Here is a 57,523-nt window from a genome sequence, read left to right as displayed (position 1 = left end):
CGGACCCGCTGCCGGAGGTCGAGGTGCGGCTCCGATGGGTCTCGCCGTCCGAGGGGATCGCGGCCACGTCGTCCCCCACCGGGCTGCGCTTCCGGCCGCCGCTCGACGGCATGGCGCTGATCGACGCAGGCGGGCGGCCGGGCGCGATCGACCTCCTGTACTACGCGGCGAGCTCGAAGAAGACGAGCGCGTCGTGGCTCGGGAGCGCGCAGATCGCCTTCGCCTCGCTCGGCGAGGACGGCAAGCTCGATCCGAGCCGGCGCGCCGTCGTGGTCGAGGGGGATCTCGAGTACGGCGCGCTGCGCGGCCACCAGGATCCACGCCTCGTGACGACGAGCGCAGGCGCGGTGGTCGTCGACGTCACCGGCCGCAACGGGGCCTGCCAGGCGACGCGCGTCGCGCCCTCGCTCCAGCGGCTGCTCGCCGGCGCCGCGCCCAGGGCCGCCTGCGCCGTGGATCCGGCGCGCCTCGCGGACGCGACCTCGGTCACGCCGGCCGAGATCGGCGCGCTCGAGCGCATCGCCGCGAGCGGCGCCCGGCGCGCCGCGGGGCAGCCGCGGTACGATCCCGGGCTCGCCGCGTGGGCGGGAGATCGCGCGTACTTCCAGACGATCGCCGGCGGGCTCTTCTCGGCCTCACGCGCCGACGGGCAGCCGCGCCGCGAGCCGGATCCGTTCCCGGCGCGGCGCGCGCGCATCGCGTGGGGCGCGCTCGCCACGGACGGCGAGGGGCTCGCCTTCGCCGCGGGGCAGCTCCACCGGCTCGACGCGCGCGGGCAGGTCGCCGCGGCGGCTGCGCCGGAGGGCCTCGGCGCCGCGTCAGCCGGCGACGCGCCGGGCACGCCGCCCGGCGCGCCGGGCACGCCGCTGGGCGAGCCGGAGCGCCCCACCGACAGGCGGCGCGCCGCGCGCATCGGGGCGTCCTGGTGGCTCGCGAGGACCGATGTGGTGCGGCTCCTGCCCGAGCCCGTCGTGGTGCCCGCGCTGCGGGGGCGCGCGCACGAGGACAGCACGGCGCTCGTCGGCGGCCGCGAGCGCGGGCTCTTCCTCGAGGTGCTCGGCGACAGGCTCCAGATCACCGGGATCGACGCCTCGGGCGCGCTCACCGCGCTCACCGCGCTGGGCGCGCTCACGCCCGGCGCGCCCCCGCCCGCCGCGCCCGCGCCCGCCGCGGCAGGCCGCGCGCCGCCCGCGCTCGCCCTCGAGTCGCCGGTGCGCGCGGGGTTCGACGCGTGCGAGCGCCGCGGCGGCGGAGCCATCGTCGCCGGCGTGAGCGCCGCGAATCCGCGCAAGGTCGTGGCGCTGTCGATCGACGCGCTCGGCCGGCCCGGCGCGGCGCGCGCGACCTCGCTGCCGCTCGTCGAGGGCGATCTCGCGGTGCGGCTCGTCGCCCTGCCCGGCGGCGGCGCGCTGCTCAGCGACGCGGCCAGGCGCCACGTGGTCTGGCTGGACGACGACGGCGCGGAGCTCGCGTCGCAGCCGTGGCCGGCAGACGACACCGGCGCGCTCTGCGTCGACGGGCAGCCCGCGCGGCGCGCCGTCCCGGCCCCCGCGCCCGGGGCCTTCGTGACCGTCCCGGAGCTCGCCGCGCCCGGCGCCTGCGTGGTGGGCGACACCGTCTGGACGTCCGACGGCAGCCTGCGGTGGTTCGGGAGCGCGGTGAGCGGCCTCGACGCGCAGGCCGAGGCGGGCGTCGCGCGCCCCGCGCTGCCCGCGAGCGCGGGCGCGTCGGTGCGCCCGGCCGCGGGAGCGCCCGCGGACACGCCCGCCCCCGCCGCGCTGGGCGCGCCCGCGTGCCCCGCGGACATGGTGGCCGTCGACGGCGGCCGCTTCTGCATCGATCGCTTCGAGGCGATGCTCGTCGACGGCGCCACCGGACAGGCGCTCTCGCCCGACTACCCGTCGACCCCGAACCTGCTCGAGCTCACCCTCGCCGACTGGTCGACGAGCCTGCGGCGGATCGGCGACGTCCACGCGCGCGCCTTCCCCCTGCCGCTGCTCGCCGGCTGGCAGCGCGGCCGGGCGATCGCCGCCCTGGCCCGCTCGCGGTCCGGGGTGCGGCCGAGCGGCTACGTGACCGGCCTCGTGGCCGAGAGCGCCTGCGCCGCGGCCGGCAAGCGGCTCTGCTCGGTCGATGAGTTCGTCACGGCGTGCCGCGGCGAGGACGACACACTGTACCCGTACGGCGACACGTTCGAGGAGGGCGTGTGCAACGTCTTCCGGCCCGCGCACCCGGCCGCCATGCTCCATGGCAACGCGTCGATCGGCCACCTGGATCCCCGGCTGAACCGCGTGCGCAGCGCCCAGGAGCCGCTGCTCCGGGAGACGGGCGGGAGCCCGCGGTGCAGGAGCCGCTGGGGCAGCGACGCGGTCTACGATCTCGTGGGCAACCTCGATGAGTGGGTGAACGAGCCGGACGGAGCGTTCGCCGGCGGCTTCTACGCGCGCTCGACCCGCGCAGGCTGCGAGGCCCTCGTCACGGCCCACCCGAGGAGCTACCTCGATTACTCGACCGGCGTCCGGTGCTGCCAGGACGGCGCCGCAGCCCCGACGACAGCGACGGACGCGCCGCCGGGGGTCCCAGCCGCTCCCACCGGCTCAGAGCCGCGGCCTCCCGGGCATCTGCCGCAGCATCCCGGTCACGGCGAAGGCGGCGGAAATGACGAGGAGCGCGGGGGTCCACGGGTGCACGGACAGCACACCGAGCACGGCGAGCAGCCAGGTCATTAGCGAGACGAGCACCACGCTCCAGAGCACCACATCGGTCCAGCTTCTCATTCGTCCCCCTTTCGATGAGGGTTCGTCCACGGACGAGGCGAACGGCGTGCCACGCCATCGCTGACGCGCGGTCCCACGTGCTAGGTTGGGCCGTGATGAGCGCGTCATCCTCCGCAATGGAAAGCGATCTGGAAAACCCGACGGAAGAGCACCGGATGCTGCGGCAGATGGTGCGGGATTTCGCCCGTGAGGTCGTCGAGCCGCAGGCCGACGAGCATGACCGGAACGCCACCCTGAACGTTCCCCTGATGCGGCGGCTCGGCGAGCTCGGGCTGCTCGGCGTGACCGTGCCCTCGGAGTACGGGGGCGCGGGCATGGACGCGGTCGCCGCGGTGATCGTCCACCACGAGCTCGCGAAGAGCGACCCCGGGTTCACGCTGGCCTATCTCGCCCACGCGATGCTGTTCGTGAACAACTTCTTCCACGCCGGCAACGACGAGCAGCGGGCGCGGTACCTGCCGAAGGTGCTCTCCGGCGAGTGGATCGGCGCCATGGGCATGACCGAGCCGACGAGCGGGACAGACGTGCTCGGCATGAAGACGTTCGCCCGGCGCGACGGGGATCGGTACATCCTGAAAGGGCGCAAGGCGCTCATCACGAACGCCCCGGAGGCCGAGATCTTCCTCGTCTATGCGACGATCGAGGGCCGGGTCACGACCTTCGTGGTGGAGCGAGGGTTCCCCGGGTTCTCGACCGACGAGAAGACCCCGAAGATGGGAATGCGGGGAAGCACGATGAGCGAGCTCCTCTTCGACGACTGCGTCGTGCCCGCCCGGAACGTCCTGGGCCAGGAGGGGGGCGGCATCCGCAACATGATGAGGAACCTCGAGCTGGAGCGCCTCACGCTCGCGGCCATGAGCCTTGGAATCGCGGACCGCTGTCTGGAGATCATGATCCAGTACGCCGGAGAGCGGCGGAGCTTCGGCAAGCCCATCGCCGAGCACGGGCAGATCCAGCGCTATATCGCGGAGAGCTACGCCAAGACCGAGGCGGCGCGCGCCCTCATCTACACGGTGGCGCGCAGCGTCAGCCCCGATCGGAGGAACCGCCTCGGGACGGACGCGGCGAAGCTCTTCGCCGCGCCGGTGGGCAAGGAGGTGGCCGACAACGCCATGCAGGTGCTCGGCGGCTGGGGGTACTGCACAGAGTACAAGGTGGAGCGGTTCTTCCGCGACGCCAAGCTGCTCGAGATCGGCGGCGGCACGCTCGAGTCGCACCAGAAGAACATCACCCGCGAGCTGATCGGCCGTATCAGCTGACGCTGTCCGGTCGCACCGCAGCGCTCGCCTGGGATCGGCGCGCGTGCGTGCGTGTGTCGAAGACGGACCCTTCAGGAAAGGCCGAGTTCGTACCGGCGATCACCGTGTGTCGCGAGCGGTGGATCCTGTCACGCCGCGGTCGCGAAAAGTCAGCGCTGGGTTTGCGGTCCGGCCACCGAGACGCCACGCGCTTCGATCAGCATGGCCATCCATGGATTGGGGAGATCTGGCGACGGTCGCGCCGACGGCGCTGTCATCCACCATCTACGCGACGATCCAATCCTCCTTCCTCTGGAGGATCGCGCGGCACCGGCTGGGAGCGCCGCGCGACACGCCGCGGCCGTCCGGGTCGACCCCCTTCGTCAGCATCCTTAAGCCGGTCGCGGGCGTCGACGACGAGCTCGCCAGCAACCTCGCATCCTTCGCCCGGCTCGATTACCCCAATTACGAGATCGTCTTCGGCGTCGCCTCGCGGGAAGACCCGGCGGTGCCGGTGATCCAGGCCTTCATCGCGGCGCACCCCGAGGTGAAGGCGCGGCTCTGCCTGACGGACCCGAGCGCGGCGTTGAACCCGAAGGTGGCGCAGCTCCTCGAGCTCACGCGCAGATCGGAGGGCAGCGTCCTCGTCATCTCGGACGCAAACGTGTGCGTCCGTCCGGATTACCTCCGCTCGCTGCTGTCGATCTTGATGCGGCCCGGCGTGGGGCTCGTCTCGAGCGTGGTCGTTGGCACGGGGGAGCGAACGCTCGGCGCGGTGGTCGAGAACGCGCAGCTCGGGGCGTTCATCGCGCCCGGGGTCGTCGCCGCCTCCGAGCTCGCGGGGCGCTCGATCAGCGTGGGCAAATCGATGGCGATGCGGCGGATCGATCTCGAGCGGGTGGGAGGGTTCGAGTGTGTGGCCCACGTGCTGGCCGAGGACGACATGCTCGGACAGCGCTTCAGCGCGTGCGGGTTCGTCGTCGATCTCTGCCTGGATCCGATCGAGAACCGCAATACGAGCTGCTCGCTCACGCGCATGCTGGACCGGCACACCCGCTGGGCGAAGATGCGGCGCGCGCTCGTTCCACGCTGCTTCGCGGTGGAGCCGTTCAACTCGCCGCTGCTCATCGCGTGGCTCACGTTGCTGCTCAACCCGACGGGCCTCGCGCTGGAGGTCTGGCTGTTCGCCTGGGTGCTGCAGAGCCTGGGGACCTTCCTGGCCCTGAGGACGCTGCGCCCGGCGTGCTCCAACCTGGCGCTTGTGGCGGCGGAGCCGCTCCGGACGCTGTGCTGGTTCTTCTGCTGGCTGAACGCGTATTCGAGCCGGCGGGTCGCCTGGCGGGGCAACGCGTTCTACATCGGGGCCGGGACGGCGCTGGTGGCGGCGGACGAGCCTTCCTCCGTGCGATCGCCGGCCAGGTAGCGGGGAGAGGCGCGTCAATCAATCGATGGGGGGCTCCGGGATCTCCGGTGGGACGAGGAAGAAGATCTTTCGGGTGCTGAGCGTGGTCACGCTGTCGCCGGTGACGACGATGTTCGCCGTGAACACCTGCGGCTCCGTCGTCGGAGGCACCGAGACGTTGTTCTTGGGGATCACGTCGAAGCAGACCGTGGGCCCCGGGAATACGTTGGTATAGGTGTCCGCGACGCTGTCGAGGTTCTTGTCGATGACCTTGAGCCCGGCGGTGCAGGGCTCAGGGGCGCTGTTGTTCGCCATGATCTTGTCGATGAACGCGCTCACCGCGTCGACCTCGTCGGTCTCGTCGTCCGCCGCGGTTGCCGAGATGTCGAGCGTGACGTAGGTCGTGAGCACCTTGATCGCCTGCACGACAGCCAGGTTCAGGCCGGCGCCGGTGCCGGAGACCTGGAACACGAGCGGGCACTTGCCGTTCGCCACCGTCACGCCGCTCCCGTTCTCGCCGGTGCAGCACTGCTCGATCGCGCACTGCGGCGGGCGCATGCCCGCGGGTCCCCACGCCGCCGGCGGGACCACCGATCCGGTCGCCAGCGCGCCGGCCGTGAGGTCGGCCTGCGCCTCAGCCGAGTCGGAGATCGTCGTCACCATGCCGATGAGGCGGCCTCCCAGTCCGGTCACCTCACGCAGCGCCTGAGAGTGTTTCGGCGACTCGATCCCAGAGTAGTTGTACTGTGGGAGCGTCCCGTTGTGGCTCGGCACGTCGGTGATCATCACCACGATGGGCAGGGAGCCGGTACGGAAGCCCACGCCGCCGAGGGGCCCGACCTCCTCACCCGCCGGGATCATGCCCGGCAGGGCGCTCAGCGGATTGAACATCGGCACGTTGGCGCGGCCCGCGCGCGTGCCCACCCCGGTGGCGATCTGATGAAGCGCCTCCCAGCCGCTCTCCGGTCCATCGTTGCCGCCAGCCGCCGTGAGGCTGTCCACCGCCTTTTGCACCGATGCGCGCCCCTCCGGCGTGAGGACGCTCATCACCCGGTGAGCCAGGTAGAACGGCTGATCCGCCGAGGCCCCGTACGGGTTGGTCGGGAAATCCTTGTAATGAGTGACCCCGATGCCGATGCTCGGGATCTCCTCGGCGAGCTGATCGATCATCTCTTGGAGCGATTCCCGCATGATACCGATCTCGCCGTTCATGGAACCGGTGGTATCCATCGCGAACACCACGTCGGCCTGCGAGATGTCGGTCGAGAAATCCAGCGTGTCCTGCGCCGGATCCGGGCCGCCCTGATAAGGCACGATGAACACGAAGTCCCCGCTGGCCCGCGGGTTGTCGAGGTCGTCGTTCGGGTTCGTGCCGGCGGCCACCTCGATCAGGTCGTTCACGCCGTCATCGTCCGTGTCGGCGCTCGCGGTGCTGGACTCGCCCGGGTCGAGCACGCCGTCGCAGTTGACGTCCTCCAGCCGGTCGAGCAGACCGTCGTTGTCGCTGTCCAGGTCGAGATAATCGCTGCCGCCGTCCGCGTCGCTGTTGATGGGCGGCTTCTCGGGCGGGCCATCGCCGCGCTCGACGGAATCGGGCCGACAGTCATTGTCCGAGTCGAGATCGCGAAACGCCGGGATCCCGTCGCCGTCGGCGTCGAGCTCTCTCTCGAACCGATCCAGGATACCGTCGTTATCGGAGTCCTTGTCGCGAAAATCAGGCCACGCGTCGCCGTCGGTGTTCACCGGATCGAGCGGGTCCGAGCCCAGCTCGGTCACATCCGGGAGGCCGTCGCCGTCGTCGTCGCGGTCCGCATAATCTGGCGTTCCATCACCGTCGCGGTCGCCGTCGCCGTCTTCCTTGTCCGATCGCCCGTTGTCGTCAGAGTCCTTGTCGCGGTAGTCGGGCACCCCGTCGCCGTCGCTGTCGGGCGGCCCCGATTGCCCCGGGAGGGCAGCGCCCTCGACCTTGTCGGGCAGCCCGTCGCCGTCAGAGTCGGTGTCCTCGAAATCCAGCAGACCGTCGAGATCGGTGTCGACCCCCTCGTCGCGCCCCTCATCCGCGTCGTTGATCCCATCGCGATCCGTGTCCGAGACCGGCGGCTCCGGGTCCTCCACGGGCGGCGGCGGTCTGTTCTCCGACGTGGCGTTGCAGCCGATCGGCACGGAGAGCAACAGGCAGCAGAGCAGAGGGTGAAGACTGCGACGCATAGGAGCTCCTGCGCGAATGTGGGTGCGAAATCCTAGACGCTTTGCGCAAGCCGGATCAACCGACATTCCATCACGCGCCGTGGCTCTCCGCCCGTCATCAACCGCAGACGGATTGCCGCGCAGAGGTCACCGCAGAGCGGCGGCACGCGCACCTGCGCAGCCGCGGCTTCGATACCGTCACAGCGGCACGCTGCACAACGGCACGCTGCACGGCGCCGCTCGCCTCGAGCCGCCGCCGGTGGTCGAGCGCCGCGCCGGACGTCAGGGGAGCTTCAGGCGCGGCACCAGGACGGTGACCGCTTCTGCCGGCGCCTTCTCGCGGTAAGGGCAGTGGCGGCACTTGGAGTTGCAGCAGTATCCCCGCTTCAGGTGATACGCCTCTGTAAAAACAACCCGGCCTCCCTCGAGGTAATAGTCTTCGCCTTCGACGGCCTTGGGAGGCTTCGGCCCGCGCATCTACCCTCGATCAAGCTACTCCGAAAGGTGCCCGCGCGCCATCCGGCGCGCCAACGTCGCACGGCGCGCCGGCGCCACGACGCCCGCCCGCCACCCGTGCTACGCCTGCGCCGCCCACCGCTGCGCCGGCGGGTCCGCCCGCGATGCTCGATCGATCCTGCTCGAAGCTCCTCCGCGCCCTGCTCCCGCTCCTCGCTGCGACCGGCTGCGATGGCTGCCCGAGCTCCAGGCCTTACACGCCCTACACGCTCGGCTCGGCGACGCCCTCCGGCTCCCCACCCCCGCTGAGCGGCGTCGGCCCTGGCGCGGCGGGCGCCGGTCCCGAGGCCGACGCCGGCGCTCCGGACGCCGCCGTGCCCCGGTTCGCCGTCGTGCCGGGCGTCCCGGCGCCGGAAGGCGGCAAGCGATGGCCCCTCGAGGGCAGCGCCGTGGTCGCCGCGCCGACCGGGCGCACGTTCGAGACCGGGCTCCTCCTCGACGTCGACGGGGACGGCGCGCGCGATCTCGTCGCCTGGGCCCGGTCGCCCGATGGGCTGCGCGGCGAGCTCCTGCTCGCGCCCGCCGCGCGGCCGCAGGCGCTGCGCACGCTCGCCGCGCTCCCGGGCGATCTCGACGCGCAGGGGTGCACCCCGCGCGTCGGCCTCAGCCAGATCGGCCCCTCCGCGCTCACCTTCGATTTCGCCCCGCAATGCGGCCGCGCGCAGCGCGGCGGCGCCGGCGCGGGCGCCACGCGCTGGATCGCCGTGATCCGCCTCCCCGGGTCCGCCGCGGGCGCGGACGCGCCGCCGGAGCTCGCCCTGGAGCTCCGCCTCCGCACGCCGCCCGCGGAGGAAGCGCTCTCCGCCTCCCTCGAGATCGCCGACCGCGACGCGGACGGCCGCGACGACCTCATCGTCTCGGTCGGAATCGAAGGCGCCCTGCGCCCGTTCCCGGCCCCCGCCGGCGCCGCCTCCGAGGTCCGCGCCCCGCTCGTCTTCCTGGATCGCCCCGCGGGCCTCTCGCGCGACGCGGCGCAGCCCGGCGAGACGCTGCGCGCCCTCGCCGCCTCCCTGCTCCGGGACGCGCGCGGCAAGTCCACCGCGCCGTCCGTGGCCGCCTCCGCCGCGCGGCTGCGCCGGTTCCACGCCGCCCTCTGCGCCGACGCCGAAAGCGGCGCCGGAGCGACCACCGGCCGCGACGCCACGCGCGCCGGCGAGGCCCTCGTCTGGACGGGCGCTGGCCCGGTGCGCTGCGGCGAGCTGGGGCTCGCCGCCGCCATCGATCACGCCGAGGCGGTCGCGGCGTCCACGCGAGGCGCGCCGATCGCGGCCATCGCGGCGCTCGACCGCGGCGGCGCCGAGGCTCGGACAAAGGACGAGGCCAAGCTCCTCGCGAAGCTCGCGCCGCCGGCGACCGCCACCGCCGTGTACCGCACCGCCGCTGCCCCGCAGCCGAGCAGGGCCGGCGCCTTCGGCTCGCTCGCGTTCGAGGCGAGCGGCGCCCTGCTCGTCCGGACCGCGCAGGGCGTCGTCCGCGTCGACACGGCGACCTCCACCGAGTCCGCGACGGACGTCCCTCCCTGGCCCGCCGCCGTCCACGCAGGGCCCGCGGAGCTCGTCGCCGTCGAGCGGCGCTGCGACGCGCCCACGTTGCTCGCGCTCTTCCGCAGCTCGCCCGATGCCGTCGGCGAGATGGAAGTCCCCCTCCCGCTGCTCCGCGGCCAGGGGCCCCGCGCCCGGCCCGGCGCGGCCGCGCCCGAGCGCTGCGCCGGGACCGAGCGCCTGCCCTTCGTCCCGCTCGCCGCGTCCGAGGGCGGCTTCGACATCGCCCTCGGCGCCGCGCTGATCTCGATCGACCTGCGGGCCGCCGCGCCGGCCGCGTCCGCGCTGTCGTTCCCGCTGACCACGCCCGCGCCGCAGGGCGCGGCGCGATCGCCGGACGGCGCCACGCTGGCGGTCCCCGCCGGCGGCGGGCTCCTCGTGGCGAGCGCGGGCGGCGCCCCGCGCCTCTGGACGGGCGGCGATCTCGCGCAGGCGACGGCGTGCGCGCCGGCCAACGGGGGCGCACGCGTCGCGTGCGTCGTCGGCGCGGCCGCCGTGATCTTCGAGGCGAAGTGACCCCCGCCGGCCCGTGAGCCCCGGGGGTCAGCCGAGGGTCAACCCTTGTTGACGCGCTCCAGGTACTTGCCGTCGGTCGTGTCGATCTTGATCCACTCGCCCTCCTTCACGAAGAGCGGGACGTTGACGGTCGCGCCCGTCGACACCGTGGCGGGCTTTGTGGCGCCGCTCGCCGTGTCGCCCTTGACGCCCGGCTCGCTGCTCACGATCTGGAGCACCACGTGCGGAGGCATGCTGACGCCGATCGGCAGCCCGTTGAACAGGGTCACGTCGATCGACATCCCGTCGCTCAGCCACTTGGAATCATCGCCGATCTTGTCGCCGGGGACGGTGAGCTGCTCGCCGGTCGCCGGGTCCATGAACACGAAATCGGTGCCCTCCGGATAGATGTACTGGAGGCTGCGCTCCTCCACGTCCGCCGGCTCCAGCTTCTCGCCCGATTTGTACGTGCGCTCGAGCACCGCGCCCGTCGCCATGTTCCGGATCTTGACGCGGGTGAACGCCTGCCCCTTTCCCGGCTTGACGAACTGGAAGTCGATGACCGAGTAGGGCTGGCCGTCGACCATAAACTTGAGGCCTTTTCGGATGTCGCTTGTGTCCATGGGGAGAGCTTCCTGGTAGCGTAAGGGCGGCCTGTCGGCGAGGCCGGGGATCCGCGTCCGCGGCCCCCTGGCGCGGCTCGGGGGTCCGCGTCCGCGGCCCCTTCCACGGGTCGGGGGTCCGCGAACGCGGCCCCCTTAGCACGAGCACAGCCTCCTGCACAGGGCGGGGTTTCAGGACCTGAAAATGCACGACTTCGACGACGAGCTCAGGGAGATCAAGCGTGAGATCGTGGAATCCCGTGGGCTCATCATCAAGACGAACAACCTCACGAACGCCCTCGCGGCGGATCTGAAGAGCATCTCCAAGCGCCAGATGGCGTACGAGCGGCGCGCCTTCTGGAACAGCGCGAGCGCGAACCTGCTCTTCGTGATCGTGGTGATCGGCGTGGTCAAGCTCGCCTGGGACGCACGCGTGGACGCCGTCCAGGCCGAGACCAAGGGCGCGCGCGACCGCATCGCGAAGCACGAGGCAGATCTCAAGGAGATGCAGCAGCGGAGCGACGCGCGCGCCAAGGCCGAGAGCGACGCCGCGGCGTTCTACGAGCTCATCCGCGCCGAGCGGCGACAGGAGGTGATCGAGGGCTTCGAGGCGCTGCGCAAGGCGCCGCTCACCCGGGCCGAGCTCGCGTTCTTCACGGACTCGGTCGACAAGGCGCGCTCGGAGCTCTCGATCAAATCGTACCAGACGGGTCTCGATCACATGCGGACGGGCCGCTGGCACGAGGCCGCGGTCGCCTTCGAGGACGCCATCCGGCAGAAGGAGACGGCGTCGCACACCCCGTCGGCCCGCCTCAACCTGGCGCGCGCCTACCGCAGGCTGAACCGGCAGCGCGACGCGATTCCGCTGCTCATGACGCTGTCCGAGGCGTCGCCCGATCGGGAGGTCATGGACGACGCGACCTTCCTCCTCGCCGAGTGCCTGCTCGACATCCAGGCCTGGAACGACGCGAAGACGACCTTGCGGTCGTTCATTCGCCGCTTCCCGGACAGCGCGTACATCAACGACGCGCGCCTCGCGCTGGCCGACGTCTCGCTCCGGCACTGACGCGCGCCGCCGCGCTTGATCGACACCGCGCGCCCCCCGCGCGAGCGCGGCGCCGGCCGGTGGGACGGGCTCAGGGGCGGCGCCACACGTCGATCTGGCGCGGCTCGTCCTTCTTCTCGAACCAGCTGGAGCGGAGCTGCCGGCGGAGGCCGGACGCGAACAGGCAGTCACGGAACGCTTTCTGCTCGAAGGTCACCGCGCTGTGCGCGAGCGGGACCTGGATGAAGATGGCGCGGCCGTCGAGGAGCTGCTTGCGCGTGAGCTCACCCGGGCGCCGCTCGTGCAGGCAGGCGACCCCCTGCGCCTCGAGCGCGCGCGCGAGCTCGAGGTTGAGCCGCCGCACGTCGCCGGCGACGAAGTGGCTGACGAGCTTGTGCCTCTCCCGCCCTGAGCTGCCCTTCCGCTCGAGCACCCAGTCGCGGAACGCGTCGACCTCCCCGTACAGCGCGTCGAACAGGTACACCTCGTTCACCTCGCAGCCGCCGTGGCGGAGGCACGCGGCCGCGACGCGGTATCCGCCCGAGTGAGCCGACAGGCAGAGCGTCCCGAGCCTCGCCTGCCGCGGGACGGCAGCGTCGCCGAGCGCCCGCCGCGCCGAGGAGGTCGCGAGCACCGACGCGAGCTCGCCGCACAGCCGCCGGAGGCCGCCCTTCTGCCCGAGCTTGCCCGGGGGCGACTCCGCCGCGTTCACCGCGCACTGCGGCACCACGAGCACCGCGTTCTGCTTGCTCTCGTGCAGCTGCTCGCGGAGCTTGTGCGCGGCGATGGCCCGCTCCGCGGTCGTGACGTGACCGTGGAAGTGGACAACGAGGTCGAGCTCCTTGCTCTCCGGCGCGCGGTAATACGACGGCACGAAGACCATCGCCGTGGCGTCCTGGTAGGGAGCCCCGTCGCAGGGAAATGGCGCGTGCGTCAGCTCGATCTTCAGCGTCACGCCGATGTCCGACGTCTCGACGGCCCTCACCTTGGAGGCCGCCCTGGCGAACGCCGGCGCCGGCTCCCAGAGCCCCGGCGCGGCCAGGGCGCCGCCCGCCGCGCCGAGCGCCCGCAGAAAGGCCCGACGGCCGAGCGCGTGTGTTGCGAATCGGGACATCCTGACGACCTCGTCCCGCGCGTACCACCACCGCTCGATCCGGGCCAAGAAGTCAGGTTTGGCTGACCGCCGCGGAGCTCACCTGCGCGAGCAGGTCCTGGATGCGCCGGACGAGCTTCGCCGGCTCCTGCACCACGCCCTCGACGAGCAGGGCCTGGTCGAGGAGGAGCTCGGACCACTGCTTCACCCGCTCCGAGCCGGGCTCGCGCCCCGCCAGGATGTTGAGGTTCTTCACGACGGGGTGGCCCGGGTTGAGCTCCAGGATCCGCTTGGACTCCTCGGTGCTCTGGTCGATTTGCTTCATGATCCGCTCCATGTTCGCCCCGAGGTCCCCCTCGGCGGCGACGAGGCAGCTCGCGCTGTCGGTGAGGCGCCGCGAGACGCGCACGTCCTTCACCTGATCGCCCAGCGCCGCCTTGACCGCCGCCACGGCCGCGTCCACCGACTCCTCCGGCTGGTCCTTCTTCTCCGGCTCTGCGCCGAAGTCGACGTCGCCGTGCGTCACGCTCTTCAGGCGGCGTTTGTCGAACTCGTTCAGCACCTTCACGAACCACTCGTCGACCAGATCCACGAGGAACAGCACGTCGTAGCCGCGCTTCCGGAACGCCTCGAGGTGCGGGCTCTGCTCGACCGCCTGGCGGCCGAGCCCCGTCATGTAATAGATCTCCTTCTGCGCCTCCGGCATCTTCGCCACGTAGTCCCGGAGCGAGATGAGCTTGCCGGCCTCCGTGTTCATCGACTCGAACCGGCAGAGCTCGACGAGCGCGTCCTTGTTCTTCCAGTCATCGATGGCGCCTTTCTTGATGAACCGGCCGAACTCCTTCCAGAAGGCCGCGTAGCGCTCGGGATCCGACTCGGAGAGGTCCTTCAGCGACTTGAGCACCTGCTTGACGATCTGCTGCTCGATCTGGGAGAGCGTGCGGTTCTCCTGGAGCATCTCGCGCGAGACGTTCAGCGAGAGGTCCTCGGAGTCGACGACGCCGCGCAGGAAGCGCAGGTAGATCGGCGTCAGCTTGTCGCAATCCTCGACGATGAGGACGCGCTTCGCGTAGAGGCGCACGCCCTTGAGCTCGTTCTGGAACCTGGCGTCCGGCGCCTTCTCGGGCACGTAGAGCAGGGCGTGGAACTGCACGGGCGCGTCGATCGACAGGTGCACCGTGAGCAGCGGCTTCTCCCCCTCGTGGCCGCCGGTCACGTGCCGGAAGAACTCCGCGTGCTGCTCCTCGGTGATCTGCGACTTGGGCAGCGTCCAGAGCACGGCCGAGCGGTTCGCGACCTCGTCGTTCACCTTGATGGGGAAATGAACGAAGTCCGAGTACTTGCGGATGATCTCCTTGACCCGCCACGCCTTTGTGTACTCGCGCGCGTCCTCCTTGAGGTGGAGGACGATCTTCGTGCCGGGGTGCTCGCGATCGCCGGGGGCCACGGTGAAGGAGCCCGCGCCGGACGAGCGCCACAGGACGGGCTCCGCGCCCGGCAGCATGGAGCGGGTCTGCACGTCGACGCGCGAGGCGACCATGAACGCGGCGTAGAAACCGACGCCGAACTGACCGATGAGCTGGAGCTTGCCGCCGTCCTTCTTCTGCTTGGCGGCCTCGGCGTTGGCCTTCAGGAACTCCAGCGACCCCGAGCGGGCGATGGTGCCGAGGTTCTGCACCACCTCGTCCCGCGTCATCCCGATGCCGTTGTCCTCGATGGTGAGGGTCCGGGCGGCGTCGTCGAGCGTGATGAGGATCGCGGGCTCGCCGGCTTGTTCGGCGACGCCTTCGCGCGTGAGGGCCAGGAAGCGGGCCTTGTCGAGCGCGTCCGAGGCGTTCGAGATGAGCTCGCGGAGGAAGACCTCCTGGTTCGCGTAGAGCGAGTTGATGACCAGCGCGAGGACCTGCTGCACCTCGGCCTGGAAGGGGAGCTCGACCGCGCCGGCGGCCTTGGCCTCGTCGGCCGGGGTCGAGGCGGGCGTCTCCGGGCCCGGAGCCGCACCCGAAGGCTCGGCAGAGGGCGTGGAACTGCTGGTTTCGGGGTTCGGGCTGTCCGTGTTCATGTCGGCGACCAAATGGATCCGATTTTCGAAAGGGCAATCCCCCGGCGCGCCGCGGGGCGCTCCCCGGAACGCGCCGCGGTGTGTCGCCTCGCTCCGCGCTCACGCTCCACGGCCTGCTCGGGGCCCCGCAGCGCCCCCCTGGCGAGGTGAGGGCTCACCGGGCCCCGGGTCGACGCGTGCGCCTCGGTCGGGATCTGCGCGCCGGGTCGTCACGTTCAGGTCGCTGTATGCGATCCCCACATGCCTTTCCGGCTTTTCTGACGGGTAAGGGTTTCTTCAACAGGGCGCCGGAGCTAGATTCACCGGCGTTGTACCCATGCCGTCGGGGAGCTCTGTTGTGGTAGCACTTCTCCGTCCAGTACTCCGTATCCTCCCGGCAATCGGGGTGCTGGCGCTCGCGGGGTGCGGCGATCGGGGCAAGGCGGCCAACGAGGACCTGAAGCGTCCGCCTGCTGTGCTCCAGTTCGAGGGTTATCTCTACGTCTCTCCCGAGACGAGCGATTTCAAGATCCTCGAGCGCGTGCGGGCGCAGACTCGCTCGGTCTTCCCGGGGCTGCGGAGGTCCCGGGTGATGGTGAGCCGGCGCGAGGTCCAGGGCGCAACCACGGACAACTTCGTCAAGGAGGCCGTGACCGTCGTCGACGCCGCAGGGAAGCGCACCCTCGCCCTCCGCATCCGGTACCGCTTCGTGGCCCGGCCGGAGGTCGCGAACAGCATCGACGCTCGCAAGGAGATCCCGCTCGCGCTCCTGAACAGGGAGGACGACGCCGTCGCGGAGCGCATCAACGAGGAGTGCACGGCGCAACCCGACCGGAAGAGGGGGGGCTCCAGCGCCGTCGCCCTCGACTTCGACCCGTCCCTTCCGAGCTGCAAGGCCGCGATGGCCGCGGAGCAGGCGGCGATCGACGCGGCGCGCGCGAAGGTGCCCGAGGTCGCGGGCGGACCGCCGGCCTCGGCCAAGGACACCGTGGTCCCGATCGAGGAGGTGCTGCGCCTGTACATCCCGACCCAGGTGACGGTCGAGCTCCGCGAGCGCAGGCCGGGCGAGATCGCGCCGCGCTTCGTCCCGGTGGATCGCCCCGAGAAAGAGGACGCGCGGATCGCGACCGCGGCGCCTCCCGGCGCCGAGCACCCCGAGGGGCTCGAGCGGGCGGCGGTGATCATCGATCCGGATCTCAAGACGCAGCGGACGCCCGAGGAGCGGGCGATCGCCGAGGGCACCCTGCTGCCGGCGATGCCCGCGAACGGCGGCACGGGCGCCGTGAGCGACGGGCGGCGGCTGCCCGAGGTCGTGAGCCCCGCGGTGGCCCAGGCGCAGCAGCGCAAGGTCGAGCCCGCGCCCGCGAACGAGCGCTTCGAGATCCCGTTCGAGACGCTGACCGACCCGAAGTTCCTGGTGGTGTGGCTGAGCCTCTTGATGGCGTATCCCATCCTCCGGGGCGATCCGCGGAAGAAGCGCTGACGCCCCGGGCGCCGCGGCGATATCGCCCTGGCCGCGCGCTACGATGCTCGCATGATGCTTTCCCTGATGAAGATGTTCGGCCTCGCGTTCGTGGAGACCACGACCGAGCGCGCCCGCCGGGGCCCCGCGCGCCCGAGCTGGGGCTTCGGCTTCGAGTGGGTGGTCCGCTTTCTTCGCCGCGATTTCAACCATGTGCTCGACCGGCCCTACCCGGAGGTCAGGGCCGAGCTCGACGCGCGCCCGTACTCCCGGAAGGCCGTTCGGCGCGTGAAGCGCACGGAGGACACCTTGAAGGGCGTCCCCGCGGTCTGGTTCGAGCCTCCGGGCGCGGCGTCGCGAGGCGTCGTCCTCTACCTCCACGGCGGCTCGTACCTGTTCGGCTCCACGCGGACCCACGCGGACCTCATGGCGCGGCTCGCGCTGGCGAGCGGCGTCCGCGTCGTGGGCATCGACTACCGGCTCGCGCCGGAGCACCGCTATCCCGCGCAGCGCGACGACGCGCTCGCCGCCTTCGATGCGCTTGTCGAGCGCGGCCATGCGCCGGGGGAGATCGCGCTCGCCGGCGACTCCGCGGGCGGCAACCTCGCGCTCGTCACGCAGCTCGCGCTGCGCGACCGCGGCGCGCAGGCGCGCTGCGCCGCGCTCATCTCCCCCTGGCTCGACCTCACCGCGAGCAGCGCCTCGGCGATCGCGAACGACTCGACCGATTACGGCACCCGGGAGGGCCTCTTGCGCCAGGCGCGCGATTTCGCGGGCGCGACCCCCCTCGACGATCCCCGGCTGTCGCCGCTCCACGCGCGCCTCGACGGGCTGGCCGCGCTGTTCATCCAGGTCGGCGACGCCGAGCGCCTCCACGACGAGGGCCAGGAGCTCGCGCGGCGCGCCCGCGACGCGGGCGTCGACGTCACGCTCGACGTGCTGCGGGACATGCCCCACAATGGGCCGGTGCTGGCCGATTATCACCCCGAGGGGGCGCGGGCCACGGACAGGCTGGGCGCGTATCTCCGAGCGAGCCTGTCGTCGGGCGCCCGCGTGGACGACGCTGCCTGAGGGCGGGCTCGCGCCGGGCGCGCGGGGCGAGGTGATTGCCGTGAGCGGGCGGCGCGCGTAGGGGATCGCCCTGTGCGGCTCGCCTCGAGGGCCCCACGGAGGAGACGATGACCCCTTCCCAGGACCTGGTCGAGCTGGCAGAGCGGCTGGCGGACGCGAGCGGCGCCGTGATCCGGCGCTATTTCCGCAAGGGCATCGAGGCCGACGACAAGGCGGACGCGAGCCCTGTCACGGTGGCTGACCGCGAGGCCGAGGCGGTGATACGCGAGCTGCTCGCCGCGCGCGCCCCGGGCCACGGCATCGTGGGAGAGGAGCTCGGCCGCGAGAACGAGGGGGCGGAGCTCGTGTGGGTGCTCGATCCCATCGACGGGACGAAGGCGTTCATCACGGGCAAGCCGCTCTTCGGCACGCTCATCGCCCTGCTGCACCGGGGGCGGCCGGTGCTCGGGATCATCGACCAGCCCGTGATCGGCGACCGCTGGCTCGGCGTCCTGGGCCGGCAGACGCTCTGGAACGGCCAGCCCGCGCGCGTCCGCGCCTGCGCGGGGCTGCCCCTCGCGCGCCTCTCCACCACGGGCCCGCAGTACTTCCCGCCGGCGAAGGTCCGCGCCTTCGGGGAGGTCGCGTCGCGGGCCAAGCTCGTGAGCTACGGCGGGGATTGCTACCAGTATGGGCTCGTGGCGAGCGGCAGCATCGATGTGGTCGTCGAGTACGGCCTCAAGCTCCACGATTTCGCGGCGCTCGTCCCGGTGATCACCGGCGCCGGAGGGGTGATGACGGACTGGGAAGGGCGCCCGCTCGACGCCGCGAGCGCCGGCGACGTGGTGGCAGCCGGCGACCCGCGCGTCCACGCCGAGGTGCTCGCCGCGCTCCGCGCCGGCGATCCCCGGCAGGGCGCGCGCTGACGCGCGCCGACGTTGGAGCGCGGGCGCCTCACGCCCGGAGCCCTCGGAGCTGGAGGGCGAGGGAGCTCTTCAGCACGGGATCCAGCGCCGCGCCGAGCGTCACGAAGCCGCTGAGCCAGGACAGGAGCGCCGCGAAGTAGAGGGCGAACACGTTGTGCGCCGCCGCGAGCGGCTCGATGTCGCCCGCGACCTCGCCGCGCGCCTGGGCGTCGCGCACGAGGCCCGCGATGCGGTGCAGGAACGCGAACGTGAGGGCGTTGAGCCGCTCTCCGTTCGGGCCCGACGCGCCGGGGAAGGCCTTCACGAACGCCTGCGACACGAGCGGCTGCTCGCCGTACATCGCGAACAGCCGCTGGAACACGTGGAGCAGCTGAGGGAGCAGCGGCTCCTTGCGCGGCAGCGCCTCGAACGCCGCGTCGACCGCGGCCGCGAGCCGGTCGTGCATCACCATCATGAGCAGGTCGGCCTTGTCGCGCGCGTGCACGAACACCGTGCCCGTCGCGACCTCCGCGCGCTCCGCCACCGCCTTTGTCGTCGTGTCGTCGTACCCGAGCTCGGTGAACAGCGCCCACGCGGCGTCCCGGATCCGCCGGCGGGTGTCGAGCTTCTGCTGGGCGCGCCCGCCGCGCTCGGGCGCCGGCATGACCGGCGCCGGCGCAGCTGGCGCGGCCGGCGCGGCCGGTCGCCGCCGGCGTTTCGTCGAGCCTGTACTGACCTTGCTCATCGACCGGGCAATCTGTTGCCACAGATGTTCCCGCGTCAAGCGGCGATCACCTTGACAGAACGGGCCCGAAGAATGACCATGGTCAGTGACTAAGGTCATCGAACGAGGGTGGTGCCATGGCGCTGGTGCATTACGACGAAGGCCTCACGATGCGGGAGGCGCGGGCGATCTACTTCGAGGTGAACCGCTTCGGCGCGGACGGCGGGTACGGCGACGCGTGGGTCGACTTCAAGCTCGGTCCGCTCCCCGTCCCGTTCCCGAACACCCGGGCGCGCGTGCGGGCCGTGCGTTACCACGACCTGCACCACGTGCTGACGGGCTACGACACGAACGCGATCGGCGAGTTCGAGATCGCGGCCTGGGAGCTCGGCGCCGGCTGCAAGGGCTTCGCCGCGGCCTGGCAGCTCAACCTGGGCGGCCTCTTCGCGGGGCTGCTCTCGGCCCCGCGCCGGACGGTCCGCGCGTTCTTCCGCGGCCGCCGCAGCGAGAGCCTGTATGGCCGCCCGTTCGAGCAGCTGCTCGAACGAGAGGTCGGCGAGCTGCGCAGGGAGATGCGCGTCGATGAGCCATCAGGTTCAGGTTCCGGCCCGGCGGCGATCGACGTGCTCTGGCTCGCGCTCGCGAGCCTCGCGGGGCTCGTGGTCGGCGTCCTCGGGTTCGCGACAGCGCTCGTCGTGGCGCCGATCGGGATCGTGAACCTCGCGCTGCGCCGGCACCGCGCGCGCAGCGCCGCGGAAGCCGGGGCCTGAGGCGAGGAGCACGCCGGCCCTGACAGCGCCGGTAGGCCCCGCTGCGGCGCCGCAGGCGTGCCTCACAGCGACGCCACGACCCAGCTCGCGGCAGCGGCCCTTCACGAAGGGGATGCCGACCGACCCGGAACGCCTTCCCCGTCGGGGCAGGAGCCTGCCGGCGTTCAACCCCCGAGCAGATTACGATGGCTCAACGAACCTCCAACACCTTCTCGCATACTCCACCACCACCTTCGCGACACCATGCTCAATCGATGACACCTCCGCGCGAATAAAATCGCCCTTGAGAGGCGCACCGGAAGCAAGAACAGTATACGGGCCGTCATCGGACAGACCTCTACCACCATCAAGCTTGATGATGACGATCGCCCCGTCGCTGCGCATGCGCTCCAAGATCGGGAGGACCGCATCGATTCCTCTCCACTGCGCTGGGACCGTGCTCAGGCCAAGGTGGCTCGCTACCATTGGAATGAGCCTGTAGTCATCTGTGGCCATTAGAACCCTCGCAGCCCAGCTGCGATTTCCTCGAAATGAATGTCGCGAGCGCCTTCACATTCTCGTCGCCGAGGAACATACCTGGACGCACGCTCATGCGCTTCAGAAGCGAGCGCAACCAAGGATCATTGGGCGGAAATGGCACCGTAACCTCCTGTAAAAACGCAGCCTCAATAACCTTACGAATGGGGTTCCGAAGAATTCTGAACCGCCAAGTTCGTCGACAAACTCCGAGTACGGTACGCCACCGGGCCTAAGAATGCCTCGCGCACAGCAACCGTGCGCCCTTCCGGCCGCCGGCCCGTCCCCCTGGCGAAGCTCGACGCGCGCCCCCCGGCGCGTCCCGCCCTCCCCCGCCCCAGCTTGACCCGGCCCCCGCGACGCACGAGGATCCGCCCCGTGCCCCAGCGAAAGCGCTACCTCTTCGTCTGCGTCAACCGCCGCCCGGACGGCGTCCCCAAGGGCTCCTGCGCTCAGCGCGGCGCCGAGGGCATCCACGCGCAGCTCAAGGCCGCGCTCGCCGAGCGAGGCCTCGCCAAGGTCGAGGCGCGCGCCTGCTCCTCGAGCTGCCTCGACGTCTGCTGGGCGGGCCCCGTCGTCGCCGTGGAGCCGGACGGCTACTTCTACGGCCGCGTGACCCCCGCCGACGTCCCGGAGATCGTCGACGCCCTCGCCTCGGGCCGCCGCGTCGAGCGGCTCGTGCTCCCGCCCGAGGACTACACGGAGGCGACGGCGGCCCCGCCGCTGCCGGCGCCGCCCCGCGGCGCGCCCCCTAACGCGTGATGGGCGGAGGCGTGATGCGCGGCTTCGAGTTCTGCGAGACCATGGCGGGGAGCTTCCACCTCGTCGACTCCCCCGCGGACGAGCGGCCCATGTCGTTCACGATCCGCGCGCGCTCGCGCGGCCTCCTCGCCTTCCTGCGCAAGCCCGAGGTCGAGATCGAGGGCGAGATCGACGCCGAAGGCTTCGCCGACCACCGCTACCTCTCCGGGCGGCTCGGCCTCGACGTCGCGCGCACCGGGACCCTGCCCTACTCCTTCGAGTTCACCGCCAACGACGGCCGCCGCTGCGCGTTCGCCGGCCGGAAGACCGTGCGCCCCGGCGATCTCATGACGTCGATGACCGTCCTGCCCGGCGTCCTCGTCGGCGACGGCGGCGCCCTGATCGGCGAGGCGCTCCTCCGCTTCGATCTGCGGAGCGATCTGCTCCGGTTCCTCAGGAGCTTCCGGGCCACGAGGTAGCCACCATGCAAAGGATCGAGCCCGCAGACACCGCGGTCATCGTCGTCGACGTGCAAGAGAAGCTCGCCGCCGCGATGCCGGCGCCCCAGATGGACGCGCTGATCCGCGCGGCCACGGTGCTGATCGAGGCGGCGCGGCGGCTCGGCGCGGCGGTCATCGCGACCGAGCAGTACCCCGCGGGCCTCGGCCGGACCGTCGCGCCCATCGCCGAGCGGCTCGCCCAGGCCGGCGCGCCCGTGATCCCCAAGATGGAGTTCTCCGCCTGCGGTGCCCCCGAGTTCGAGCGCGTCTTCGCGTCGCGCGCGCCCCGCGCTGCCGTCGTCGTCGGCGTGGAGGCGCACGTCTGCGTCTTCCAGACCGTGCGCGACCTCGCCGCGCGCGGCGTCACGGTCCTCGTGCCGCTCGACGGGGTCGCCTCCCGCCGCGACGATCACCGCCTCGCAGGCCTCGACCTCTGCCGCGCCGCAGGCGCCACCATCACCACCGCGGAGACCGTCGTCTTCGACTGGCTCAAGGTCGCCGGGACGGACGACTTCAAGCAGCTGTCGAAGCTCATCCGCTGACGATCCCACGGTCTTCGCCGGGCAAGGCGCGGGGACCAGGTCGGCGTGTCAGTTTGTCAGCCGTCGGATCGGACTTTGTCAGACCCGTGCTCTCCTGGACACACCGCCGACGCCTGTGACACAGTGGCGCATGGCTGACGATCTGGCACAAAGCGGAGCCCCCCCGAGCGCGCCGCCGCCCGCTGGCGCCGCTGCGCCGCCGCCCGGCGCGCCGACGGTCCTCGTGGTCGATGACGAGCCGTCGAACGTCGCCTCCATCGAGAAGATCTTCCAGCGCGACGGCATGCGCGTCATCACCGCGGACAGCGCGAAGGCGGCGCTGGAGATCGTGCGCAGCCGCCGCGTCGAGGTCGTCCTGACCGACCTGATGATGCCGGGGGTCAGCGGCCTCGAGCTGCTCCGCGCGCTGAAGCAGCTCGCGCCCGACACCGAGGTCGTGATGATGACCGCCTACGGGACCGTCGAGACAGCGGTCCAGGCCATGCGCGAGGGCGCCTACGACTTCGTGGAGAAGCCGCTCAAGCGGATGACGATCATCAAGAGCGTGCGCAAGGCCGCCGAGCGCCAGTCGCTCGTGGCCGAGAACCGCTCGCTCCGGCAGGAGATCAAGCTGCTCACGAAGCGCGAGATCGTCGGATCGAGCCCGACGCTCCGCCGCGTGCTCGACATCGCGACCCAGGCGGCGCCATCGAGCGCCACGGTGCTCGTGCTGGGCGAGAGCGGCACCGGCAAGGAGCTGCTCGCGCGCTTCATCCACGAGCGCAGCGCGCGGTCGCGAGGGCCGTTCGTCGCGGTCAACTGCGCGGCCATCCCGGAGACCATCCTCGAGGCCGAGCTCTTCGGCCACGAGCGCGGCGCGTTCACCGGCGCCCTCGCGAAGCGCGACGGCCGCTTCGCCAAGGCGGCCGGCGGCACGCTGTTCCTCGACGAGATCGGCGAGCTCTCGCCCGCCGTGCAGGTGAAGCTCCTCCGCGTGCTCCAGGAGGGCGAGTACGAGCCCGTCGGCGGCGACACGGTGCGCGCCGACGTGCGCGTCGTCGCGGCCACCAACAAGGACCTGCGCGCCGAGGTCGCCGCGGGCCGCTTCCGCGAGGACCTGTTCTACCGGCTCAACGTGATCGCGATCACGGCGCCCCCGCTCCGGACCCGCCGCGAGGACATCCCGCTCCTCGTCGACCACTTCCTCGGCATCTACTGCACGAAGAACAACCGCCCCCGCCTGGAGGCGCCGCGCGACGTGCTCGCGCGCCTGACCGACTACACATGGCCGGGCAACGTCCGCGAGCTCGAGAACGTCATGGAGCGCGCCGTGGTCCTCTGCCGCGGCGACCAGCTCTCCGTCGACGACCTGCCCGACTTCATCCGCGAGGCCGCCCCCGCCGAGCCGAGCTCGCTCACCTTCTCGGTCGGCACGCCCCTCGACGAGGTCGAGCGCAGGCTCATCCGCGAGACGCTCCGCCACGCCCGCGGGGACAAATCCGTGGCCGCGCAGTTGCTCGGCATCTCCACGCGCACCATCTACCGAAAGCTCGGCGAGCTGGAGTGACGCCGCGCGCGCCGTCCCGCGGACGCGGCGCGCTCCCGCGCGCCGGCACCTCCCGCAAAGATCCGTTTGTCACTTTGGCAAAGGAGGCCGTCCGACACGCCCGGGGTGCGTCACCTTGGCGGGGCAGCCTCCGAATTTCCGAGAATACGCGGGAAACCACCGGCGATTGACCGCTGGCATGAAACTCGCCTAGAGGAGGATGGGCGCATGGGCATCGACGCGATCCTGAAGCGGTATTTTCCTTGGCTGTTGGGCGTGCTGATCGCGCTCGCCGCCTATTTCCAGGCATCGGGCATGGGCCAGCTCGTGGTCTCGAGCGTCGCGCTCGACGCCCCGCCGGCGCCGGTCATCCCTCCGACGCGCCCGGCGTCGTTCGGGTCGAGCGCGAGCAGCGCGGACCACACGACGAGCGCCGCGGCGATCCTCTCGCGCAACCCGTTCGACTCGGTCACGGGGCCGCTCGACGGCAAGCCCGTCGAGCTCCCGACCGTCCAGCACGAGCTGCCCAACAAGGACCCGTACGCAGACCCCTCCTGCGACGGCGCCCGCGTCCTGCTCATCACGCAGGCGGACGATCCCGCGTGGTCGTTCGCGGCCATGGCCGGCTCGGACGGCAAGGCGATCTTGCGGCGGCAGGGGGATGAGATCAGCGGGCAGACGGTTTACTACGTGGGGTGGGACCGGGTCTGGCTGACCTCCGGCAGCTCGCGGTGCCAGGCCATCGTGGGCAGCCGCGCCGTCGCCCGCGCCAGCGCCGCGCCGGTGCCGACGCCCGCGGCGCCGTCGACTTCGACGGGCGCCGCGGCGAAGCCCGCCGCCCGCGCCGGCAAGAAGATCCCGCCGGAGATCGCCTCGAAGATCCAGCGGGTGAGCGAGAACGAGTTCAACGTGGAGCGCAGCGCCGTCGACCACATCCTGGAGAACCAGGGTGAGCTGATGCGCTCCGCGCGTATCGTCCCCGAGAAAGAGGGAGACAAGATCGTGGGCATCCGTCTCTTCGGGATTCGCCCGGACTCTCTGCTAGGGACGCTCGGGCTGGAGAACGGAGATCGGCTGTCCAGCATCAACGGGTTTGAGATGAGCGATCCGCAGAAGGCCCTCGAGGCGTACGCGCGGCTCCGGACGGCAGACCGGCTCACGGTGAGCATCAACCGCAAGGGCAAGCCGATGAATATCGACTTCAACATCAAGTGAGCGCTGCGGACTGAATCCAGGGACGAAAGCAGGGTAGCGGCATGGCGCGATGGATTGGGACGTTGAACGAGGGGAGCCTGCTCCGGCGAACGCTGATGGCGATCGGCACGTTCGTCCTCGGCTCTCTCACGTTCGTCGGGGTCGTGAGCCTCGTCCTCGTGTCGGTCGCCAAGGCCGTCCTGCCGCCCCACGAGGCGCCCAACGACAAGGATCCCGCGGCGGACGCGACGGAGGAGGCCGACAGCGAGGCCTCCGCCGGCGCGAGCAAGACCGCCCTGGGCAAGACCTCCCGCTCGAAGCGGCCGCGGCCCTCCTCGCCGGCCGCGCGCGAGAGCGCGCCGAGCGCCGACTGAGCGGCGCCGCCTCCCCCCTTACCAACCAACGCAGAGAATATCGAGTCGACTGATGGTGATGACGACCCTCGAGCGATCCTGCTGCCTCCGGAGGAGGCTCCTCGCCGCGCCGGTGGCGGCGCTCGTGCTCGCCGCCGCGGCGCAGCCCGCCGCAGCGCAGCCCGCGAACCGCGGCGCGCCCGTGATACGGACCCCAGGCCAGGCCCCGCCCGCGCCCGTCCGCCCCACGCCTGCGCCGGGCCCGCCGGGCGCGGGCGCGCCGGGCGCAGCCGCCCCCGCCGCGGGCGCGCCAGGCGCCCCGGCCGACGCCGGGGACGACCCGCTCGCCGCGGTCAAGCAAGGGGTCCAGGAGATCGAGTTCAAGCCGAAGCCCGGCGGCTACAAGGTCAGCTTCAACCTCGACGAGGCCGATCTCCCCGAGCTCGTGAAGGCCATCAGCAACATCACCGGACGTCGCTTCATCTACGGCGGCAAGCTCCGGCAGATCAAGGCCACGGTGTACGCGCCGGAGAAGGTGACCGTCGCCGAGGCGTATAGCGCGTTCCTGTCGATCCTCGCCTCGAACGATCTCACCGTCATCCCCCACGGCCGCTTCCTCAAGATCGTGGAGACGCCCGGCGCGGTATCGGAGACGACCCCCGTGTACGGAGCCGCCACGCCCGTGCCCGCGGAGGACCGGTTCGTCACCCGCATGTACCGGCTGTCCCATATCGACGCCAACGAGGCGGGCGGCGTCCTGACCAAGTTCAAATCGAAGGACGGCGACGTCACCGTCTATCCGCCCGGCAACCTGCTCATCATCACGGACACCGGATCGAACATCCAGCGCATGCTCCGGATCGTCGAGGAAATCGACGTCGGCGGCGCCGGCGATCAGCTGTGGGTGCAGCCGGTTCACTATGGCTCCGCGGGGGAGGTCGCGACGAAGCTGAACGAGATCGTCGACCCCAGCAGGGCCGCGGCGGGCGGCAGGCCCGGCAGGGGCGGCGCCGGCGGCACCGGCGCCCGCATCATCGCGGACGACCGGACCAACTCCCTCATCATCACCGCCACCGAGCCGGACTACCTGCGCGTCCTCGGCATCCTGAAGCGCCTCGACGTGCCGCAGACGGGGGAGGGGCAGGTCCACGTGCTCTCGCTCCAGCACGCCGGCTGCAAGGAGCTGTCGGCGACGCTGAACCAGGTCCTCGGCGGCGGAGGAGGCGGCGGCGCGGCCGTGGGCGGCAGGCCGGGCGCGCGCGCCGCCCCCGCGGTGCCCGGCTCGACCGACGACATCTTCGAGGGGCAGGTCAAGGTCACCTGCGACGAGGCGAGCAACAAGCTCCTCATCACGTCGTCACCCCACGACTACGCCCAGCTGCGCACCGTGATCGACCAGCTCGACGAGCCGCGGCGGCAGGTGTTCATCGAGGCCGTGATCATGGACGTGAACGTCAACCGCACGCTCGATTTCGGCATCGGCTACCACGCCGGCGCGCCGTTCGAGGGCCTCAACCCGAACGACAGCGTCATCTACGGCGGCAACAACATCTCCCGCTCCGTCATCGGCCTGCCGGCGCAGCTCGGCGCGCTCGCGATGGGCATCCGGGGCCCCGCGATCACGGGCTCGAACAACATCCTCGGGACGGGCATCTCGATCCCCGCGTTCGGCGTCGTCCTCCACGCGCTGGCCCAGGACGGCGACTCCAACGTCCTCGCCACGCCGCACATCCTCGCGACCGACAACGTGCCGGCCGAGATCTCGATCGGCCAGAACATCCCGCTCCAGACCAACGTGGGCGGCGGCGGGCTCAACCAGCTCGCGAGCCTGGCGGGCGGCGCCGGGGGCGCCGCGCTCGGCGGGCTCGGCGGCCTGCTCGGCGGCCTCGGCGGCCTCGGCGGCGCCGCCGCGCGCCAGGACGTCGGCACGAAGATCAAGGTCATCCCCCACGTCAACGACTCGGACCAGGTGCGGCTGGAGCTCTCCGAGGAGATCTCCGACGCCGGCGCCCCCCTCGAGGGCGCGCTCGGCGCGATCCCCATCAACAAGCGCACCGCGAGCACCACGCTCGTCGTCCGGGACCAGCAGACCGTCGTGATCGGCGGCCTCGTGCGCGACGGCATGACCACCTCGGAGACGAAGATCCCCGTGCTGGGCGACATCCCGGTGCTCGGGTTCCTCTTCCGGCAGCGGGTCAGGACCAAGACGAAGACGAACCTCCTCCTCGTGCTGACGCCCTACGTGATCCGCGACCAGGAGGACCTGCGGACCATCTTCGAGCGCAAGATGCAGGAGCGGCAGGAGTTCATCGACCGCTACTTCGTCTTCAGCGACAGCGCCGCGTGGGAGCCGCCGCGCGACTTCGGCCGGGCGAACGGGCTCGTCGAGGACATCCGCCAGTCGCTGCTGGCCGAGGAGGAGCGAGCGCGCCTCGAGGAGGAGGCGCGACCGAAGGGGCCGCGCGAGCACGCGCCGGTGGATCCGGTCGGCCTGCCGACGTTCGGCGGCAAGGCCACCGGCGCCGTGCACATGCAGCCCGGCATGGTCGACATGGAGGGCGAGCCGGCCCAGCTGCCGCCGCCGCCGAACGGCGCCCCGCCGCAGCGGCCCACGCGGCGGCCGCCCGGCGGACGGCAGATGGAGCGCGTGGAATGAGCCTGCAGCAGCAGCAGTACCTCGGCGAGATCCTGGTCCGGCGGGGCGTCGTCCCCGCGGAGCGGCTCGTGCCGCTCTACGACACCGTCCGCGAGCGCGGTCAGGCGCTCGCGGAGCTCATCGTCTCGTCCAACATCGCCGACGAGGCGAGCATCGCCAAGGCGCTCGCGGAGGAGTGCGAGCTCGGCCTCCTGCCGCGCATCGACATCGACGCGGTGCCGCTCGAGCTCGCGAGCCGGGTGCCGATCATGTACGCCAAGCAGCACAAGATCCTGCCGCTCGCCGAGCACGACGGGGTCGTCTACTGCGCGGTCGCCGACCCCCTCGACACGACGGCGATCGACGACGTGCGAGCGCTGTTCGGCAAGCCCGTCGAGATCGCTGTCGCCACGAGCGACGCCGTGCTGAACGCGATCAACCGCATCTGGGAGCGCAAGGAGGACGGCGGCGCGAAGCTCGAGGGCGACACGGCGCTCGAGGAGGACAACCTCGTCGACATCATCGACTCGGACGACGACGCCCCGATCATCGCCTGGGTCAACGGCCTCTTCGCGCAGGCGGTGCGCGAGCGGGCGAGCGACATCCACATCGAGCCCGAGGAGCGCGACGTCGTCGTCCGCTACCGGATCGACGGCGAGCTCTACGTCGCGAAGCGCGCCTCGAAGCAGTTCATGGCGCCGATCATCGCCCGCGTGAAGATCATGGCGTCGCTCAACATCGCCGAGAAACGGCTCCCCCAGGACGGCCGCATCACGCTGAAGATCGCGGGCAAGAGCGTCGACATCCGCGTCTCGACCGTGCCGACGAGCCGCGGCTTCGAGCGGATCGTGATGCGCATCCTGCACAAGGCGTCGGTCCTGCTCGGGCTCGACGACCTCGGCTTCGCGCCGCGCGAGTACGCCGTCATGGACGCGCTCATCCAGCGGCCGGACGGCATCATCCTCGTCACCGGCCCGACCGGCAGCGGCAAGACGACCACGCTCTACGCGTGCCTCAACCGGATCAACGAGCCCAGCCGGAACATCCTCACGGCCGAGGACCCGGTCGAGTACGAGATCGGCGGCATCCACCAGATCCACGTCCACCCCGCGATCGGGCTCACGTTCGCCTCGGCGCTCCGCGCGTTCCTCCGCCAGGACCCGGACGTGATCATGGTCGGCGAGATCCGCGACAAGGAGACCGCCGAGATCGCCATCCACGCGTCGCTGACCGGCCACCTGGTGCTCTCGACCCTCCACACGAACGACGCGGCCGCCGCCGTGACCCGCCTCGTCGAGATGGAGATCGAGCCGTTCCTCGTGCGGAGCAGCGTGATCGGCATCCTCGCCCAGCGCCTCGTGCGCCTGCTCTGCCCGACGTGCAAGGTCCCCTACCGCCCCTCCGACTACGAGCTGCAGCAGCTCGGCCTCGACGAGGACCGGCTCGCCTGGAAGGCGCGGCGGAAGCTCTCGACCCGCTACAGCGTGCACGGGCAGAAATACGACTACATCGGGCAGGACATCGATCGGGCCGTGTTCTACAAGCCCGGGGGCTGCGACTCCTGCAACCAGAAGGGCTTCATCGGCCGGCGCGGCATCTACGAGCTGATGGTCATCGACGACGCCGTAGGTCCGCACATCCTGAAGAGCGCGGACGCGCAGACCATCAAGCGGGTCGCCATCTCCCAGGGGATGGATACGCTCCGGGACGACGGGGCGCGCAAGGTGCTCAAGGGCATCACCACCGTCGAGGAGGTGCTCGCGGCGACGCAGGAAGACGTCATCGTCGACGAGTAGGGAAGGCCGTGGCGGTATTCGAATACAAAGGCATCCTCGTCGGCACCGGAAAGCCGGTCAAAGGGGTCCGCGACGCGGAGAACGCGAAGGCCCTCCGGGCCGCCCTGCGCAAGGACGGCATCATGCTCACCGGCGCGACCGAGGAGCAGGCCGCGAAGGCGAAGGCGAAGCGCGATATCAAGATCCTCGCCTTCGCGGGCCGCCCCTCGACGTCCGACGTCGCCGTGATGACCCGCCAGCTCGCGACGCTCATCGGCGCCGGCATCCCGCTCTTCGAGTCGCTCAACGCGCTCATCGAGCAGGTCGAGAAGGAGTCGCTGAAGAAGGTGCTCACCCAGGTGCGCGAGCAGGTGCGCGAGGGCACGAGCTTCGCCAAGGCCCTCGAGGCGCACCCCGCCGTCTTCCCGCCGCTCTACGTGAGCATGGTGCGCGCCGGCGAGGCGTCCGGCACGCTCGAGGGCGTGCTGACCCGCCTGACCGTCTTCATGGAGAACCAGGCGAAGCTCGTGGGCAAGGTGACCGCCGCCCTCGCCTACCCCGCGCTGATGGCGCTCATCGGCATCGGGCTCATCTCGGTCCTCATGGTCGCGGTGGTGCCGAACGTGACCGGCATCTTCGCCTCGATGGACCAGGCGCTGCCCTGGTACACGGCGGCGCTCATCGGCACGTCGGCGTTCGCGTCGAGCTACTGGTGGCTCGTGCTCCTCGCGCTCGCGGGCGCGGTGTACGGCTTCCGCCGCTGGGTGCGGACGCCGAAGGGCCGCCTCTCGTGGGACACGTTCGTGCTGCGGGCGCCCATCTTCGGCAAGCTCATCCAGATGCTGTCGATCGCGCGCTTCGCGCGGACCCTCGCGACCCTGCTCTCGTCGGGCGTCGCGCTCCTCAGCGCGATGGATATCGTGCGGAGCGTGCTCGGCAACGCCGCCCTGGAGAAGGTCATCGTCGACGCCATCGCGTCGATCCGCGAGGGCCAGAGCATCGCCGAGCCGCTGAAGCGCAGCGGCCGGTTCCCGCCGATCGTCACCCACATGATCGCCATCGGCGAGAAGAGCGGGCAGCTGGAGGCGATGCTGGAGAACGTGGCGAACGCCTACGACTCCGCCGTGGAGACGCGCGTCCAGGTGCTCACGAGCCTGCTCGAGCCGCTCATGATCGTCATCATGGGCGGCGCGGTCGCGTTCATCGCGATATCCATCCTCATGCCGCTCATCCAGATGTCGAGCTTCGTCGGGTAGGTGGGCTCATGGGGCGCCGTAGACAGCGAGAGAGCACGATCTTCTTCCCCTGGGAGCGCGGCGGCGGGCTCTTCCGGCGGACCGGCATCGCGCGGGTGCGGCCGTTCGCCGCGGGCCTCGGGATGGCGGTCCTCCTGCTGCTCCTCGGCGCGCGCGAGCGGCGGCTCGTGGGAATTCGATCGACCCGCGCAACGTTGTCCGTCGTCCACGGGGCGATCACCCTGTACCGCGCCGATCACGAGCGGCGGTGCCCGGGGTCCCTGGAAGAGCTGAAGCGCGAGGGATACCTCGCCGTCGACCCGGTCGACGCGTGGGGCAGGCCGCTCCGGCTCACCTGCCCTGGAAGGAAGGATCCGGACGGATACGATCTGATGAGCGACGGACCGGACGGCGAAATAGGCGGCCTTGACAGGGTGGAGTGAGAGATGGAGACGAACAGAGCAAGCAGCGCAAGAAGGATTCGACGGCTGAGCCGGAAGCTCTCGCGGGGCGTGACCCTTGTCGAGGTGCTCATCGTGGTGACGATCATGGCGATCATCGCCGGCGGCGCCACGCTCGTCGTGTGGCCGAAGCTCAAGCAGTCGCGCGTCAAGAGCGCCTATACCGGGGCGACGGTCATCAAGACCGCCGCCGAGCAGTATCAGCAGCTCGGGGCGGGCGGAGAGGGCTGCCCGACGCTCCAGACGCTGGTCGGCGCGAAGCAGATCGACGGCAACAAGACGGACGATCCCTGGGGTCAGCCGTACAAGATCAAGTGCGATGAGAACAACGAGATCCATGTCGTCTCGTCCGGCGACGATAAGAAAGAGAACACCCCGGACGACATCCGGGACGACATGAAGCAGTCGGAGCTCAACAAGATCGCGGAGATGTAGCGCCGCGCCGGGAGCAGGAGCGCCCATGACACGCCGTCGCACGAGGGGACTCACGCTGGTCGAGGTGCTGATCACCGTCACGGTGATCGCGCTCATCAGCGGCTCGGTCATGCTCGGCATGGGCGCGGTCACGAGCGCGCGGCTGAAGCGCAGCGCGGCGCTGCTCGCGGGCGCCGTCCGGGTCGCCTACGCCCACGCGAACGCGAAGTCGAAGCCGGTGCGGCTCGTCTTCGATTTCGAGGAGCGGATGATCGTGCTCGAGGAGTCCACGGGCGATCTGCTCGTCGAGCGGAACGATCGCGCCGGCGGCGCCGCCGCGGCGACGGAGGCCGAGCGGGCCGCCTCGGCCGAGGCCGACGCGATCTTGAAGGGGCCGCGCGCGCCGCGGCCCTCGTTCGAGCCGGCGAAGGCGTTCGGCTTCAACCCCGAGGCGGAAAGGCCCGGCAAGGAGCTGTCGAGCGGCGTCCGCTTCCTCCAGGTGGAGACAGGGCACCAGGACGAGCCCGTGACCGAAGGGCGGGCGTATCTCTATTTCTGGCCCGGGGGCCAGACCGAGCACGCCGCGATCCAGCTCAGCCTGGGCGGCGGGGAGACCGACGACGCCGTGATGACGGTGCTGGTCTCGCCGCTGACCGGCAAGACGGAGCTCAGGAAGGGCAAGGCGAGCATGCCCAGGCCGCGCGACGACGCCGAGGCGTCGGAGCGGGAGGACACGGGGTTCTGATGCGCGCCCGCGGCTTCACCCTGCTCGAGGTGATGGTGGCGGTCGCCATCCTCGGCCTCGGGCTGACCGCGATCCTCTCGGCGCAGGCCGGCGCCTTCTCGGCCGCGGCGCACGCGAGGAACCTCAGCCTCGCGACCGGGCTCGCGCGCTGCAAGATGACCGAGCTCGAGGAGCGGCTCGCCAAGGACGGCCTTCCGGCGCTCGACGAGGCCGACAGCGGGCCGTGCTGCGAGGGCGACGAGTCGCCGACCATCAAGTGCAGCTGGCGCATCGAGAAGCCCGAGATGCCGGAGCCCAAGTACGGCGATCTGGACCTCGACACAAACCTCGAGGGGCTCGGGGCGCTCGGCAAGCCGGGTGAGTCGAGCGGCACCGCGGCCCCGAGCGGCAACCTCGACGATCTCGCGCAATCGCTTGTCGGCGGCGGCGCGGGGGGCGGCGAGGCGGGCGGCGGGATCTCGGGGATCTTGCAGCCGTTCGTCGACATGCTCGCGCCGACGCTCCAGCCCATCTTCGAGGCGAGCGCGCGGCGGGTGACGGTCAAGCTGACCTGGCAGCAGGGGTCGCAGGAGCACGGGCTCGAGCTCGTGCAGTGGGTCACGATCCCCCAGATGGGCCAGCCCGACGCAGGCGCGGGCGAGGGAGGAGGGAGCTGATCGTGACGGCGCGAACGGCGAGCTCTCTCCGCAGGCGCCGCGGCCGCTCGCGCGCGGTGACCCTCCTCGAGGTCCTCGTCTCGGTCGGCATCCTGGCGCTCATCGGGACGCTCATCTACGGCGCGTTCGACGGCATGAGCCGGGCGCGCTCGGGCATCTCGCGGATGAGCGACCGCTACCACCAGGGCCGCGCCGCGATCGCCCGCATCTCGCGCGAGCTCCAGGCGGCCTTCCTGTCGCGGCACCAGCCGGCCGACAAGAACATCGTCGTGCGGCTCACCGCCTTCAAGGGGGAGGACTCGTCGCCCGCCGATCGCGTCGATTTCACGGCGTTTGCGCACCGGAGGCTCCTCCGGAACGCGCACGAGTCCGATCAGTGCGAGATCGGCTATTTCGGCGCGCGCGACCCGGAGCGCGACAAGCTCGATCTCGTGCGGCGCGAGGCGAGGACCATCGACGCCGAGCCGACGAGGGGCGGAGTCGTCAACGTGCTCGCCGAGGACATCGAGAGCTTCAATGTCGCGTACCTCGACCCCGTCACCGGGGAGTGGGTCGACTCGTGGGACTCGACCCAGCCGGCGGCGCAGCTCGATCGGCTCCCCTCGCAGGTGTGGGTGACGCTGGTCCTGAACGGCGGTCCGGGCGGTCAGCCGATCAAGTTCGAGTCGAAGGTGCCTATCCCGATGCAGGTCCCCATCGCCTTCGGGGCCAACTGAGCCATGAGCCACCCGAGGCCCCCCCACGCCGAGGAGCGCGCCGCCAAGCGGCCGCCTGCCGGACGCGCGCGCCGCCGCCTCCGGAGGCGGCGCGACCGGCGCGGCGTGGCGCTGGTCATGGTGCTCGGCGCGATCACGGTGCTCACCGTGTTCCTGACCGAGCTCCAGGAGCAGACCTCCACCGAGCTCTCCGCGGCGCTCGCCGATCGCGACGCGCTGCGGGCCGAGTATTACGCGAAGAGCGCCGTGAACCTGTCGCGGATGCTCATCGCCTCCGAGCCGAGCGTCAGCACGGCGATCGGGCCGATGCTCGCGATCGTCGGCATCAAGGGGAAGTTCCAGGTGCCGGTCTGGAAGTTCACCGACATGTTCCTCGGCCCGTTCAACGCGCAGCTCGCCTCGCCAGGCGCGGCGCCGCCCGCCGAGGGCGCGGCCGAGGGCAGCGCGGCGGGCAAGAACCTGGGGCTCACCGGCGGCGGCCGCTTCGAGCTCAAGATCGTCGACGAGGACTCGAAGATCAACGTCAACCGCGCCGCCGACGACGTGGGCGGCATCTCGGATCAGATCGCCGTGGGGAACCAGCTGCTCAGCCTGATGAGCGACCCGCAGTACAACGCGCTCTTCGAGGAGCGCGACGGCGACGGCCAGTTCTCGGACCGCGCGACCATCTGCAGCGCGCTCATCGACTGGGCCGACCCCGGCGACCAGACGTTCGCCTGCGACGCGACGTCGAACGCCCCGAGCTCCACCGGCGCGGAGGACAGCTTCTACCAGACGGTCGGCCTCCCCTATCAGCGCAAGAACGCGCCGTTCGACTCGATCGACGAGCTCCGGCTGATCCGGGGCATGAGCGACGACTTCTGGGCGACGTTCGTCGACCCGGATCCGAGCAACCCGGACAAGAGGGTCCTGACCGTCTGGGGCAGCCGGAAGCAGAAGGTGAACGTGTCGTCGGCGAACGCGCTGACGCTGCTCAGGCTCACGTGCAGCGCCGATTTCGTGGATGTCGCGACGACGCCGCTCTGCACCGACGTGAACCAGCAGACGTCGTTCCTCACCGTGGCGTCGCTCGTGCAGAGCATGACCGGGGGGCTGCTCTTTCCCACACCGAAAGATTATGTCGATGCGATGACCCAGAAGGCGGGCAGCTCGCTGGGGGGGATGCTCGGGCAGCAGTTCAAGGCGATGGGCGTCGAAGCGGTGAAGTTCAAGCCGAACGTCACGAAGTCCCTCGGCAACAGGACCAACTTCCTGAGCATCTACGCCGATGGCATCGTCCCGGGGAACAAGCGTGAGACGCGCGTGCGCGTCCATGCCGTGGTCGATCTCACGGGGGCGACGCCGCTCACCCAGAACGGCACTGGCGGCGGTGAAAGCAGCGGCAGTGGCGGCGGGACCGGCACAGGCAGCGGCAGCGGCAGCGGCGGCGCCGCTCCGACGCCGGAAACGTTCGAACAACAGGTACGATCGAACCCGGCCGGGACGATCATCTACTATCGCATCGAATAGGACACCCCTCCGGGAAGAAGCGCGCAAATGCACAGGCTGCTCGGGATAGATGCTGGCAAATCCGTGGTGCGGGCGGCGCTCATCCGCACCTCGTACAGGAGGGTCTTCGTCGAGGCCCTCGGCGAGGCGGCCGTCACGGACGCCGTCTCCGAGGCCGAGGCCATCCGCGCCGCCGTGGGGCTCCACCGCCCCGACGGGGCGGCGATCGCGCTCTCCGGGGAGAAATCGTTCTACCGGCGCCTCGACCTGCCCGCGGCCGCGCAGAAGGAGATCGAGAACATCCTCGGCTTCGAGCTCGAGGCCACGGTGCCGTTCGAGATGGAAGACGCCGTCTTCGATCACCGCCTGCTGAAGCGGCCGCCCGGCGTGGAGACGCTGCCGGTCTTCGCCGCCGTCGCGCGCGCGGACGACGTGCGCGAGCGCATCGCCGTCGTGAAGGAGGCGCTCGGCTTCGAGCCGGAGCGCGTCGCGCTGGGCGCGGTGGCGCTCGCCAACCTCGACGTGGTGATGCCGGAGCTCGCCGCGCCGTCTCTCGATCCGACGACGCGCGCGAGCGCGCCGATCGCCCTGCTCGACCTCGACTACCTCACGTCCGAGATCGTGATCGTCTCCGGCGGCGAGCCGGTCTTCGCCCGGACGCTGTCGCGCGGGACGGCGGGCCTCCCCGGCACCGCGCCGGCGCTCGCGCGCGAGCTCCGCCAGACCCTCGCGGCGTGGCGCAACCTCGGCGGCGAGCCGCTCGCGGGGCTGTACCTCGTCGGCGGCGGCGCCACCGCGCAGGGCGCGGAGGTGTTCCTGTCGACGCAGCTCGGCCTCACGATCCTGCCGCTGCCGACCCCGCGCATCGAGGGGCTCACGCCCGAGCAGGCCGCGGCGCTGCCCCGCTTCGCCAAGGCGCTCGGGCTCGCGCTCGGGCTGACGCCGAAGACAAAGGGGTTCAACCTCCGGAAGGGCGCGCTCGAGGCCGAGCGCAGCTACCCGTTCCTGCGCGAGAAGATCCCGATCCTCGCCGGCCTCGGCACCGTCATCGCGCTGAGCTTCGGCTTCTCCATCGTCGCGGAGATGCGCACCCTCGACGCGGAGCGGGAGCTCCTCGCCGCCTCGCTGGCGACCGCCTCCCGCGACGTGCTCGGCGAGGAGACGAGCGACCCGCAGAAGGCCCGCGAGCTGCTCGATCAGGGCCCCGGCGCCGCCGACGAGGACCCGATGCCCCGCGTCGACGCCTTCGACGTCATGGTGCAGCTCTCGAAGGCCGTGCCGAAGGAGATCACGCACGACGTGCTCGAGCTCGACGTGAACCGCGGCCACGTGACCCTCCAGGGCGTCGTCCCGTCGGTGTCGGACGCGCAGATCATCGCGGATCACATGAAGGAACACCGCTGCTTCCGCGACGTGAAGATCGGCCGGACGAGCCAGTTCACCGAGGGCAGGCACAAGTACGTCCTCGAGCTGGATCTCAAGTGCGAAGAGAAGAAGAAGAAGAAGACCGGCGCCGCTGACGCGGCGGAGAGCGCCTCGGCCGGCGCGCCGGAGAAGCCGGAGGGATCGCGATGACGCTCCGCGAGCGACTCGACAAGCTGGAGCCGCGCGAGCGCCGGCTCCTCACCATCCTCGTCGGATTCCTGGCGGTGATCGTCCTGCTGCTCGTGCCGATCGGGCTCGCGAGCGTCGCGGCCAGCAAGCGCGCCGAGAACCAGGAGATGCGCGATCTGCTCCAGTCGATCTACGAGGCCTCGGGGAAGGTCAGCGAGCGCAAGGCGCTGAAGGACGCGCTGCTCGCGCGCTACGCGCGGCCGGCGCCGGCGCTCGCCGGCTTCATCGAGGACGCGGCGAAGCAGCAGGGGCTCACCGCCGCCGAGTCGCAGGATCGCCCCGACGTCCCGCACGGCAAGAAGTACACCGAGCGGATCACGGTGGTGAAGATGCACAGGAGCGGGATGCTCGGGCTCGCCAAGATGCTCGAGCACATCGAGGGCTCGGGCCACCCGGTCGCGGTGACGAAGCTGAACCTCAAGCCGCGCGCCGGAGAGCCGGACTCCTACGAGGTCGAGCTCGGCATCTCCGCGTTCGACCGGAAGGGCGAGCCCCCGCCGGCGACCCCCGCGCCGACCGCGCACCCCGCCGACGAGGAGGAGCAGGAGCCATGAAGGCGCGGTTCGTCAAGATCGCGAAATGGGCGGCCTACCCGCTCTTTTACCTCTTTTGTCTTGGGCTCTTCGGCTACCTCACGTTCCCCTATGACCGGCTCAAGGATCGGCTGATCGCCGAGTTCGACCGCACGCAGCAGAAGCGGGGCCCGAGCCAGGCGCAGCGCCTCGAGATCGACGAGCTCGACTCGTACTGGTTCACGGGGGTCAAGATGAAGGGCGTGCGGCTCATCCTGCCGCCGGGCGAGCTCGGCGCCAGCAGCAGGCCGAGCGCCGCCGCCGCCTTCGCCTCGGGCGACGCCGCCAAGGAGAGCGCGCCGAAGCCGAGCGTCATCGAGATCGACGAGGCGCACGCACGGGTGAAGATCCTGCCCCTGCTGATCGGGCGGATGCGGGTCTCGTTCTGGGCCAGCGTGTTCGGCGGCGAGGTCGAGGGCGTGGTCCCGATGGGCCGATCGGGCGGCGACGTGCACGTCGATGTCTCGAACGTGGAGCTCGCGAAGGTGGGCCCGCTCGGGGACATCCTTGGCCTGCCGATCGCGGGCACGCTGAACGCGAGCCTCGAGCTCAGCGCGCCCGAGGGCAAATTCAACAAGGCGAACGGCGCGCTCGAGGTCTCGGCCAAGGAGGTCTCGGTCGGCGACGGCAAGACGAAGATCCAGGGGCTCATCGCGCTCCCGGAGGCCAAGCTGGGGGAGCTGCTCCTGTCGGCGGAGGCGAAGGACGGCGTCCTCAAGGTCACGAAGATGACCGCGAACGGCCAGGATCTCGAGCTCGACGGCGACGGCAAGGTCAACATGCGCGAGCCGTGGAACAACTCCACGGCGGACCTCTACGTGCGCTTCAAGTTCTCCGACGCGTACCGGTCGAAGAGCGATCTCACGAAGTCGCTGCTCGGCGCGCCGGGGTCGAACGTGTCCGGGCTGATCGAGATGCAGCAGCCCAAGATGAAGCGGTCGAAGCGGGCCGACGGCTTCTACGGCTGGCACGTCCACGGCCCGCTGAGGAAGCCCCGGTTCGACCCGCACTCGGCGGACTCTCCCGCCGCGCGGGGCCGCGGTAAGCCCGGCGACACGCCGGGCGCGAGCCCGGCCACGACCACGAGGAAGCCCGGCGGCATCAACATGCCCCTCGGCTCCTCGGAGGCCGCGCCGAGGGAAGGCGAGGAGCACGAGCCCCCGGCGATGCCCCCTCCCCCGCCCCCGCCCTCCACCGAGGACGAGTCCCCCACACGGCCGCAGCCCGCTCCGCCTGTAGACGGCGAGGGCGCGCCTCCCGTTGAATAGGGCGGGGTGCAGAATTCGATGGGGGATCCCAGCTGGGTGCAGAACCGGCGCATTCTACTGATCGACGACGACGAGACCATCCACGCGGATTTCCGCAGGATCCTCCGACCCGACACGGACGACTCGACCTCCGGCCGCCCCGAGACGGCGCTGTTCCGCGAGCCGCCCGTCCGGCGGACGGTGAGGTTCGAGCTCACGTCCGTGACCCAGGGGGAGGAGGGGCTGGCGAAGGTCCGCGAGGCGCGGCAGCGCGGGGCGCCGTACGCGCTCGCGTTCGTGGACGCGCGCATGCCGCCGGGGTGGGACGGCATCGAGACGCTCTCGCGCCTCTGGAAGGAGGACGGCGCCATCCAGGTGGTCCTCTGCGCGGCGGCCCCGGATGACGCGTGGGAGGAGATCTCCGCGCGGTTCGGGCAGACCGACGACCTCCTCCTCCTCGCGAAGCCGTTCGACCCGAGCGAGGTCCGCCAGATGGCCTTCGCGCTCACGGAGAAGTGGAACCAGCGCCGCGCGCTCTCCGAGGCCAACTACAAGGTGTCGACGCAGTACACCGTGACCAGGATCCTCGTCGAGTCGACGACGCTGTCCGAGGGCGTCCCGGCGCTGCTCGGCGCGCTCGGGGAGACGCTCGGCTTCCGGTTCGCCGCCCTGTGGCTCGGCGACGACGAGAGCGACGGGCTGCGCTGCGAGCACACGTGGAGCGCCGCGCCCGACGACGCGATCGCGCTCGAGGCGGCGACCCGGGGCACGCGGTTCGCCCGCGACGCCGGGCTCCCTGGCCGCGCGCTCGCGCAGGGCGAGCCGACCTGGTTCAGCGACCTCGACGCCGAGGCGGACGATCCGCGCGCCCAGGCGGCGCGCCGCGCCGGCCTCCGCTTCGCGGTCGAGCTCCCCATCGCGGTCCGCGCCGACGCGCAGGTCGCGGCCGTGCTGGAGCTCATGGATGCCGAGCCGCGCGCGCCCGATCCGGGGCTGCTCGACGTCCTGCTCGCCATCGCCGCCAAGGCCGGCCACTTCATCGGCAGCAAGCGCGTCGAGGCGGCCCTGCGCCGGAGCGAGGCGAACAACCGCGCGCTCCTCTACGCCATCCCCGACACGATCCTCCGGATCGACAGCGACGGCATCTGCCTGGACTTCAAGGCCTCCCGGGAGCCGAGGCCGTCGCTCCGCGCCGAGGATCTCCTGCACAGGCACGTCGCCGACGTGTTCCCCTCCCACGTGGCCGAGCAGATCACCGGCCTCGTGGCGCGCGCGCTCGCGGACGAGGCGACGTACGTGTTCGAGTACCAGGCGCAGCAGGCAGGCGGCGCGCGCGACTACGAGGTCCGGATCGCCGGCAGCGATCGGGCGGAGGCGGTCGTCATCTTGCGGGACATCACCGAGCGGAGGCGCGCCGAGGCGGAGACCGAGGCGCGGCGCGCCCGGGAAGAGGCCCTCCGGGCGCAGAACGAGATGCTCGCGGCGCTGTCGACCCCGCTCATCCCCATCAGCGACGATATCGTCGTGATGCCGCTCGTCGGCGCCCTCGACTCGCAGCGGACGCGCCGCGTGCAGGAGACGCTGGTCCGCGGCGTCGCCTCCCGCCGCGCGCACGTCGCGATCCTCGACATCACCGGGGTGCCGCAGATCGACGGCCCGTGCGCCGACGAGCTCCTGCGCGCCGCGACGGCGGTGCGCCTTCTCGGCTCGGAGGTGATCATCACGGGCCTGCGCCCCGACGTGGCCAGGACGCTCGTCGAGATCGGCGTCGACATGAGCGGCATCGTCACGCACAACACCCTGCAGAACGGCATCGCCTCCGCGATGACCTCCGCGGACGCGCGAGGACGGCGCCGCCGGCGCCGCGCGAGGGCGCGCCGGTAGCGGCGGGCGGCGTCGAGCTCAGCGCTTGCCGGTCTGCGCGGCGTGCTTGTCGAGGGCGGCGAGGACGCGGTCGTAGTCGGGCGGCAGCGCGACCGGCGGGTTGGCGAGCCGGCTCGTCACGTCGGCGAGCGCGCGCTCGTGGTATTTCACCTTGAACTCCGTGAACTTGAGGCCGTTCGCGGTCGAGACCACGACGACCCGCTGGCGCTTCTCCACGACGCCCTTCTTCACGAGCTTCTCCAGCGCGGCGAGGGCGACCGCCGTGTGCGGGCAGGTGTACATCCCGGTGCGATCGGCGCGGGCCGCCGCGTCGCAGAGCTCGTCCTCGGTCACCTCCTCCGCGACGCCGTCCATCGCCTTCAGGGCCAGCATCGCCCTCGGCGCGCTCACCGGGTTGCCGATCTGGATCGCGCTCGCCAAGGTCTCCCCCGCCTTCATCGGCTCGACCTCGCTCTTCCCCTCGGACCACGCCCGGAAGAGCGGGTTGGCCCGCGCCGCCTGCGCCACGCAGAGGCGCGGGAAGCGCGTCGTCAGGCCGAGGTCCTTCAGCATCTTGAAGCCCGCGTAGAGGGCGTAGGCGTTGCCCAGGTTGCCGCTCGGCAGGATGACCCAGTCGGGCAGCGTCCAGTCGAACTGCTGCACGATCTCGATGGCCACGGTCTTCTGGCCCTCGAGCCGCAGGGCGTTCATCGAGTTCGCCAGGTAGACCACGCCGTCGGCCGAGAGGCGCTGCACGATGGCCATGCAGCCGTCGAAGTCGGTGTCCAGCGAGAGGACCAGCGCCCCCGACGCGATCGGCTGGACGAGCTGCGCCGTCGACACCTTGCCCCGCGGCAGCAGCACGACGACGGGCAAGCCGGCCGCCGCCCCGTACGCCGCGAGCGACGCCGAGGTGTCCCCCGTCGACGCGCACGCGATCGCGCGCACCTCGAGGCCCTCGCGGATCGCCTTGTTCACCACCGAGACGAGCACCGTCATCCCGAGGTCCTTGAACGACCCCGTGTGGCTGTTGCCGCAGAGCTTCACCCAGACATCGTCGAGCCCGAGCGAGCGGCCGTAGCGGTCTGCCCAGAACAGGTTGGTGCCCCCCTCGTCCATCGACACGATGGCCTCGTCCGGGACCTCGGGAGCGACCCACTCCCGCTTGCCCCAGACGCCGGAGCCGTAGGGCCACACCGTGCGCTTGTAGCGCTCGTCGAAGAGCTTCATCCACGTCGCCGGGCTCCGATCGCGGAGCGCGTCGATGTCGTGGGCGACGTCGAGCAGGCCGCCGCAGGTGGGGCAACGGTAGAGGGGCTGCGTCAGCGGGTAGCTCCCGGCACAACCGGTCAGGCATCGGAATGCAGCAGAGTAGGCCATGGCAATACGGATCTCCTGGATGGCGGGAAGCGCCCGCGGGAGGTGGTGTCGATTCAGTCGAAGCGTGGGGCTTCCATGCCGAGCCGCCTATAGAAGTAGATCGCCGCGTTCCTGGCAAACGATCCCTGCGGAAGATAGACGTCGCTCGGGTCTCGGAGCGGCCCGTCCGCCGAGAGCGGCCCGTCCCGGTCGCCGGCCAGCCGCTCGAGATCCTCGAGGAACGCTTCCATCGAGGGATAACGGTTCTCCGGGCGCTTTCGGATCGCCTTCAAGATCACGGACTCGAGCAGCGGATCGAGGCTCCGCCGCTTCTCCGAGGGGCGAGGCGGCGGGGTCACGAGCTGCCGGGCGAGGAGCTCCGACTGCTCCGAGCGCGGGAACGGGAGCTCCCCGGTGAAGGCCCGGTACATGACGACGCCGAGCCCGTAGACGTCGGTGCGGGCGTCGGGCAGGTCGCTCACGACCTGCTCGGGCGCCATGTACTCGAGCGTGCCCACCGCGGTGCCGGTCGCCGTGATGTGGTCGGCGGCCTGGATCTTCGCCAGGCCGAAATCGAGCACCTTGACCGCGTACGGGTCGCCCTGCGCGCCGACGAGGTAGATGTTGTCGGGCTTCACGTCGCGGTGGATGATCCCGGCCCGGTGCGCGGCGGCGAGCCCGGACGCGGCCTGGGAGAGCACCGGGATGGCGAGGTCCGCGTCCATGCGGCGCTCGCGCCGGAGCCAGTCGCCGAGCGACTCGCCGAAGAGGTACTCCATGACGAGGTAGGGGGCGCCGTCGTCGGAGCGCGTGCCGGCGTCGAGCACACGCACGATGTTGGGGTGCCCGATCATCGCGGCGCTCTGCGCCTCGCGCACGAACCGCTCGCGCGTGCGCTCTGCCCGGACGGCGAACTCCTCCAGGACCTTGATCGCGACCGGCTGGCCCGTCTCGAGCTCGACCGCGAGGTAGACGCGCGCCATCGCCCCTTTGCCGAGGTAGCCGCACACCTCGTAGCGCTCCCCAAGGACGGTCCCGCGCAGCCGGGTCGGCTTGTACCGGAGCAGGTCGATGCGCCGGCCCTCGGCGAGCTCCGCGCCGTCGTAGGGGCAGAACCGATGGCCCGCGTCGTACTCCCTGTGGCAGCGCGCGCAGAACATGGCCAGGCATCGAATAGCGCCCCGCGCTCCGGCCACGCAAGCCCGCTCCGCAGCGGCCACCGCGCTAGCGGGCGGCGCGGCCGGCGCGTCCTGCGGGACGGCGCTCCCGTTGGCGCGTGCGCCGAGCACCGCGTGGGCGTGACGCCGCACGCCGCCACGCTGCAACCCCGGCCGAGCCGCCACGCTGCAACCCCGGCCGAGTCGAGCGCGGCGCTCCGCCGGGGAGGCTGCTCGGCCGAGGGGAATCCCCTTGCGAGCCGAGCCTGCCTCCTGCAACTTGCCAAGGGTGGCACCATCGTGTGCCGGGGGACGACATGCCGCTGCCGCCGACCTCACCACGCCTGCTCGATCCCGACGCTGTGCCGTATTTCCTGTGGGATCTAGGCATCACAGTCGCGGAGGCGCGACGGATCCTCGCGCGTGAGGCTCCCTCGACCCGGGATGACCTGATCGCCCGCATCCTCCGTGAGGCCAACAGCCGCGACGTATGGACGCTGCTCGATTGGCCCGCCATCGAGGAGGCCTGGCCTCGGATCGGGCACCGCCTAGGGCGCGCCCGTGGCGTCTGGACGATGATGCTCGATCGTCACCGGGAACATGTCCGGGCTACCGCGGCTGCCTGATCTGGCCGAGCGCTTGGTCCTCGCGGCCCAGGACGCCTCGCCCACGGTGCGGCTGGTCGGAGGCTCAGGGCTCGCGTTGCTGCTCGATCACCGACGCTCCGACGACCTGGACCTCTTCTGTGGGTTGCGCGAGGACGTAGAGCCGATCGTCCGTGCGGTGGAGGCTGCCGCAGCGACCTCGGCCGTCGGCGTCATGCGCGTGAGGTCTGCGCCTGGCTTCGTGCGGCTCGAGATTGCCGCCGGACCAGAAGTCCTCCGCGTCGATGTCGCGTCGGATGCGTCACCGAGGCTGATCGAGGCGGACACCTACGTCGGTCGTATCCGGGTCGAGGCGCTCCGGGATCAGCGCGCGAACAAGATCGTCGCGCTCCTCGGGCGCTCGGAGCTGCGCGATCTCGTCGACCTGTTCTTCATCGACCGCGCCGGCTTCCCGATCCTCCAGGGCTTCGAGGATGCGCTGAAGAAAGATAGCGGAATGGATCCGGCGTGGTTCGCCTGGGCCGTATCCCAGATCGAGCTGAAGCCGTTGCGCGGCATGGTCGTGCCGCTCCCAGAGCAGGAGTTGCAGGCGTTCAAGGAGTCACTGCGCCGAGGAGCTCTGGACCGCGCCGGCGCTGGCGAGAGCGTCTGACGGAGCAGGCTCTGACCGATCGCGGCTCGTTCGCGCGCGAGCTCCCGGCGCGCGAACGAGCCGCCTCGCGCCGCGCTCACGCCACCTTGCGCGGCGAACGCCCCGTCAGCTTCGTGTACGCGTGATAGCCGAGCCAGCGGAGCGGCTCGGGCGGGACGCCCCGGAGGGGGGCCATGTAGAACGGCAGATCCCGCCACCTCACGTCGTCGCCTGCGTAGATGTCGCAGAGCACGCGGCCCGCGAGGTTGGCGAGCGTGACGCCGTGGCCGCTGTAGCCGAGGGCGTAGTACACGTTCCGGTGCTCGCCGCGCACCCCCATGCTGCAGAGCCTGCTCATCGTGATGCCGAGGGTGCCCGTCCAGCGGTGCGCGATCCGGAGCCGCTCGGCCGCCGGGAAATAGCCGGTGAGCCGGCGCCGGATGGCCTCGAACGCCGGCCCGGCCGAGCCGGGTGTGCCCGGGTAGGAGGTCTTGTTCCCGTAGAGGTAGGCGTACGCCGCGTTGCTACCCCCGCCGAACACGAGCTCGCCGGCGGGCGTCATGCTGGCGTACGCGATCCGGTCGTGGTCGTCGCTGAAGCCGGCGACCTGCCCCCAGCCGAGCGCGGCGCGCGCCTCGGCGTCGAGCGGCTCGGTCGCGATCACGTGCGAGTGCATCGGGAAGATGCCGCCCCTGAAGTAGCCGAGGCGCGGCGTGTAGCCGTTCGTCGCGAGGACGATGGCCGCGGCCCGGACGACGCCGCCCGGCGTGGTCAGCTCGATCGTGCGCCCCTCCCGGATCCCGAGCACCGGCGTGTCCTCGTGGAGGGCGACCCCCCGCGCGAGCAGCAGCGGCCGCAGGGCGCGCAGCAGGTCGACCCCGTTGAGCTGCCCCTCTGTCGTGTCCAGCACGGCCCCGGCCGCGCCCTGGACTCCGAGCCGCTTCGAGAGCGCCGCGCTGTCCAGGTACTGTAGCGAAATGCCCCAGCCGGCGAGCTGCTCCACCCGCGCGTGCGCCGCCTCGGCCCGCCGCGCATCGGTGAGCACCTCCATGCAGCCGTCGCGGCGGTGGCGCACCGGCAGGTCGTGCTCCTGGATCATCCCCACGATGCCGTCGATCCCCGCGCGCGTCGTCTCGTAGACGCGGCGCGTGAGCTCCGGATCGCGGGAGCTCACCCCGTTAATCCAGTTCAGCATCATCCCCCCGTTGCGCCCGCTCGCGCCGTTCGCGAGGTGACGCGCCTCGAGGATCACGACCCGGAGGCTCGGAAATCGGTGGATTAGATGATATGCCGTGGAGATCCCGGTGAACCCTCCCCCGATGATGGCCACGTCGGCCACAGCGTCCCCGCGCAGCGGAGGGACGGGCTCATAGACCGGGCCCGCCTCGCTCCACACGGAGCGCGCGGAGTCGATGTGCATGAGCATGTGCGGGTCGACGTGCGCAGTGCGAGCCACGATGATTACCTATCAGATGAGAGCGCCGTCTGGCACCATGAACCCCGGGAGCCCTGCTTGAAGCGACGTGTCCGGCTCTGCATGAAGGATCTCTTCCACCAGGACGTGGTGGAGATGATCGAGCGCGAAACCCGCAAATACCAGATCTGGTCCATCGAGGATCCTTCCGACCCGGACTTCGACGCGGCGTATCAGATCCTCTGGGACTGCTTCGGTCCTCATGGAGAGATGGAGCGCAAGGAGGCGATCGAGGCGTTCCTCCGGGACGACCCGTTCACGCCCGAGCCGTCGGGCACATACATGCGCTATTTCCTGCTCGTCGCGCGAGACTCGGACGGAAGGGTGCGCGGCGTCCGCGACGGCACCGTGCTGATCAATCCAGCGTACGCGCCGGACCTCTGCGTCATCTACCTCGCCCACATCTTCATGATCCCCGAGGCGCGCGGGACGGTGCTGTCGTACTGGCTGCGGATCGCGCCGGTCGAGCTCGCCATGCAGTACCTCACCGACCTCCACGCGATGGGGAAGATCACGCTCCCCGCGCCCTCGGCCCCGGGAAAGTACTTCGGGATGAACGTCGATCTCGCGGCCGAGGTCGAGTACTTCACGCCGGAAGAGCGCCTGTCGTGGCAGCGCATCCTGTTCTACGGCCGCGGCGGGTTCGACGCGATCAACCCGCGCCACTTCCCCTACCGCCAGCCCGATTTCCGCGATCTCGAGGAGATCCGCGTGACCGGCAACCAGCCGTCTCCCTTCATGGTGCTCGTCCGGCGCATGGGCCGCGAGCGGCAGGCGCAGCTGCCGATCGACGAGGCGAGGGCGCTCATGCGGCTCCTGTACGACGATTTCGCGGATCACTGCGCGCCGCACCTGCTCGAGAACAGCCTCCAGCTCGTCCTCGACCGGCTGGAGGAGCGGGCGAAGCGGAAGACCTTCGTCGAGCTGCTGCCGCTCCCGACCGGGGCGAGGGACCTGCACAGGTTGAAGCCGCTCTTCCGGTACAACGTGTTCAACAAGTACTACCCGGACAGCCCCGACATCCGCGGCTACCTGAACAGCGGCATCCGGGAGAGGCTGCTCGCGAACCCGCGCCACCTCGACGAGGAGCTCGCCCGCATCGCGCGGGAGCTGGAGACCCGCCCGCCGTTCGTCTACGGGAGCCGGGACAAGACCGCGACCTGGGAGGGCACGCCGCTCTCTCCAGGCTCGGAGCCGCCTCCGGACGGACCGGACGCGGGCGAGATCACCCGAGAGGTGCCGGCGCCGCCGTCGACCCTGCCGCCGCGGTGATCACCGCGCGGCCGAGCTGATCACGGCGTCCCGGGCGGACCGGAGGCGCCGCCGCTCCCCGGGCCGGCCGTCGCGGCCCGCGCGCTCAGGGCGCCGGCCCGGAGCTTTCGCACCGCCGCGGAGGCGGCCTCGTGGGCGTCGAGCGCTCCGCGCAGCACGAGCGCCCGCCCCTTGGCCGCGGCGGCTTCTCCCAGCGTCCCGTCGAGCACGCCCTCGGCGAGCCGGACGAGCGGGCCGATCTCGGCGAGGCTCCACGCGAGCGCACGGGCCTCCGCGGCGAGCTCGGACGCCCCGCCGTCCTGGGCGGCGCTCGCGATGGCCGAGGCCTCCTCGCAGAGCTCGTCGGCGACGGGGCCCATGTCGCGCCAGCACGCGACGGCCGCGCGCAGGCTGGCCGGCGTGACGTGCGCCGCGCGCGCCGGGTCGGCGGCGCGCGACGCGGCGACCGCCGGCGCCGCCGCGCCCTGCGCCGCGGCGATGACGGGCGAGAGGGCGAGGAGCGCGCGCTCCAGGACACGCGTGGCCTGCTCGACGCGGACGAGGCGCTCCTGGACGTCGGCGCTGGCCAGCGGGGCGTCGCCCGGGGCGAGCGCGGAGAGCCGGCCGGAGACGTCGAGGGCGAGCTGCTCGAGGGCGCCGACGATGCGCGGGTCGAAGCGGCGCGGCACGACGTCGAGCACGCAGAGCGCGCCGAGCACGTGCCCGTGCGCGCGCACCGGCACCCCCGCGTACGCGCGGATGCCGTAGCTCTCGACGAGCTCCTTCGGCACGCGCTCGTCGCGCAGCGCGTCGTCGACGATGAGCGGCGCCTCGTCGAGCACGACGAGCTGGCAGAAGGAGTTGCTCCGCGAGGTCGCGCAGCTCACGGCGAGCTCCAGGGGGAGCCCGTGGTGCGCGCGCAGGAGCTGGACGTGGCGCACGAGCAGGCTGACAAGGGCGATCGGCGACCTGGCGAGCTTGGCGGCCCGCGCCACGCAGGCGTCGAGGATGGCGTCCGCGTCGGCGCGCAGCACGGCGCCGCGCAGCTCGGCCAGGCGGACGGGGTCGTTCAGATCGGCCATCGCGCGATGGTACCCTGCCCGGCGAGCCGCAGGTCGGCCGAGGTCACCCCGGGCGCGCCGCGGCTCCCCTCGCCCGCACCGCCGCGAGGAAGGTGCGGAGGTGGACCTCGACCACCCGGCTCACGTCGGGCGTGTAGCCGCCCGCGAGGACCCAGGCGATCGGGATGCCCCGCTCGAGCGCGGCCCGGAACACGATCTCGTCGCGCGCGTAGAGGTCGTCGTGCGTCAGGTCGAGCGGCGAGTACGGATCCTCGCGGTAGGGGTCCGCGCCGGCCTGGTACAGGATCAGGTCGGGCGCGGCGCGGTCGAGCGCGGGGCCGAGGTGCCGCTCCAGGATCTCGAGGTAGGCGGCGCCGCCGCTCCCGCCCGGGACCGGGACGGACCAGCTGTTCTCCGTGTCCGTGGCGCGCTCGCCCTCGACGTCCCGGTACGCCCTGTTCTGCTTGTACCAGCTGCCGTAGATGGAGAGCTGGAACGCCCAGGGGCGCGACGCGAGCAGCGAGGCGGTGCCGTTGCCGTAGTGGAGGTCCATGTCGACCACCAGGCCGCGGCGGATGCGCCCCTCGGCGCGCGCGCGCTCCAGCGCGACGACGAGGCCGTTGAAGGTGCAGAAGCCCTCGCCGTGGCCCTCGTGCGCGTGGTGGAAGCCGCTCGCGAGGTTGCCCGCGATGCCGTCCTCGAGGGCCGCGATGGCGGCGGCGACGCAGCCGCCGTTCGTGAAGCGCACCGCCCCGGCGAGCGCGGGCGACCAAGGGAACTTCTGCGACTCGGCCAGCGCCCGGGGCTCGCCGGTCGCGATCGCCTGGAGGTACCCGGGCGCATGGACGCGCAGGAGATCCTCGTCGCCGACCGGCTCGGGCTCCTCGATGCGCGCGGGCACGCCGCTCCGCTCGATCGCCTCGCGCACGAGGGCGAACTTGCGCATCGGCATGACGTGCTCGCCGATGTCCGCGAAATAGCGCGGGGAGTGGAACACCCGGATCGGGAGCGGGGCGGCGGCGGAGGTCACTTGCAGACCGACTCGAGGTGGTCGAGCGCCTCGCCGACGTGGCGCGCGGCGAAGATCAGCGCCGGCCGGAAGCGGAGCGTCCGCTCGCCCGAGCCGCCCACCTCGAGGCCGCGGTTGCGGAGCGCGGTGAGCGCCGCGTCGCGGCGGGCCGCGTGGGGGAAGTCGACCGCGGCGAAGGTGCCGCTGCCGCGGGCGCCCGAGAGCACCCCCGGGTAGCGCCGGCAGAGGTCCTCGAGGCCGGCGACCAGGCGCTCGCCGGTCGCCCGCGTGTTCTCGAGGAGCCGATCGCGCTCGATGACCTCGAGGATCACCTCGAGCTGCGCGCCGCGGAGCGGGTCGCCGAGCCAGGTGTTGAAGACGCGCAGCGGCTCGATCGGCGCGAGCTCCTCGCGGCAGTAGAAGCCGCCGAGCTGCATCTTCTTGGAGAACGTGACCATGTCCGGCGGCTCGGGCAGGTCCCACGCCTCGTGCGCCCAGAGCGCGCCCGTCCCGCCGCCGCAGGTCTGCACCTCGTCGATGATGAGCGCGACGCCGCGCTCCGCGGTGACGCGGCGGAGCGCCTGGAAGAAGGCCGGGCTCGCGTGGCGGTCGCCGCCCTCGCCCTGGATGGGCTCGACGATGACCGCGGCGACCTCGTCCGGGTGGGCGTCGAGCGCCGCCTCGACCGCCTCGAGCGAGCGCGCCTCGGCGGCGCGGTTCTGCTCGGCGTGCGCCGCGAGGGGGAAATGGCTCGCGGGGAACGGCGCGACGGGCCAGTCGAACGCCGGGATGTCGAGCTTGTGGATCGGCTTGCTCCGCGTCGCCGAGAGGGCGCCCATGCTGCGGCCGTGGAAGCCGCCCTCGAAGGAGAGCACCTTGAAGGCGTTCACGCCGGGCTGGCGGTTGAGCATGGCGGCGGCGAGGTCGCCGTCGCTCGGCTGCGCGCCGCCGCGCCGCCGCCGGGCGAGCCGGATGAACGCGGCCTTGAGCGCGTTCTCCACCGCCTCCGCGCCGGTCGTGAACGTGAAGACGCGCGTGTGCCCCTTCGGCGCGACGCGCATCAGCGTCTTCTCGACGAGGTCGACCCACTCGGGCGCGGGCGCGACGCCGAGCGCGGAGCGGTAGCCGGCGCACCAGTCGAAGCGCCCGTCGCGCCACGCGGCGAGCAGGTCCGGATGGTTGTAACCGATGGGCACGGCCGCGATGTGCCCGTAGACGTCGAGCAGCACGTTGCCGTCCACGTCGACCATGTAGTTGCCGAGGCTCTTGCGCGCGTCCTGATAGAAGTGGATCGGCCGCGCGTCCTGGTAGCGATGGTGGCGGGCGCGGAGCGCCTCGGAGGCAGGCCCCGGGATGGCGGTGCGCATCGAGGCGCGCTCGGGCTCGCCGGGGATGGGCGGAGAGATGTGGGTCGGGGCGTTCATGGTCGGACTCCAATGCAACGGGGGCGGGGGAGCGTCACGCAGATCCGTCGGTCGCGACGGCCGGCCGGACGCGCACCACGATCGATTTCGACGCGGGCGTGTTGCTCTTCTCGGCGAAGCTGCCGAGCGGCACGAGCACGTTGGCCTCGGGGAAGTAGGCCGCGACGTTGCCGCGGGGGATCGTGTACAGCACGACGCGGAACGCGCGCGCGACGCGCTGCCCGTCGGAGAAGCGGCTCGTGACGTCGACGAGGTCCCCCTGGGCGAGCCCGCGCTCGGCCGCGTCCTCGGCGTTCATGAACACGACGCGGCGCCCGCCCCGGACGCCGCGGTAGCGGTCGTCGAGCCCGTAGATGGTCGTGTTGTACTGGTCGTGGCTGCGGATCGTCATCATCAGGAGCTCGCCCGGCTCGAGATCGTGCCGGGGGAGCGGGTGGATCACGAAGTTCGCCTTGCCCGTCGCCGTGCGGAACTCGCGCCGCGCCGCTGCGTTCGGCAGGGCGAAGCCGCGCGGGTCCCTGACGCGCGCGTTGAAGTCGTCGAACCCGTCGATCGTGCGCTCGATGAGATCGCGGATCTTGTCGTAGTCCGCGGTGAGCTCCTCCCACGGCACGCGCGAGCGGGCGCCCAGCGTCGCGCGCGCGAGGCCCGCCACGATCGCCACCTCGCTCCGCAGCACCTCCGAGGCCGGCGGGAGGCTGCCGCGCGAGCTCGAGACGACGCCCATCGAGTTCTCGACGGTCACGAACTGCGGCCCGCCCGCCTGCACGTCGCGCTCGGTGCGGCCGAGGCAGGGCAGGATGAGCGCGCGCCGGCCCGTCACGAGGTGCGCGCGGTTCAGCTTTGTCGACACGTGCGCGGTGAGGTCGCACCGGGCGAGCGCGCGGGCGGTATGGGCCGTGTCCGGCGTGGCCGAGAGGAAGTTGCCGCCCAGCGCGAAGAAGACGCGGGCGCTCCCCTCGGCCATCGCCGCGATCGCCGCGACGGTGTCGAGCCCGTGGCGGCGCGGTGGGGAGAAGCCGAAGTTCCGCTCGATCCGATCGAGGAGCTCCGCGGGCGGGCGCTCCCAGATGCCCATCGTCCTGTCGCCCTGCACGTTGCTGTGGCCGCGCACCGGGCACGCCCCCGCGCCGGGCCGCCCGATGTTTCCGCGGAGCAGGAGGAAGCTCATCACCTGCTGCACGTTGGCCACGCCGTTCTGGTGCTGCGTGAGGCCCATGGCCCAGCACGCGATCGTGCGCTCGGACCGCATCGCGATCTCGGCCGCCGCCCGGATCCGCTCGCGCGGGATCCCGCTCTGCGCGACGATGTCGCCCCAGGGCGCGCCGCGCACGGCGGCCTCGAACGCCTCGAAGCCGTGCGTATGGGCCGCGATGAACGCGCGATCGAGCACGGCGCCAGGCCTCCGCTCCTCCTCCTCGAGCATCTCCTTGATGATCCCGGTGAAGAGCGCGACGTCGCCGTTGATGCGCACCTGGAGGAAGAGCGTCGAGAGCGGCACCCCCGAGCCGACGAGATCGAGCGGGTGCTGCGGGTGCTGGAAGCGCTCGTTGCCCGCCTCGGGGAGCGGGTTCACCGTCACGATCTCGCACCCGCGCAGCCGCGCCTCGCGCAGCGCCGAGAGCATGCGCGGGTGGTTCGTCCCCGGGTTCTGCCCGACGACGAAGATCGCGTCCGCGAGCTCGAAATCGTGGAGGGATACCGTCCCCTTGCCCACGCCGATGGCCTCGCGCAGGCCGACGCCGCTCGACTCGTGGCACATGTTCGAGCAGTCGGGCAGGTTGTTCGTCCCGAGCTCGCGCACGAAGAGCTGGTAGAGGAACGCCGCCTCGTTGCTGGTGCGCCCCGACGTGTAGAAGACGGCCTCGTCCGGCGAGCCGAGCGCGCGGATCGACGAGGCGACGACGTCGAGCGCCTCGTCCCACGACACCGGGCGGTAGTGCGACGCGCCCTCGTCGAGCAGCATCGGGTGGACGAGCCGCCCCTGCTTGCCGAGCCAGTGGTCCGATTGCCGCGAGAGCGCCTCGACGCTGTGCTCCCGGAAGAACTCCGGCGTGACGCGGCGGAGCGTCGCCTCCTCGGCGACGGCCTTCGCGCCGTTCTCACAGAACTCGGCGACAGAGCGCTTCTCCTCGGGCTCGGGCCACGCGCAGCCGGGGCAGTCGAAGCCCTCGCCCTGGTTCACGCGGAGGAGCGTGCGCACGGCGCGCGCGACGCCCATCTCGCCGACGGCGTGCCGGAGCGTCGCGCCGACCGCCGGGAGCCCGCCGGCCGCCGCGCTGCGCTCGCCGATCCGGGGCGCCTCGAGCTCGAGCGGCGGCTCGGCCTGCACGTCGCGCGGCGCGTCGCGGGCCGTCACGACGCGGCCTCCGCCGGGAGCGCAACCGGGACCTCGACGCGCTCCTGGCCGGCGTACACGTTGAACCGCCCATCGCGGGCGAAGCCGACGAGCGTCATCCCGTGGGCCGCCGCGAGCTCGGCGGCCAGGCTGGACGGCGCGCCCACCGCGATCATCACCGGGATCGAGGCCCGCAGCGCCTTCTGCACGAGCTCGAACCCGGCGCGCCCGCTGACCATGAGCACCGCGCCCGGGTCGGGCAGCCGCCCAGCGAGCAGCGCCGCGCCGATCAGCTTGTCGACGGCGTTGTGGCGCCCGACGTCCTCGCGCAGGTCGGCGAGCGCGCCGCTCGCGTCGAAGAGGGCCGCCGCGTGCAGCCCCCCGGTCCGCCCGAACACCGCCTGCGCGCCGCGGAGCCGCGCGGCGAGGCCGTGCACGACGCTCGGCGCGATCCGGGGGACGCCGCGCGCGAGCGGCGAGGGCGGCGCGAGCGACGCGACGTCGATCGACGCCTTGCCGCAGACACCGCAGCTCGCGCTCGCGACCGCGAGGGCGCGCTCGGTCCGGCCGAGATCGACGATCACGTCCTCGCCGAGCGTGACGCGCACGAGGTCGCCCGAGGGGCCGAGGGCCTCGTCGACGGCGACAACGTCGGCCGCGCGGGAGATGACCCCCTCGGCGAACAGGAGGCCGACCGCGAGCTCGCGGTCGTTGCCGGGCGTGCGCATCGTGATGCCGAGGCGGCGCCCTTCGCGCCCCGCCGCGCCGCGGGCGCGCCCGACGACGACGATCTCGAGCGGCTCCTCGACGGCGAGCAGATCTTCGGCGTCCGAGGCGCTCTCGTCCGTGATCCTGCGGATCGAAACGGGGGTGGTGCTTGACGGCATAGCGGCGTGTCCGGCGCTCTCAATCCTAGCCCGCGGCGACCCGCCGAGCAGGATTCGCGTGGAGCCGCCCGCCTGGCCGCCGCCGGCCGCGCCCCGACGCACCCCGGGCGGAGCCCTCGCAGCGCTCTCCGCCGGACGGCCGGCGCCTGCGACGGGGCGCGGAGCGCCTGGGACGCGTGACCCCGGCTACCCCGAGGACCACGCCGCGACGAGCCTCTCGAGCTCCCGCTCCGGCGCGTCGAGCGGCGCCTTGCCGCGCCACGCCGGCGGGAACAGCGGCATCACCGCGCTCCGCAGCACCGGCGCGAGCCCCGCGATCTCCGCCGGCCCCCGCGGGATCCGGACCAGCGGCACGCGCTCGCCCGGGAACCGCGCGAGGCGCTCGAGCGCGTTCTCGCGGATCGGCACGAGCGCGTTTGGGTCGACCTCGCGGACGTGGACGGCCTGGTAATGGCGCAGGAACGACTCGGCCCGGGCGCGCGGGATCTCGCCGCGCTCCTCCTCGCCGACCTGGCGCACCACCGCGAGCAGCGGCAGCGGCACCGGCGCGGCGCCCAGCGCGGCGGTGTCGCGGAAGTCGGGCTGCGCGTACGGGAGCACCGTCGGCGGGACGATCGCGAACCCCGCGCGGCCGTAGGCGATGAGCCGCACCACCGTGTCGCGGTCGTCCGGATCGACGGCCTCCATCTCGGCGGCGAGCATCACCTCCGCGCCGTCGCCGCCGGCCTCGGCCCCCGCGAGCCCTGCGTCGCGGATCGCGCCGCGCGCGAGCGCCACGGGCGCCGCGCGCAGCAGGGCGGCGAGCCCGGTGCGGCGGAAGTCCGGCAGGACGAGCGCATGCGACAGGAGCGCCACGCAGCGCCGCGCCGCGCGATCCAGCGTGACGTAGCAGTCGCGCACGCCGGCGAGGCGCCCTCCGGCGTCACGCGCGAGCAGCATGTGGTACGTCGCCGTGATCGGCGCCGCCGGATCCGTGAGCTCCCCGGCGAACCACGCCGCGAGCACCTCGCGACGCTCGAGCTCCCCCTTCGGCCCGAAGACCGCGTCGAGCGCCCGGTAGCCCTCGTCGAACGCAGCGATGTCCTGCGCCTCGTCCACGGAGAACTGCGCGAGCGCCCGCGCGACCTTCTCCGGCCCCTCCCCCGGGCAGATGTCGCGCGGATCGACGATCATCCGGCCATCTCGCGCAGCACCGCGTCGAAGACCGACACCGCCTCGTCGACGTCCGAGGCCGTCGTGATGAGGTGCGGCCGCAGCCGCACCGAGCGCGTCCCCGTGTAGCTCGCGAACACCCCGCGGCGCAGCGCGCGCGAGAGGAAGTCGTCGCGCGCCGCGGTCGTCGGCAGGTCGAACGCGAGCAGGAAGCCGCGGCCGCGCGGCTCGCTCGCGAGCGCGGGGTAGCGCTCGCAGAGCTCCTCGAGCCGCGAGAGGAAGTGGCGTCCCGCCGCGCGCACGTTGCCGAGCAGGTCCTCGGACTCGATCGCGCGGAGCGTCGCCAGCGCGATCGCGGCCCGCGCGCGGTCGCCGTTGCGCGTCTGGTACATGCGCCCGAACTGCGCGACGTCGTACGCCGACGTCGCGAAGAACCCGCCCATCTGCATCTTCTTCCCGAAGCACATGAGATCGGGCGGGCGCGGCAGATCGAGCTGCTCGTGCGCCCAGAGCGTGCCGGTGATCCCCATGCCGGTCTGCACCTCGTCCAGGATGAGCGCGGCGCCCGCCTTCCCGGCGAGCTCCTGCACGCGGCGGAAGAAGGCCGGGCTCGCGTGCCGGTCGCCCCCCTCGGACTGCACGGGCTCGACGATCACGGCGGCCACCCGGCCGTCGTGCGCGTCGAGGATCCGCTCGAGCGCGGCGAGGGCCTCCGCCTCGGCGCGGTCGTTCTCGTCGGCGAAGCGCGCCAGCGGGAAGCGGCTCGCGGGGAAGGGCGCCGTGGGCCAGGGGAACGCGGGCAGATCGGCCTTGTGGATCACCTTGGAGTGCGTGGCGGACATCGGCCCGAGGCCCCTGCCGTGGAACGCGCCGGCGAACGCCACGACCACCGCGTCGGTGCCCGCGTTGTCGAGGATGAGCCGCTGCTGCTGCTCCGGCAGCTCCAGCGGGTTCTTCGGCAGCCCGGAGGCCTCGCGCCGGCGCTCGCCGTGCCGGATGAACGCCGCCTTGATCGCGGACTCGACGCCCTCGCCCCCCGCGTCGACGCAGAACACGCGCGCCATGCCGCGCGGCGCGAACCGCTGCTCGAGCGCCTCCACGAACTCGAACCAGGCCGGCGTCGTCACGAACGGCGTCGACGTCGGGTTCGCGACGGCGCGGATGAAGGCCTCGCGGTGCGCCACCTCGACGAGCGCGGGGTGGTTGTAGCCGAGCGCCCCGAGCGCGAAGTTCGCGAACAGGTCCAGGAACACGTTGCCGTCCACGTCGACGAGCGAGCACCCGCGGCTCGCCACGTCGTCCATCACGACCGCGCGGTACCTCGACTGCATGTCGAAGCCGCCGCGCGCCATCCAGGCGCGCGCCTTCGGCCCGGGCAGCTCGGTGACGACTCTTCGCGGAGGGACGGACGGGAGCGTGGGGCGATCGGAGAAATCCATAGGCCGCTCGAGTATCCCGCACGCCGGGGCGCGTGTCATCGCCGCTTGCCGGGCCCGGGGGCGCGGGTTTACGACGGGGGCATGGGTGACACGCGCGAGACGGTGAAGAGGCTTTGGATCGACAACGCCGAGAGGGAGGCGCTCTCCGGCGAGACGTTCGAGACCGCGAACCCCGCGACGGGCGGTGCGCTCGCGCGGCTCGCCCGCGGCCGCCGCGAGGACGTGGACGCCGCCGTGGCGTCCGCGCGCGCCGCGTTTCCGCGCTGGGCGGCGATGGATCCGAACGATCGCGCGCGCATCCTGTGGAAGGCGGGGGAGCTGATCCTCGCGCGGTGCGAGGAGCTGGCGCGCCTCGAGGCGCTCGACACGGGCAAGCCGATCACGGCCGCGCGGACGATCGACGTGCCGCGCACGGCGGACACGTTCTTCTACTTCTCCGGGTGGGCGACGAAGCTCGGCGGCGAGACGATCCCGGTCCGGGGTCCGTTCCTGAACTACACCGTGCGCGAGCCGCTCGGCGTCATCGGCGCGATCATCCCCTGGAACTTCCCGCTGTTGCTCGCGGCGCGGAAGGTGGCGCCCGCGCTCGCGGTGGGCAACGTGGTGGTCGTCAAGCCGCCGGAGGAGGCGAGCCTCACGACGCTGGAGCTGGCCCGCATCCTCGCGGAGGCGGGGGTGCCGCCGGGGGTCGTCAACGTGGTCACCGGGCACGGCGAGGAGGCGGGGGCGGCGCTCGTCGAGCACCCGGGCGTCGCGAAGATCTCGTTCACGGGCGGCACGGACACGGGCAGGACGATCATGCGCGCGGCGGCGGGCACGCTGAAGAAGCTGTCGCTCGAGCTGGGCGGCAAGAGCCCCAACATCGTCTTCGCGGACGCGGACGTGGAGAGCGCCGCGAAGGCGGCGGTGACGGCCATCTTCTACAACCAGGGAGAGCTCTGCACGGCGGGGAGCCGGCTCCTCGTGGAGCGGGCGGTGCACGACCGCGTGCTCGAGGTGGTCACGAGCGGCGCGCGCCGGCTGGTCCCTGGCGATCCGCTCGATCCGTCGACGCAGATGGGCCCTCTTGTCTCGGAGGCGCACTTCACGAAGGTGC

Annotated in this window: 48 protein-coding genes (2 of these 48 only partly in view); 32 read left to right on the top strand and 16 right to left on the bottom strand. The window is 71.8% G+C overall.

The features are described 5' to 3' along the window. The 3 genes from WME90_RS48295 to WME90_RS48285 form a co-directional block, all read left to right on the top strand. Positions 1–2,729: the 3' portion of a hypothetical protein gene (locus tag WME90_RS48295; protein ID WP_437278887.1), read on the top strand. Its footprint begins 787 nt before the window's first position; only the last 2,729 of its 3,516 coding nucleotides appear in the window; its start codon lies beyond the left edge, outside the window; it ends in the stop codon at positions 2,727–2,729. A gap of 143 nt (positions 2,730–2,872) precedes the next feature. After that, positions 2,873–4,036 carry an acyl-CoA dehydrogenase family protein gene (locus WME90_RS48290; RefSeq protein ID WP_437278886.1) on the top strand — a complete coding sequence of 388 codons (1,164 nt, stop codon included), beginning with the start codon at positions 2,873–2,875 and terminating at the stop codon, positions 4,034–4,036. Positions 4,037–4,247: 211 nt separating this feature from the next. After that, entirely contained in the window at positions 4,248–5,438 is a 1,191-nt protein-coding gene (locus WME90_RS48285; protein WP_437278885.1) for a glycosyltransferase, read from the top strand. 18 nt (positions 5,439–5,456) lie between these two features. Here the strand turns inward: WME90_RS48285 and WME90_RS48280 are convergent, their stop codons facing one another. Together WME90_RS48280 and WME90_RS48275 are read right to left on the bottom strand one after the other, a co-directional pair. Further along, positions 5,457–7,625, bottom strand: a complete 2,169-nt coding sequence (locus tag WME90_RS48280) for a VWA domain-containing protein (RefSeq protein WP_437278884.1) — start codon at positions 7,623–7,625, stop codon at positions 5,457–5,459. A gap of 261 nt (positions 7,626–7,886) precedes the next feature. Further along, positions 7,887–8,081 (bottom strand): DUF5522 domain-containing protein, encoded by a 195-nt coding sequence (locus tag WME90_RS48275; RefSeq protein ID WP_437278883.1) that lies wholly within the window; start codon positions 8,079–8,081, stop codon positions 7,887–7,889. A gap of 143 nt (positions 8,082–8,224) precedes the next feature. On the opposite strand from WME90_RS48275, the gene WME90_RS48270 reads away from it, so the two are divergent. Continuing rightward, the gene (locus WME90_RS48270; RefSeq protein ID WP_437278882.1) at positions 8,225–10,177 is read left to right on the top strand and encodes a hypothetical protein; all 1,953 of its coding nucleotides are present in this window, start codon (positions 8,225–8,227) and stop codon (positions 10,175–10,177) included. A gap of 38 nt (positions 10,178–10,215) precedes the next feature. On the opposite strand, the gene efp is transcribed toward WME90_RS48270, so the two are convergent. Further along, entirely contained in the window at positions 10,216–10,779 is a 564-nt protein-coding gene (efp, locus tag WME90_RS48265; RefSeq protein ID WP_437278881.1) for an elongation factor P, read from the bottom strand. Between the two features lie 184 nt (positions 10,780–10,963). Between efp and WME90_RS48260 the strand changes: the two genes are divergently transcribed. Next, positions 10,964–11,824, top strand: a complete 861-nt coding sequence (locus WME90_RS48260; RefSeq protein ID WP_020742257.1) for a tetratricopeptide repeat protein — start codon at positions 10,964–10,966, stop codon at positions 11,822–11,824. 70 nt (positions 11,825–11,894) lie between these two features. Here WME90_RS48260 and WME90_RS48255 read toward each other — a convergent pair whose 3' ends face one another. Together WME90_RS48255 and htpG are read right to left on the bottom strand one after the other, a co-directional pair. Next, positions 11,895–12,917, bottom strand: coding sequence for a hypothetical protein (locus WME90_RS48255; RefSeq protein WP_437278880.1), 1,023 nt, complete (start codon positions 12,915–12,917; stop codon positions 11,895–11,897). Positions 12,918–12,969: 52 nt separating this feature from the next. Then, on the bottom strand, positions 12,970–14,958 hold the full coding sequence (htpG, locus tag WME90_RS48250; RefSeq protein ID WP_437278879.1) for a molecular chaperone HtpG: 1,989 nt from the start codon (positions 14,956–14,958) through the stop codon (positions 12,970–12,972). Between the two features lie 337 nt (positions 14,959–15,295). Between htpG and WME90_RS48245 the strand changes: the two genes are divergently transcribed. From WME90_RS48245 to hisN, 3 genes are all read left to right on the top strand, one after another. Then, positions 15,296–16,420 (top strand): hypothetical protein, encoded by a 1,125-nt coding sequence (locus WME90_RS48245; RefSeq protein WP_437278878.1) that lies wholly within the window; start codon positions 15,296–15,298, stop codon positions 16,418–16,420. Positions 16,421–16,471: 51 nt separating this feature from the next. After that, positions 16,472–17,470, top strand: a complete 999-nt coding sequence (locus WME90_RS48240; protein ID WP_437278877.1) for an alpha/beta hydrolase — start codon at positions 16,472–16,474, stop codon at positions 17,468–17,470. A 107-nt stretch (positions 17,471–17,577) separates the two neighbouring features. Next, a complete protein-coding gene (hisN, locus tag WME90_RS48235) occupies positions 17,578–18,375 on the top strand; it encodes a histidinol-phosphatase (RefSeq protein ID WP_437278876.1) in 798 nt (265 codons plus the stop codon). Positions 18,376–18,403: 28 nt separating this feature from the next. Here the strand turns inward: hisN and WME90_RS48230 are convergent, their stop codons facing one another. Next, complete coding sequence (locus WME90_RS48230) at positions 18,404–19,099, bottom strand: TetR/AcrR family transcriptional regulator (RefSeq protein WP_437278875.1); 696 nt, start codon at positions 19,097–19,099, stop codon at positions 18,404–18,406. Between the two features lie 116 nt (positions 19,100–19,215). Between WME90_RS48230 and WME90_RS48225 the strand changes: the two genes are divergently transcribed. From WME90_RS48225 to WME90_RS48130, 20 genes are all read left to right on the top strand, one after another. After that, positions 19,216–19,848, top strand: coding sequence for a hypothetical protein (locus WME90_RS48225; protein ID WP_437278874.1), 633 nt, complete (start codon positions 19,216–19,218; stop codon positions 19,846–19,848). Between the two features lie 894 nt (positions 19,849–20,742). Beyond that, entirely contained in the window at positions 20,743–21,126 is a 384-nt protein-coding gene (locus WME90_RS48220; protein WP_437278873.1) for a (2Fe-2S) ferredoxin domain-containing protein, read from the top strand. Positions 21,127–21,140: 14 nt separating this feature from the next. Then, entirely contained in the window at positions 21,141–21,584 is a 444-nt protein-coding gene (locus tag WME90_RS48215; RefSeq protein WP_437278872.1) for a hypothetical protein, read from the top strand. A gap of 5 nt (positions 21,585–21,589) precedes the next feature. After that, entirely contained in the window at positions 21,590–22,147 is a 558-nt protein-coding gene (locus WME90_RS48210) for an isochorismatase family protein (RefSeq protein ID WP_437278871.1), read from the top strand. Positions 22,148–22,277: 130 nt separating this feature from the next. Beyond that, positions 22,278–23,693, top strand: coding sequence for a sigma-54-dependent transcriptional regulator (locus WME90_RS48205; protein ID WP_437278870.1), 1,416 nt, complete (start codon positions 22,278–22,280; stop codon positions 23,691–23,693). 207 nt (positions 23,694–23,900) lie between these two features. Continuing rightward, entirely contained in the window at positions 23,901–24,887 is a 987-nt protein-coding gene (gspC, locus tag WME90_RS48200) for a type II secretion system protein GspC (protein ID WP_437278869.1), read from the top strand. A gap of 41 nt (positions 24,888–24,928) precedes the next feature. Then, positions 24,929–25,240 (top strand): hypothetical protein, encoded by a 312-nt coding sequence (locus WME90_RS48195; RefSeq protein ID WP_437278868.1) that lies wholly within the window; start codon positions 24,929–24,931, stop codon positions 25,238–25,240. Positions 25,241–25,292: 52 nt separating this feature from the next. Then, positions 25,293–27,875 (top strand): type II secretion system secretin GspD, encoded by a 2,583-nt coding sequence (gene gspD / locus WME90_RS48190; RefSeq protein ID WP_437278867.1) that lies wholly within the window; start codon positions 25,293–25,295, stop codon positions 27,873–27,875. Further along, positions 27,872–29,650 carry a type II secretion system ATPase GspE gene (gene gspE, locus WME90_RS48185; protein ID WP_437278866.1) on the top strand — a complete coding sequence of 593 codons (1,779 nt, stop codon included), beginning with the start codon at positions 27,872–27,874 and terminating at the stop codon, positions 29,648–29,650. The genes gspD and gspE overlap by 4 nt, the downstream gene beginning before the upstream one ends. Before the next feature lie 8 nt (positions 29,651–29,658). Beyond that, positions 29,659–30,885, top strand: coding sequence for a type II secretion system inner membrane protein GspF (gene gspF / locus WME90_RS48180; RefSeq protein ID WP_437278865.1), 1,227 nt, complete (start codon positions 29,659–29,661; stop codon positions 30,883–30,885). Positions 30,886–30,893: 8 nt separating this feature from the next. Further along, entirely contained in the window at positions 30,894–31,307 is a 414-nt protein-coding gene (locus WME90_RS48175; protein ID WP_437278864.1) for a type II secretion system protein GspG, read from the top strand. Positions 31,308–31,310: 3 nt separating this feature from the next. Next, a complete protein-coding gene (locus tag WME90_RS48170) occupies positions 31,311–31,760 on the top strand; it encodes a type II secretion system protein (protein ID WP_437278863.1) in 450 nt (149 codons plus the stop codon). Between the two features lie 25 nt (positions 31,761–31,785). Further along, on the top strand, positions 31,786–32,484 hold the full coding sequence (locus tag WME90_RS48165; RefSeq protein ID WP_437278862.1) for a pilus assembly FimT family protein: 699 nt from the start codon (positions 31,786–31,788) through the stop codon (positions 32,482–32,484). Next, positions 32,484–33,140 carry a type IV pilus modification PilV family protein gene (locus WME90_RS48160; RefSeq protein WP_437278861.1) on the top strand — a complete coding sequence of 219 codons (657 nt, stop codon included), beginning with the start codon at positions 32,484–32,486 and terminating at the stop codon, positions 33,138–33,140. Before WME90_RS48165 ends, WME90_RS48160 begins: the two co-directional genes overlap by 1 nt. A 2-nt stretch (positions 33,141–33,142) precedes the next feature. After that, on the top strand, positions 33,143–33,856 hold the full coding sequence (locus tag WME90_RS48155; RefSeq protein WP_437278860.1) for a type II secretion system protein GspJ: 714 nt from the start codon (positions 33,143–33,145) through the stop codon (positions 33,854–33,856). Between the two features lie 3 nt (positions 33,857–33,859). Further along, on the top strand, positions 33,860–35,365 hold the full coding sequence (locus WME90_RS48150) for a general secretion pathway protein GspK (protein ID WP_437278859.1): 1,506 nt from the start codon (positions 33,860–33,862) through the stop codon (positions 35,363–35,365). Between the two features lie 27 nt (positions 35,366–35,392). Next, a complete protein-coding gene (pilM, locus tag WME90_RS48145; protein WP_437278858.1) occupies positions 35,393–36,919 on the top strand; it encodes a type IV pilus biogenesis protein PilM in 1,527 nt (508 codons plus the stop codon). Next, positions 36,916–37,512 (top strand): type II secretion system protein GspM, encoded by a 597-nt coding sequence (gene gspM / locus WME90_RS48140; RefSeq protein ID WP_437278857.1) that lies wholly within the window; start codon positions 36,916–36,918, stop codon positions 37,510–37,512. The genes pilM and gspM overlap by 4 nt, the downstream gene beginning before the upstream one ends. Further along, positions 37,509–38,798, top strand: coding sequence for a type II secretion system protein GspN (gspN, locus tag WME90_RS48135; RefSeq protein ID WP_437278856.1), 1,290 nt, complete (start codon positions 37,509–37,511; stop codon positions 38,796–38,798). The genes gspM and gspN overlap by 4 nt, the downstream gene beginning before the upstream one ends. Positions 38,799–38,816: 18 nt before the next feature. Next, on the top strand, positions 38,817–40,661 hold the full coding sequence (locus WME90_RS48130) for an STAS domain-containing protein (protein WP_437278855.1): 1,845 nt from the start codon (positions 38,817–38,819) through the stop codon (positions 40,659–40,661). A gap of 18 nt (positions 40,662–40,679) precedes the next feature. Here WME90_RS48130 and thrC read toward each other — a convergent pair whose 3' ends face one another. Further along, on the bottom strand, positions 40,680–42,020 hold the full coding sequence (gene thrC / locus WME90_RS48125; protein ID WP_437278854.1) for a threonine synthase: 1,341 nt from the start codon (positions 42,018–42,020) through the stop codon (positions 40,680–40,682). Positions 42,021–42,073: 53 nt separating this feature from the next. Continuing rightward, positions 42,074–43,159 (bottom strand): serine/threonine-protein kinase, encoded by a 1,086-nt coding sequence (locus WME90_RS48120; protein WP_437278853.1) that lies wholly within the window; start codon positions 43,157–43,159, stop codon positions 42,074–42,076. 299 nt (positions 43,160–43,458) lie between these two features. On the opposite strand from WME90_RS48120, the gene WME90_RS48115 reads away from it, so the two are divergent. Beyond that, on the top strand, positions 43,459–43,782 hold the full coding sequence (locus WME90_RS48115) for a hypothetical protein (protein ID WP_437278852.1): 324 nt from the start codon (positions 43,459–43,461) through the stop codon (positions 43,780–43,782). Beyond that, complete coding sequence (locus WME90_RS48110; protein ID WP_437278851.1) at positions 43,757–44,413, top strand: nucleotidyl transferase AbiEii/AbiGii toxin family protein; 657 nt, start codon at positions 43,757–43,759, stop codon at positions 44,411–44,413. The genes WME90_RS48115 and WME90_RS48110 overlap by 26 nt, the downstream gene beginning before the upstream one ends. 76 nt (positions 44,414–44,489) lie before the next feature. On the opposite strand, the gene WME90_RS48105 is transcribed toward WME90_RS48110, so the two are convergent. After that, positions 44,490–45,812 carry an NAD(P)/FAD-dependent oxidoreductase gene (locus WME90_RS48105; RefSeq protein ID WP_437283758.1) on the bottom strand — a complete coding sequence of 441 codons (1,323 nt, stop codon included), beginning with the start codon at positions 45,810–45,812 and terminating at the stop codon, positions 44,490–44,492. A 93-nt stretch (positions 45,813–45,905) separates the two neighbouring features. Here WME90_RS48105 and WME90_RS48100 point away from each other — a divergent pair, with 93 nt between their 5' ends. Next, positions 45,906–47,138 (top strand): hypothetical protein, encoded by a 1,233-nt coding sequence (locus WME90_RS48100; protein ID WP_437278850.1) that lies wholly within the window; start codon positions 45,906–45,908, stop codon positions 47,136–47,138. A 20-nt stretch (positions 47,139–47,158) separates the two neighbouring features. Here the strand turns inward: WME90_RS48100 and WME90_RS48095 are convergent, their stop codons facing one another. The 7 genes from WME90_RS48095 to WME90_RS48065 form a co-directional block, all read right to left on the bottom strand. Then, positions 47,159–48,199: a GAF domain-containing protein gene (locus WME90_RS48095; protein WP_437278849.1), complete on the bottom strand. Its 1,041-nt coding sequence runs from the start codon at positions 48,197–48,199 to the stop codon at positions 47,159–47,161. A 43-nt stretch (positions 48,200–48,242) separates the two neighbouring features. Beyond that, entirely contained in the window at positions 48,243–49,208 is a 966-nt protein-coding gene (locus WME90_RS48090) for a histone deacetylase family protein (protein WP_437278848.1), read from the bottom strand. Beyond that, positions 49,205–50,611 carry an aminotransferase class III-fold pyridoxal phosphate-dependent enzyme gene (locus WME90_RS48085; protein WP_437278847.1) on the bottom strand — a complete coding sequence of 469 codons (1,407 nt, stop codon included), beginning with the start codon at positions 50,609–50,611 and terminating at the stop codon, positions 49,205–49,207. The genes WME90_RS48090 and WME90_RS48085 overlap by 4 nt, the downstream gene beginning before the upstream one ends. Positions 50,612–50,645: 34 nt before the next feature. Continuing rightward, positions 50,646–52,970, bottom strand: coding sequence for an FdhF/YdeP family oxidoreductase (locus WME90_RS48080; protein ID WP_437278846.1), 2,325 nt, complete (start codon positions 52,968–52,970; stop codon positions 50,646–50,648). Then, a complete protein-coding gene (locus tag WME90_RS48075) occupies positions 52,967–53,836 on the bottom strand; it encodes a formate dehydrogenase accessory sulfurtransferase FdhD (protein WP_437278845.1) in 870 nt (289 codons plus the stop codon). Before WME90_RS48075 ends, WME90_RS48080 begins: the two co-directional genes overlap by 4 nt. A 186-nt stretch (positions 53,837–54,022) precedes the next feature. Next, a complete protein-coding gene (locus WME90_RS48070; RefSeq protein ID WP_437278844.1) occupies positions 54,023–55,009 on the bottom strand; it encodes a hypothetical protein in 987 nt (328 codons plus the stop codon). After that, positions 55,006–56,427: an aminotransferase class III-fold pyridoxal phosphate-dependent enzyme gene (locus WME90_RS48065; protein WP_437278843.1), complete on the bottom strand. Its 1,422-nt coding sequence runs from the start codon at positions 56,425–56,427 to the stop codon at positions 55,006–55,008. Before WME90_RS48065 ends, WME90_RS48070 begins: the two co-directional genes overlap by 4 nt. An 81-nt stretch (positions 56,428–56,508) precedes the next feature. Here WME90_RS48065 and WME90_RS48060 point away from each other — a divergent pair, with 81 nt between their 5' ends. Next, positions 56,509–57,523: the 5' portion of an aldehyde dehydrogenase family protein gene (locus WME90_RS48060; RefSeq protein ID WP_437278842.1), read on the top strand. It continues 428 nt past the right edge of the window; 1,015 of the gene's 1,443 nt are visible here — the first part of the coding sequence; it begins with the start codon at positions 56,509–56,511; the stop codon falls past the right edge of the window.

The sequence above is a fragment of the Sorangium sp. So ce375 genome (assembly GCF_051473855.1).
In the GTDB taxonomy this organism is placed as follows: Bacteria; Myxococcota_A; Polyangia; order Polyangiales; family Polyangiaceae; genus Sorangium.
The sequence above is the reverse complement of the archived record's forward strand: the minus strand, read 5'-3'. Positions and strand labels throughout refer to the sequence as shown.

Excerpts from the sequence above, each read along its gene's own strand:
- gspC (WP_437278869.1), top strand. The coding sequence starts at position 23,901 with ATGGGCATCGACGCGATCCTGAAGCGGTATTTTCCTTGGCTGTTGGGC.
- WME90_RS48085 (WP_437278847.1), bottom strand. The coding sequence starts at position 50,611 with ATGAACGCCCCGACCCACATCTCTCCGCCCATCCCCGGCGAGCCCGAG.
- WME90_RS48095 (WP_437278849.1), bottom strand. The coding sequence starts at position 48,199 with ATGGCCGATCTGAACGACCCCGTCCGCCTGGCCGAGCTGCGCGGCGCC.
- WME90_RS48165 (WP_437278862.1), top strand. The coding sequence starts at position 31,786 with ATGACACGCCGTCGCACGAGGGGACTCACGCTGGTCGAGGTGCTGATC.
- WME90_RS48290 (WP_437278886.1), top strand. The coding sequence starts at position 2,873 with ATGAGCGCGTCATCCTCCGCAATGGAAAGCGATCTGGAAAACCCGACG.
- thrC (WP_437278854.1), bottom strand. The coding sequence starts at position 42,020 with ATGGCCTACTCTGCTGCATTCCGATGCCTGACCGGTTGTGCCGGGAGC.
- WME90_RS48215 (WP_437278872.1), top strand. The coding sequence starts at position 21,141 with ATGCGCGGCTTCGAGTTCTGCGAGACCATGGCGGGGAGCTTCCACCTC.
- WME90_RS48205 (WP_437278870.1), top strand. The coding sequence starts at position 22,278 with ATGGCTGACGATCTGGCACAAAGCGGAGCCCCCCCGAGCGCGCCGCCG.
- gspM (WP_437278857.1), top strand. The coding sequence starts at position 36,916 with ATGACGCTCCGCGAGCGACTCGACAAGCTGGAGCCGCGCGAGCGCCGG.
- WME90_RS48210 (WP_437278871.1), top strand. The coding sequence starts at position 21,590 with ATGCAAAGGATCGAGCCCGCAGACACCGCGGTCATCGTCGTCGACGTG.
- gspD (WP_437278867.1), top strand. The coding sequence starts at position 25,293 with ATGGTGATGACGACCCTCGAGCGATCCTGCTGCCTCCGGAGGAGGCTC.
- WME90_RS48150 (WP_437278859.1), top strand. The coding sequence starts at position 33,860 with ATGAGCCACCCGAGGCCCCCCCACGCCGAGGAGCGCGCCGCCAAGCGG.
- WME90_RS48175 (WP_437278864.1), top strand. The coding sequence starts at position 30,894 with ATGGGGCGCCGTAGACAGCGAGAGAGCACGATCTTCTTCCCCTGGGAG.
- WME90_RS48160 (WP_437278861.1), top strand. The coding sequence starts at position 32,484 with ATGCGCGCCCGCGGCTTCACCCTGCTCGAGGTGATGGTGGCGGTCGCC.
- hisN (WP_437278876.1), top strand. The coding sequence starts at position 17,578 with ATGACCCCTTCCCAGGACCTGGTCGAGCTGGCAGAGCGGCTGGCGGAC.
- pilM (WP_437278858.1), top strand. The coding sequence starts at position 35,393 with ATGCACAGGCTGCTCGGGATAGATGCTGGCAAATCCGTGGTGCGGGCG.
- WME90_RS48270 (WP_437278882.1), top strand. The coding sequence starts at position 8,225 with ATGCTCGATCGATCCTGCTCGAAGCTCCTCCGCGCCCTGCTCCCGCTC.
- WME90_RS48195 (WP_437278868.1), top strand. The coding sequence starts at position 24,929 with ATGGCGCGATGGATTGGGACGTTGAACGAGGGGAGCCTGCTCCGGCGA.
- efp (WP_437278881.1), bottom strand. The coding sequence starts at position 10,779 with ATGGACACAAGCGACATCCGAAAAGGCCTCAAGTTTATGGTCGACGGC.
- WME90_RS48225 (WP_437278874.1), top strand. The coding sequence starts at position 19,216 with ATGGCGCTGGTGCATTACGACGAAGGCCTCACGATGCGGGAGGCGCGG.
- WME90_RS48120 (WP_437278853.1), bottom strand. The coding sequence starts at position 43,159 with ATGTTCTGCGCGCGCTGCCACAGGGAGTACGACGCGGGCCATCGGTTC.
- htpG (WP_437278879.1), bottom strand. The coding sequence starts at position 14,958 with ATGAACACGGACAGCCCGAACCCCGAAACCAGCAGTTCCACGCCCTCT.
- WME90_RS48170 (WP_437278863.1), top strand. The coding sequence starts at position 31,311 with ATGGAGACGAACAGAGCAAGCAGCGCAAGAAGGATTCGACGGCTGAGC.
- WME90_RS48070 (WP_437278844.1), bottom strand. The coding sequence starts at position 55,009 with ATGATCGTCGATCCGCGCGACATCTGCCCGGGGGAGGGGCCGGAGAAG.
- WME90_RS48065 (WP_437278843.1), bottom strand. The coding sequence starts at position 56,427 with ATGGATTTCTCCGATCGCCCCACGCTCCCGTCCGTCCCTCCGCGAAGA.
- gspN (WP_437278856.1), top strand. The coding sequence starts at position 37,509 with ATGAAGGCGCGGTTCGTCAAGATCGCGAAATGGGCGGCCTACCCGCTC.
- WME90_RS48110 (WP_437278851.1), top strand. The coding sequence starts at position 43,757 with ATGTCCGGGCTACCGCGGCTGCCTGATCTGGCCGAGCGCTTGGTCCTC.
- WME90_RS48130 (WP_437278855.1), top strand. The coding sequence starts at position 38,817 with ATGGGGGATCCCAGCTGGGTGCAGAACCGGCGCATTCTACTGATCGAC.
- WME90_RS48285 (WP_437278885.1), top strand. The coding sequence starts at position 4,248 with ATGGATTGGGGAGATCTGGCGACGGTCGCGCCGACGGCGCTGTCATCC.
- WME90_RS48255 (WP_437278880.1), bottom strand. The coding sequence starts at position 12,917 with ATGTCCCGATTCGCAACACACGCGCTCGGCCGTCGGGCCTTTCTGCGG.
- gspE (WP_437278866.1), top strand. The coding sequence starts at position 27,872 with ATGAGCCTGCAGCAGCAGCAGTACCTCGGCGAGATCCTGGTCCGGCGG.
- WME90_RS48260 (WP_020742257.1), top strand. The coding sequence starts at position 10,964 with ATGCACGACTTCGACGACGAGCTCAGGGAGATCAAGCGTGAGATCGTG.
- WME90_RS48105 (WP_437283758.1), bottom strand. The coding sequence starts at position 45,812 with ATGCACATCGACTCCGCGCGCTCCGTGTGGAGCGAGGCGGGCCCGGTC.
- WME90_RS48275 (WP_437278883.1), bottom strand. The coding sequence starts at position 8,081 with ATGCGCGGGCCGAAGCCTCCCAAGGCCGTCGAAGGCGAAGACTATTAC.
- WME90_RS48280 (WP_437278884.1), bottom strand. The coding sequence starts at position 7,625 with ATGCGTCGCAGTCTTCACCCTCTGCTCTGCTGCCTGTTGCTCTCCGTG.
- WME90_RS48075 (WP_437278845.1), bottom strand. The coding sequence starts at position 53,836 with ATGCCGTCAAGCACCACCCCCGTTTCGATCCGCAGGATCACGGACGAG.
- WME90_RS48240 (WP_437278877.1), top strand. The coding sequence starts at position 16,472 with ATGATGCTTTCCCTGATGAAGATGTTCGGCCTCGCGTTCGTGGAGACC.
- WME90_RS48230 (WP_437278875.1), bottom strand. The coding sequence starts at position 19,099 with ATGAGCAAGGTCAGTACAGGCTCGACGAAACGCCGGCGGCGACCGGCC.